We start from the raw sequence: 57,671 nt of genomic DNA on the forward strand, positions 1-57,671 counted from the left end.
ACCCGGCGGTCGCCCGCCGCGACGATGCGCCCGCCATTGGCGGCTGAGCCGCCGTTCCAGGTGGTGACGATACCGCCCGCGCCCTCGATGATCGGAACCAGCGCCGCGATGTCGTAGGGCTTGAGGCCCGATTCCACGACGAGATCGATGTGGCCGGCCGCGAGCATGCAATAGGCATAGCAATCACAGCCATAGCGGGCGAGGCGCGCTACGCTCTCCACACGGTCATAGGCGCGCAGCTCCTCGCCGGCGAAGAGGCGCGGGCTCGTGGTGGAGATCACGGCGTCTTTGAGCGAGGCGCAGCGGCGCGTCATGAGCTTGCGTTCGCCGCCGGGGCCTCGATAGGTGGCGCTGCCGCCATCGCCGAAGAAGCGCTCGCCCGTGAAGGGCTGGTGCATCATGCCGAAGACCGGCTGGCCCTTGTAGGTGAGGCCGATCAGCGTGCCCCAGGTGGGAAGGCCTGAGATGAAGGCGCGCGTGCCGTCGATGGGATCGAGCACCCACACATAGTCGGCATCCGCGTTCTCGGACCCGAACTCCTCGCCGATGATGCCGTGGGTGGGGAAGTTGCGCTTGATGAGATGGCGCATGGTGGCTTCGCTCGCCCGGTCCGCTTCCGTCACCGGATCGAAGGCGCCGCCGCGGGACTTGTCCTCCGACGCAATGGCCGTGCGGAAGAACGGCATGATCGCCTGGCCGGATGAGGTGGCGAGCTCGTTGACGAAATGCGTGAAGTCGATGAGCCCCATGCCCGGATCCCCTCTTTAATCGTATCGGCCGGCCTTGGCCTGCTGTCGTTCCGCTTTTATCAAGCGTTTTGCGCGCGGCAAGTGAGCAGCGACACGATAAGGACAAGACGCCGATGGATTCTGCAGCCAAGGTTGCTCCCACCCGCTCGGAAACCGCCGTGTTTCTCATTGCCTCGCTGGTGGCGATCTACGCGGTGAGTCAATTCCTGCGCAATTCCATCGGCGTCATTGCCAACGATCTGGCCCGCGAGCTGTCGCTCTCCGCAACCCAGACCGGCTTTCTGTCGAGCGCCTTCTTCTTCACCTTTGCGGCGGTTCAGATCCCCATCGGCATTCTCATCGACCGCTACGGCCCGAAGCGCGTCATGCTCACCACGGCCGTCATCGCAGTCATCGGAACAGTTCTCTTTGCGCTCGCGCCCTCGGCCTCGCTGCTGATCGCCGCCCGCGCTCTGATGGGGCTTGGCTGCTCCACCTTCTTCATGGCGCCGCTCGTGATCTATGCGCGGCGCTTCCCGCCGCAGCGCTTTGCGAGCCTAACCAGCATCCAGATGGGTGGGGCCAATCTCGGCACGCTCGCCGCCACCGCGCCATTGGCGGCCTCGGCGGCGGCAATCGGCTGGCGCGGATCATTTCTCGTCGTGGCAGCGATTACGGTGATTCTGGCCCTTGTGATCGTCTTCGCCGTACCGAAGGATGCCGACACCACTAAGGGGCGGGAGAGCTGGGCCGAGGCCTTCCGGGGTGTCGCGGCTGCCGTGAAGGTGCCGTCCTTCCGGTCGGTCTTCTTCATGCACCTGACCACCTATTCCTGCTTCGTCTCTATCGTCGGCCTCTGGGGCGGACCATGGCTGACCGATGTGCATGGGGCGGACCTTCCCACGCGCGGGCGCATCCTGCTCCTGGGGGCAGGGGCCCAGATCTGCGGCATGCTGTTGTGGGGCGCGATGGACCGGTTTTGGGGTAGCTACAGGAGGCCTGTTTTCCTCGGCGGCGCGACGGCGGTGCTGATGATGGGGATCCTGGTCTTCGTGCCGCTCGATCTCACCCTGGTCTCGGTCTGGTTCGTCCTTTTCGGCTTGAGTGTGTCTTATACGCCGATCCTGACCTCACACGGGAAATCCCTGTTCCCATCGCATCTGACCGGGCGGGGTATCACACTAATGAATATCGGTACCATGGGCGGGGCTTTTCTCTCCCAGAGCATCACGGGCGTTCTGATCGACCTCATGGGACGCTCGGAGACGGACGCCTACTCGCCGGAAGGGTATCGGCTTGTTTTTGCAGCTCTAGGTAGCTGGCTGCTCTTGAGCCTGGTCTTTTATTTCAAGGCTATTGATCCGCATCCAAGCAGATATGCGCCTAAAGCATAACAAAATCGGAATTCTCACTTGATTTTTGTGCGGCGCGAAGCCAATATTGCAGTGCGATATGGCGATGGCGTCGCCTTATCGTAGCCCTTCTTGGGCGTTTCCTCCCTAAACTTCGGGCCGCTCAAAGCGGCCTTTTTCTTTTCCGGCACAGGCGCCCGAAGACTATTCCGCCGCGATGGGCCGGGTCGTCAGCTCTCCTTCGAGATCCGCAAAAACCTGGATGAAGGCCTGGGACAGATCATCCGCCAGGGTCGCGAAGCCAGATTTCTTCTCCATGCTGCGCTCGTCCATGTAGAGCGCCCGGTTGATCTCCACCTGCAGCGCATGCCGGCCGAAGGCCGGCTCCCCATAATGCTCGGTGATGAAGCCGCCCGCATAGGGCTTGTTGCGCACCACCGTATAGCCACGCCCCCTGAGGGCTGCTTCCACGAGATCGATCAGGAGGCTGGCGCAGGAGGTGCCGTAGCGGTCGCCGAGAACGATATCGGCCTTCGGCCCATCGTCCCGGCTCACACTGGACGAGGGCATGGAGTGGCAATCAATCAGGATGGCGTGGCCGAACAGGTCGGCCGTGCGGCGCACGAGCTGGCGCAGAGACCGGTGATAGGGCTTGTAGAGCCATTCGATCCTGTGCAGGGCCTCATCGACGGCTAAGCGCGAGTGGTAGATCTCCTGTCCGTCGGCGACGATACGGGGAATGGTCCCCAAGCCCCCCGCCACCCGCATGGAACGGGTATTGGCAAAAGGCGGAAGCCTTCCGTCGAACATGCGGGAATCGAGCTCGTAGGGCTCCCGGTTGAGGTCGAGATAGGCCCGGGGAAAGCGAGCAGCCATGAGCGGCGCGCCCAGCTCAGGGACAGAGGCGAAAAGCTCGTCCACATAGGCGTCCTCCGACCGACGCAGAGCCACGGCGTCGAGGCGGGACGCGGCCAGGAAGGAAGCCGGATAGACGGCTCCGGCATGGGGGGCATTGAAGACGAAGGGAATCGTCTGCGCCGCGGGCTCGCTGAGGACAAAGGGGGGATCGAACTCGTCGACGATGGCTGGCCGCATGAAAATGGCTGTTCTTGAAGAGAAATGGCGTTTCTCGATAGTGTAAGGCAGCCGCGCCGCCTGTCCACGACAATATCGTGGGGGTGCTGCGTCGTTCCTTCACGGGTTATTTACCCGTCGGCGTCATGAAGACGTGAGATTCATTCGCCACGATTCGGGGCTTGGCAGCCGATGAAGATTCTTCTTGCCGAAGACGACAATGACATGCGGCGCTTTCTGGTGAAGGCGCTGGAGAACGCAGGCTACGAGGTGGCCCCGTTTGACAACGGCCTTTCCGCCTATAACCGCCTGCGCGAGGAGCCGTTCGAACTTCTCCTGACGGACATCGTCATGCCGGAGATGGACGGTATCGAACTGGCCCGTCGGGCCACCGAACTCGACCCGGACATCAAGGTCATGTTCATCACCGGCTTCGCCGCCGTGGCCCTGAACCCTGATTCCCAAGCTCCGAAGGATGCGAAGGTGCTTTCCAAGCCCTTCCACCTGCGTGATCTGGTGAGTGAAGTCGATAAAATGATGGCAGCCTAAAAAAGGTTGCTCATCATGACTTGCGCATATGCCCACTTCTGGGTATATCGCCCCCCACAGCCGAGACGGGACGTCAAACATCACCGTTTCCCGGGCGCGTAGCTCAGCGGGAGAGCACTACGTTGACATCGTAGGGGTCGCTGGTTCGATCCCAGCCGCGCCCACCATTTTCTTTTTCCGGCCTTCCCGAAGGGCCGCAGGAGACCGGATATGAAGATCCGTAACTCGTTGAAGTCGATCCGCGGCCGTCACCGCGACAACCAGCTGGTGCGTCGCAAGGGCCGGGTCTACATCATCAACAAGACCCAGAAGCGCTACAAGGCTCGCCAGGGCTAAGTGCGCTGCGGCAACGCCGCACACACTTTTATGAATTGACCGCGCATGCCGGGATCCTAAAATCCCGGCATGCGCTTTTTTGCGTCTCTGCTGACCCTCATCCTAAGCTTGGCCACGTACCCCTTGAGTGCGCAGGAGGCTGCTCGGCCCAAAGCTCCGTCCAAGGATGAGGCGCCTGCATCCCGTCCAGCTCCCAAGCCTGTCACCCTCGATGACCTGTTCGACCGCCTCGCCAAGGCCGGGTCCGAGCGGGAGGCTGAAGGGATCGCCAATTTGATCGAGCGACGATTCTCTCGCTCCGGCTCCGACACGGCGGACCTGCTCCTGAGCCGGGCCACCGAGGCCTTCACCGAGAAGGATTATCCGCTCGCCATCGAACTGCTCGACCGGGTGCTGGCCCTCCAGCCGAATTGGGCGGAGGCCTGGTATCGTCGGGCGACAGTCTTCTACCAGATCGACGATCCCGTCGGCGCCATGGCCGATCTCCATCGCGCCCTTAAGATCGAGCCTCGCCACTTCAATGCCTGGACAGGGCTCGGTCATATCTTCATGGCCTCGGATGACAAGGCGAGCGCGCTCGAGGCCTACCGGCGCGTACTGAAGATCAACCCTCAAGAAACGAGCGTCCAAACCATTGTGACCCGCCTCCTCCCGAATGTAGACGGGCAGGATCTCTAACCCACGGACCACGATGAGTTTCGTCTTAAGTCTCCTGGCTGCACTCCTTTTCCTTGTCGTGGCCGGGGCTTTGTTCACCCATGCTTACGGCTGGATCATCGGGCGGCGCTATCCACCCACAGGACAGTTCATCGAGGTGGATGGCTGTCGGCTTCACTACAGAGATGTCTGGCCGGAAGGAGAGCCGCGCGGCGCCATTGTGTTGCTGCACGGGGCCTCGTCCAACCTCGTCGAATCCATGCTCGGCCTCGGGTCGTATCTTGCGCAAAGCTACCGTGTCATCGCCTTCGATCGGCCAGGCCATGGCTGGAGCGAGAGAAAAGGGGGCTTAAGTGGAGCCAAGTCCGAGAAACAGGCGGCGCTGATCGCGAGCGCCTTACGCAAACTCGATGTGCGCAACGCTGTGATCGTCGGACATTCCTGGTCCGGCGCCATCGTACCGCACTTCGCCCTGGACCATCAGGACGTGGCAGGCGCCATCCTCGTCCTTGCGGGAATCACGACGCCGTGGCCCGGCGGCTATATCGGCTGGTATCGACGCTTCATTGCATCCTGGGCAGGCTGGCTTCTCATGCGCACGGTCGCGCTGCCCGTCACCCTCATGCTGCGGCCCTGGATGAAAAGAAAGACCTTCGCACCTCAAAAGCCGCCACCCGGAATCGTCCGCAGAGGCTTCATCCCGCTCGCCTTCCGGCCGCGTGCCTACGAGGCCAACATGCAGGACTTTGCTGTCATGTACGATGCGGTGTCACGCCAAAGCGACCGCTATCACGAAATCCGCATGCCGGTGATCGTCGTGGCGGGGGATCGCGATGAGATCGTCTGGACCGATCTGCACAGCCGCGCTTTCGCTCATACCGTGCCTGGCGCGAAACTGATCCTGATGCCGGGCATCGGGCATATGCCGCAATATGCCGATGGAAAGCGGGTCCTGGCCGCCATCGAAGAATTGGCGGAGCGGATTGCAAATCCGGAATGTCTTTCGCAAACCTCATCCTGAGGCAACCGTCAAGGTGCGTCTCAGGATGAAGGTCGAGAATTGGATATGCTTGAGGCGCTGATACGCCTCAGGCTTGAGCCGCGTGCTCCTGATTGACGAACGCGATGCGCACCATGTTGGTGGCGCCCGGTGTGCCGAAGGGAACGCCCGCCACGATGATGATACGGTCGCCCACCTCCGCATGGCCTTCGCGTACGGCGAATTTGCAGGCGCGGAACGCCATGTCGTCGATGTCGCTCGCATCCTTGGTGCGGATCGAGTGCACGCCCCACACGAGCGCGAGACGGCGGGCCGTGTCCTGGCTCGGAGTCAACGCAATCAGAGTGGAATTCGGACGCTCGCGTGCGATGCGGAAAGCCGTGGAGCCTGAGGACGTCCACGCCGCCATTGTCTTGAGGTTGAGCGTGTCGGCGATCTGGTGCGCGCCGGCAGCAATCGCGTCGGAGCCCGTTGCTTCCGGCTGCGTATTGAGGGTGCGCATGATGGACCAGTAGTTCTGGTCCTGCTCCACCTCCTCCGCGATGCGGTTCATGGTGGCGACAGCATCGACGGGATACTGGCCCGAGGCGCTTTCCGCCGAGAGCATCACCGCATCCGCGCCGTCATAGACGGCGGTGGCCACGTCCGAGACCTCCGCGCGGGTCGGCACCGGCGAAGTGATCATGGACTCGAGCATCTGCGTTGCCACCACCACGGGCTTGCCGAGGCGGCGCGCGGCACGCACGATACGCTTCTGGATGCCCGGCACTTTCTCCAGCGGCATCTCGACGCCAAGATCGCCGCGCGCGACCATGACCGCATCGGAGATCTCCATGATCTCATCGAGGCGGGCAATGGCCTGCGGTTTTTCGAGCTTCGACATGACGAGCGCGCGCCCGCGTGCGACCTTCTTCACTTCGGCCACATCCTCAGGCCTCTGCACGAAGGAGAGGGCGATCCAATCGACGCCGGCATCCAATGCAGCTTCGAGATCGGAGCGATCCTTCTCCGTCATGGCGGCAACGGGGATTGTGGTATCCGGCAGGCTCACGCCCTTGCGGTTCGAGATCTTGCCCGCGACCTCCACGGTTGTCGCGGCGGAGCCCTGCTTCACGCTCTTCACGCGTAGGCGCAGCTTGCCATCGTCGATGAGGACCGTGTGGCCGGGCTCGAGGGAGGAGAGAATTTCCGGATGGGGCAGGTGGACACGATCCTTGCCGCCCATCGTCATGTCGGCATCGAGCGTGAAGGTCTGGCCTGGCACCAGCATGGCACTGTCGCCCTCGAACGTGCCCACGCGAAGCTTCGGGCCTTGCAGGTCAGCGAGAATGGCGATGGGGCGCTTGTACTTCGCTTCCACCGCTCGGATCATCGCGACGCGCTCTTTCAGCTTCTCGCGCGGCAGATGACTCATGTTCAGGCGGAACACATCGGCGCCGGCCTGAAAAAGCTTCTCGATCATCGCCTGAGACTCGGAAGCCGGTCCGAGAGTTGCGAGAATCTTGGTCCGCCTTGAGCGTTTCATGGTTGCGTCCCCCCACGGTTCGTGTCTGTCAGCTGAATGGTCCAGCTCTTTTGTTCACCGGTATCGACTTCGAAGAACCCGCTGCGATCGAAGCCCCGGGCCAGGCAATCTTCCGTGCCGCGGATCGTGAATTCCCGCTCGCGGGTGCACATGAAAGATCGTCCACTCCATTCGCCACCCCGGTCGTAATCGATGGCGTAGATGTAATAGAAACGGCCGCCGAGCTGGCCCTTGAGCAGGGTTTCACAGCCCCGGGCGGTCAGGTTCCACCAGCCTTCCGTCACCCAGCCCTGCGCATCGCGATAGCCGAGTGCGATGCCGACGCGGCTCGACGTCATGTTGCACAGACGCAGGTCCGCGCGCGCTGGAGACGCGGCAACGAAGAGACCGCCGGCCAGGAACACGGTCAGCGCAAGGCTTCGCTGCCAGCCGGAAGCCGATATGAGGATCAGAGCCTTCATGGATGTTGATTCGGTCAACGAGTCAGGAATGAAATCGCACAATGCTTCGAGAACTATGTCGAATCCTTGTCGGTCAGAAGACGGATCGCATCAAGATAAAAAGCAGTTTCTATTGACATTTAGTCGGCTGAAACACGTTGGGCGGCTCTCGAATGGCAGCGGAAAAGGCATTCCTCTTTGTTTGAGGAGGGCGCGAGGGGGCTTATGCCTCGGGACGTGCCACCCAAATTCCCAGCAGAATCAACGCGCCGCCTGAGGATTGGATCAGGGTCAGCGGCTCGCCCAGGATGATCCAGCCGAAAACGGCCGCAGCCATCGCCTCGAGAAAGATCACCAGGGACGAGAACACCGGGGGCAGGCTGCCGAGTGCGATCGAGAGGAGACCCTGGCCGCCCGCATGGCTGACATAGGACATGGCAAAGAGTGATGCCGCGCCATGCCAGGTCTGAGGCAACACGCGGCTTTCGAAGATCAGGGCCACGATGAGGAGAAGGGCTGCGGTGATGAGGCTGGTTTCAAAAGTCACCCGCGCCGCGCCGGCGGTCTTGCGGGCCTTGCTGGCGACAATGAAGTAAAGGCCGAAGAAGAAGGCCGTGGCGAGGCCGTAAAGATCGCCTTCGAGGCGGGCAGGATCGGCCTGCAGGCTCTCGCCGATCAAGGCCGCGCCGCCGAGAAGGCAGAGACCCAAGCCGATAAAGGTGCCTCGCGAGACCTTCTGCCGGAGCACGAGCCAGACCACCAGCACCACGACGAGCGGGGCCATGGTGGCAAAGAAGGTAGCGTTCGCCACCGTGGTCTTGAGGATGGCGAGGTGCCAGACCAGGAGATCGCCCGTGAAGACCAGCCCTCCCAGAATCGCAGCCTTGGAAAAGGGAACACGCGGCGCGTCCATAGGCGCCTTCCTCTCCTCGATCCGCATCCAGGCATAGAGCAGCGGCAGGCACAGCGAGACGCGCCAGAAGGCGCTGGCGAAAGGCCCCACATCGGCAGGCGCCCCGCCCATGCCAGCGGAGGCGAAGCGCACGAAAATCGGGGAGATGCCCATGGCCACTGCGCCGAGGCAGAGAGCTGCAAAAGCGGAGGCAAAGCCGGTCTCGGCACGTGCCGGGGTCGAGGTGGAGGACATCTTCTTTTCGCGAATCTCTGTTGCGCGGATGGTCGCGTTGTCAGGGGGCGACGTGCAGGGTAAGGATTTTCCCCCACCGATCAATGTCTCGTTTGTCAGCCTTTCATCATGTCCGCCTCTGCCGCGCTCAAGAGCGCCGAGCCCGCCCTTGAGCCCCATCCTGTCGAGATCATCGAGGGTGCTCTCGAATCCGGCCTCCTCCTTCTCTGCGACCACGCCTCCAATGCCGTCCCGCCGGATTTGGGCGACCTAGGCCTGCCGGAGAGCGAATTCCGGCGTCACATCGCCTATGATATCGGCGCCGCCGCGGTCACGCGTTCGCTCGCCCGCCGTCTGAACGCTCCGGCGATCCTCACGCAATTCTCCCGCCTGGTCATCGACCCCAACCGGGGCCGGGACGATCCGACGCTCGTGATGCGCCTCTCCGACGGTGCTGTGGTGCCGGGCAATGCCAAGGTGGACGAGGCGGAGATCCAGAGGCGCATCGGGCGCTTCTACGATCCCTACGATGCTGCTATTTCCACAGCAATCCACAGGGCCATGGCGGCAGGCCATCCGCCCGCCATCGTGACGGTGCACAGCTACACGGCGGTCTGGCGCGGCTGGCCGCGCCCCTGGCATGTGGGAATCCTTTGGGATGCGGACGAACGCTATGCGAAGCCCCTTCTGGAGGGCCTGATGGCCGAGAGCGGACTCGTTGTCGGTGACAACGAACCTTATGATGGGGCGCTTGCCGGTGACACCGTCGACCGGCACGCCACGATCCGCGGCCTCGCCAATGCATTGATCGAGATCCGGCAGGATCTGATCGCCTCGGACGAGGGGGCGGAGGAATGGGCCGAGCGCTTCGCTCGCCTTCTGAAGCCTTTGTCCGAAAAGGCCGATCTGCGTAAGCCTACGATTTTCGGCACGCGCACCCGCGAGCGCCTGCGCCAGCTTTGAACGGAGGGCTCCCATGAAGGATCTCGATGCCACGACCTGTACGGAACTCGAGGCGGCCGCCTTCCGCAGGCTTCTGGAGCACCTGCGCGAGCGCACGGATGTCCAGAACATCGACCTCATGAATCTCGCAGGCTTTTGCCGCAACTGCCTTTCGAACTGGCTGAAAGATGCGGCCGACGCCAAGGGCGTGGCGCTCTCCAAGGAGGAGATTCGCGCCTACGTCTACGGCATGCCTTACGAGGAGTGGAAGGAGCGCTATCAGAAGGAAGCCTCTCCCTCACAATTGAAGAATTTTGAGGAATCGAAGCCGGAGCATTAAAAGGGCTTCAACTAAATCCAGAGTATCACTGGCGCCAATGCCACAATCTAAAGGGGCTTCATCATGGATGACGCAGCTTTCAACACCGAATCCGTCGCGGCCGACCAGCTGAAGGCCTTCATTGAGCGCATCGAGCGCCTCGAAGAGGAAAAGGCCGGTATCGCCAATGAGATTGTCACGTACACCTATCTCTCCCGATAGGATTTGCGACGACAAACCAAGGGTTTAGGGACGTCAGCACTAGCAGGATAATCCTGATATTGATTGGCCCATCACCATGCACGTCCGCTAAACCACTTTGCACTGGCAAAATCGGTTCGAGTGGCGAGGCTGTCGCAGCAAAGGCTACCTGCGCGACACCGAAGGATTAGGAGATAAATTTATGAACCAGCATACGATGCCCACAGCTGAATTCGATACGAGCAGCGTTGCTGCAGATGAACTGAAGCAATTCATCGAGCGTATAGAACGGCTTGAGGAAGAAAAGGCCGGAATCCAAGGAGACATCAAGGAAGTTTTTGCTGAACTCAAGGGTCGTGGATTCGACGCAAAGGCAGTAAGGTCTATTTTGCGGATCAGAAAACAAGACCATTCTGAGCGACAAGAGCAGGAGGCTATACTCGAGCTCTACATGCAGGCACTTGGAATGGTTTAACTAGCCAAGACCTGAAATGTGATGCCGAACTTCTTGCGTAACAGGCGATCCCCTTAAATTCTAGTTTCCACTGTTGCGGTCCAATGGCCGGAGAACACGCTCCGGCCATTAATGCATGTAAGAGAGCCGCCCAACCACTAACTCTGCCCTATGGTGTACTTGAAGATCGTAATCCCAACCGGGTTGGAAAATCCAGCAAGGAAAGCCCATCGGGCGTGCAAGCTGGGCCACGGTTGTATGCACGCCCGATCGACGGGTCCAGTTTGATTGATTGCTGCCATAGTACACATACTTCTTGCATCATAGGCGGAAAACCCAGCCCTGTATTTTAATTCTTACTGAAGTGATGCAGAGCGTTCGTTGAGCCTGGTGAGCTTATGGAGCTTCCCAGAGACACCTGTTACGGTCGTAACAGGGTGGAAGCACTGGTCATTACCACCTCGTGCTGCCCCTCGCGCGAGGATGAAGACTATGCATCGGACTATGCAAAACTGTACTCCCGCAGGAGTCGGCGCCACTCCGGTCCCTTAGGGTCACCCATGCGCCGGCGGCCGCGGCTAGTGGTGAATTGAAGATGCCCCGGGTCATACGGTCTGAAATTCTTAACCAACCGAGGGCCAACTTCAAACTCATCGGGAACAGTCGTGGCCCCAAAAGGAGCTAAACCCTCTCGTTGGTCTGCTGCCCACCCAGAAGCAAGTATGCATACTCAAGATGCCAAGCAAAATCCGCCTTCGCCGCGGACGCTCGGGCTATGCCTCTGAACAGTTTTTCGATGTCAAAGCTGTTGTAATCTCCGACCACCAGCGTAGTGGGTCCGGTTCGTTCAGTCCGTCCAAACCCCACATACAGCAAGGCGCGTCGGGGACCCGAGCGACAGATTCGATCGCGAGGAAATTATGATCCGGCTCACCGACGCCGGATGTCTCAGCCGTGCGGCTTTCAACGAGAATTGCGGTTCGGATACTTCATGCATTCCTTGGGCCTTTGACAGCCGAACCATAAACGCTGATGGAAAACTGCGGATATCCAGATGACAGAAGTCGTGATCAGACAAATATAGAGGGATAAACGTATAATCCTTACAAGGATTTATCGCTCGGTTGGATAGTTTTAAGGATTGTAATTCCCAATGTATTTCCAATCCTTCATCTTAAGAGACTTGGTTTTATATTGCGTTTTTATTGACAAAGTGCCGCAATGAGACTAGCGTTAAGCCTAAGATGGGTGATATAGGTAGCTAATCAATGCGACGGCGGGCACGTATCGACATTAGTACCATCGAACGGGCCATCCCCTTTGCGCGCCCAGTTGATAGCGATGAATTGGAGCTCGTCTCACCAGCACATAGCAATCCGCGAACCAAGGTTACCTGGGTCCTCAAGTCTCTAGCACCGCTTGGGCCTCTAGCCCGAACAATTATGGTTGAGTTTGAGGTGTGGACGCAGGGCCGAAAGGCCAAGACTGGACGCGCCGGGATCGTCGCAGTTCGTAAGCTTTTTAAGTTCATCATCGCCCAAGAAGGGGCTGTGGAGTCAATCCTTGCATCAGGTAGTCCGGTTGTTTGGCACCGTCACGTGAAGGCTTGGGCGAACGCCATCAAGAATGACGAGACGATCGCAATAGCAACCCGGAGCCAGTATATCGGAAACGCCCGTCAGTTTCTTAGGCATCTTCAATCACGCGGGCATATTCCGCGCTTCTCCTTGCCCCGTACACTCCGGAGAGTTCGTCAGGGTAGCACTCGAAAGAAGACGCTCGCTGAGACTGGGCTGGCCGTTGCCAGTGACGGCGAGAACACTCCGCCCCCGGGGGTCCAAGATCTTGGTGATGACGTTGTCGCACTATGGCGGGAACTTCGTGCCTCGCCCGATGTCACCTATGACAAGCCAAAGATGCTGGATCTACTAGATCTCCACCTTGAGGTCCTGCGAGGGGCAGCACAGGCTGAGGCACGTGCAATTTGGAAAAGCTTTCAAGATACGCAGAGAGCGTTGCAGCAGAGTCGTATTGACGCCGTCGAAGCCTTTCTCGCCAACAATGGTGGCAGGTTTAGCCGGGCCGCGGGTCACGGCGGAGGAAGTTGGTCGATCTTTGCTGAACGTGACAACTTACTCGCGTACCTGGAGAGCCGTCATGGCGGCTTGGTCCCGTCCCGCCACGAGGATCCCGCAATCTACAGATTTATCACAAATAACTATAGTGTCGCCGAAATAAGCCAGTTGCTGCATACGACCACAGACAGCGCGATCTGCTTCTGCATCATCATACTGATCGAGTCCGTGATGAATGTATCCTCACTGCTCGAGCTAGAGAAGGACAACCTTGAAGGTAGCGATCTTCCTGGTCACAAACGCATAACGTGGTGGAAGGATCGCGCCAAAGGAATCATGCTTTGGCGCGATCTCATTGTCGGCCCACGTGATCAAATGCTCATCGGTCATGAGGGCGATATCTCTGCGCCTCAAGCTTTCCAATGTCTTCTTGATATGCGCTCCCGACTTCTGCCACACGTTCCACCTTCCGAAGACAGTCTCCTCTTGATCGTCCGGCTCCTGGCGAATTCCCGCGAGATGCCGACCGTAGCCTCATCGATAGTGCCCCTTAAGGAGAGTACCCTTGGGCAGGCTTGGCATCGTTTTCGAAAGCGACATCCCCTCCTCGCAGACCTACCAATTACGCTTGATCAAATCCGTAGCACTATCGCGTTAAAACGTGCCTTGGAAACCAACGGTGACATATTTGTTATCAAAGATCTCCTTGGGCATTCCTCGATTGTAACGTCTGCAAACTACATCGAGACGGCAGTTGTAGGTCGCATCAACGAAGGAAAGGTCCGACTAGCAACGGAATTTCTTACCGTCGCCGCGACCGAAGGAAATACGGAGCTGCAGCAGAAGCTCGGCATCACTTCAGAACGGGCAGACGAGCTTCTTGGCAAGGCACGTAAGAAAGGCTTCGGCATAAAGTGTCGCGACGATAGAAAGGGAGCTGCACCCGGCACGCAGCCAGGTGAGGAGTGTGACCGCTATGAGCATTGTGCCGTTTGCACCGAAAGACTCGTTCATGAAGGGGTCGAGGCTGCTGCTGAAATGCTTGCATTCAAACGTCACATCCTAAGCCAGAAGCCTCGTCTAGAGCGCGAAAATCCGGAGCGATGGCGGGAAGTTTGGGCCGTTTTTGTCATCTTCTTGAACGTTGCATTGATACGAATGGGAGCAAATTTCCGCGCACAAGGACGTAAACTCGCAGCGTTGATCGATTATTCCGCCGTTGTATTGGACTGACTCCGATGGCGTATTTCCCTGAACTGAACCCGGACCTGCCTCGTTCTTCGAGCCAACAAGATGTTAACTTTACGCCTCGTCAACGTGAGAGCTTCTGGGACGATCGGAGCTTCTCATGGCTCGAAAGTTCGTGGGACGATCCGTACTGGGACATCAACGTAGGAAGAAGGAGACCTGAGCGAATACGTTGGGATCGTAAGCTCCCTGGTGGCAGTCGCCTCACTGAGCCACACTGCTCCGTCCTCCTAGAGAACCTCAGGCTCTTTTGCGCCATCCTCATGGAGGATCCTTTCGAGATGATGAGGCTTGAGGGCCGTTCAACAGGCGTTGGACGTGTTCGAAAACTTCTTACAATAACAGACTGGATGTTGGCTCAGAAGATTTTACGGTTCTCAGATATTACCCCGGTTGACTGGGATGATTTTAAGGTAAGAGTGAAATGGGGAGCAAAGGCTCTTACCGGAAGTCGAGAAGTTACAGATGCTGAGGGCATCACGGCTGAAGCGATTCTTGAGTATTTTCGACTATTCCAGCATCTTTATGATTTCCATCAAGCTGAATTCACCGACGGTGGGCGGCTTTTGCCTGACGGCCTGCTGTTCAAGCCATTTAGTGCTAAAGAAGATGCGATCTCGCTTGCTCGTGCCCTAGGCGAGGAGACTGGCAAGACTAAGACGATACCAACCCACGTCGCTCTCTATGCTCTCAATGCAGCCATTGAATGGGTTGTAGAGCACGGGCCTGAAATTCTCAGTCTACGCGAACAAGCTGCTCACGAATGGCTACTCGTTGAAAGGGAGCATACTGACAGGGTGCCGAGGCCGAGCTCCTCCGAAGTTAATCGCCGCCTCGCAAACGCAATAGGTGATATGCTCGAGAGTCCAGAAAAGATACCACTCTACGGCTCGACCATTAGTCGGACCTCTTTGGCGGCTCAGATCGGTATCTCGCCTCCGCCCTTATACTCCAACTCCGTCTGCGTCGAGATGATCGACATGCTCCAGGATATCATGGATAATCCTGAAGGCTCAGTTTCGCCAGGTAAGCGCGACCGACTTCTGGTTCTCATTAAGCATTGGTCGTCCGTTCCGGCTCAATCTTCGGCAGGGAAAATTTACCCTGCAAGGATAGCCAGAGATGTTGCAGAACGTATCAGGCTGCCATTCACGGGGAGCAAGCGTACCAAGGGGGAACCTTGGCCTGTAAAGGTGCTCGGTTCTAGCATTCATGAGAGACGCAGCCTTGAGGCAGTCACCAACCATCTCTGGACCGCTTCTTTTCTCGTTATTGCAGCATTTATGGCAGATCGCCTCGAAGAGGTGCTGGAGACTGAAGTCGACTGTCTAATTCTAGATCGGCCAGAGGGGCCCTATTTCGTAAATAAAGCTTGGAAGGATACGCATACCGAGAGCGGCATTGAATCTGCACGACCGTGTCCGGAGGTTGTTGTCAAGGCAGCGGAGATCCTTCGGAAGCTCGGCGCACAAGCTCGGGAGGAGACAGGTTCGGCTAAACTATTCATGTGTGATCACAGGCACGGTTGCTCTGTTGCTGACGAAACTACTGCTCGAAAGCGTCTGGACGCATTCTGCCAATGGATTGGTATTCCTGCTGATGAAACGGGTGAACTATGGTCGATTGCTCCCCATCAGCTCAGGAGATTCTTTGTTCAGGCGTTCACGTGGCAATATGAGCTCGGTGTGGACCTCTTGGCTCTCAAGCAGCATCTTCGGCAGGCTGACCTCGAGACCACAATTCGATATGCAACTTCGGCACTACTTGGTGAGATGCTAAACGAAGAGGAGAAAGCGCTCACAGTCTTCATTATGGAGAAGGCAGCTTTTGACGGATTAGAGCTCAGCGGCGGCTACGGCGAACATTTGCTTCGGGCCTTTTCGCGTCTCCGAGTCAGGGTCGGGCCGCCCGAGAAGCTAGCTGAAGCCATCAGGAAGCATCAAGAGAAACACAATATTCTTCTTAAACCAAATCCTTGGGGCTACTGCGTGTGGTCCCTTTCGCGGGCAAGATTTGCTGAATGTGCCAGACGGGAAGGAATTACGGCACCTGCTGGTCCTGTGGCGGCCCACCGATCGTCGAGAACCTGTGGCAAATGCCTGAACCTCCTTACACATAGTGGATTCGCGCCTTTTTGGCGTACTGCCCAGGCACGCTTTGAGGCAATGCTAGCAGTTCCAGGTATTCCGCCAGTGTGCTCGAGAGCCGCACAGGAAGGTATCACAATCTCCCGTCGCTTCGCGCACGCTGGCTCAAGGCAGAAGGAAGGCACCCCTCATGAACTCGAAACAGAGAGCGAAACGGCAAAAGAGCCGCATCAAGATTGATGGGAAATCCAAGGTACCGAAAGTTGCCGCTATTGCATCGGCAAGGGCTACCGATAGGATACGCGATGGTATCAATGCCCTCCGGGCTATCAAGACGTCCCGAGAGGCCACAGCGGCAGTGGCGAATGGGTACCCGTGCTCCGTTGATGCATTTCGAAAGTGGAAGGGTATTGGGTCGGATACTCTCTACAAGACTAACCGCCGTTACCTTGAAAGTATCCAAATCGAGACAGCTCGCATTCGCAACCTGCACGATCAAGCCCTGCAGAGTGTAAACAAAACTGATAGACCCGCCTCGAAGGAGTATCAGATTGCGGAACTAAAGAGCCGGATAAAATATCTCGAAGACATCAACTCACTCATCGCTGGTGAAGTCTTGAGTGCGGGAAAGTCCTGGGAGAATGAGCGACGACATCGACTCTACATCGAAGCGCACTATAAAGAGGTGACCGGTCAAGAGCCGCCCGGACCTACTGTCATTGAGACACAACCGTCAGATCAAGACGCACGACCAATTGAAGTCAAAATTGCTGATATCGAAGCCCACCGACTTAAGAGGCAAAACGCTGAGCTACAAGATCGAAGTGTATGAAGCTAAGGAATACAAGCGAAGCGAGCCGCCTCTGTTAGTTCAGCTGTAGGAGCTAAGAAGCCCATGGGTGCCACAACGGAGTTGCTTCGCCTCGATGATCCGCAGTGTTTATATGCCGACGCGCGAATGACGCTCAAGACAGTCAGTATGGATGGGCAACCGGTAATCCTCGCAGAAGGGCGCGTGCATTGGGCTGCGACGAATTTTCTTCGTAATCTACGAGAGACAGGCCGCTCGATTGCGACAGTCGATAACTATAGGTCGATCCTGCAGGACTTTCTTACGATCGTGCATGACGCAGGGCGTACATGGGATATGGTCGACGATGAGTTCCTTGGAACTTGGCGAAGACATCTAATGGAGGATAGAGGAATAGCCAATGGAACTTTTAATGACCGAATTGATCTGATTGTTCGTTTCTATAGGTGGTCGCAGGAAAACTACTGGATTCAAAATATCATAGGTGAAGGTTCCGCGAATGGGCGAAAGTATCCGATCTCGCTTGCTGACCATCCTCGCAAGAGAAACGCTAAGATCAGCGATTGGCGGTTTTTAACAGAACGCAAGTCCATAACGGAAATTCCGTCACAGCAAGTGCTTGAAGATATCGATTGCGAGATCGCGGTCGGGCGAAAAGATAGAGATCTTGTCGAGCGGGATCAGATCGTGATTGCGTGGTTGCGAGGTCCCGGATTGCGGCGCTCTGAGGTGCTGCGGTTGAAATGTCGGCAGATACCCACAATTGACCAAATTGATGCGCTTGAGGACAGTTTGGATGATGATCCTATCGGTGCGCTCTTGTACAGGATAGTTATCAGGCGCTCGAAGCGGGGCGGAGAACGCGCGATATACGTTCCTCTCACCCTCTTACGTCGGACTAGGGAATGGATCGATGGTTATCGTCGCAAGATGCTAACTGCGAAGATGAAACGTGGCGTCATTCTCGCTCGGCCTCAGGAAATTTTTGTGTCGACGAAGAGCGGTAAGGTACTGCAGGGGCAAGCTATCTCGAACATGTATATGCGTGCGCGTACCAATGCTGCTCGCCTAGTCGCCTCAGAAGGACGCACTGTTCGATCCGCGGTTCCGCATCGGAAGGCAAGGATTCACCACTTGCGACATGTTGCTATTACAGACCAGTATTTGATGCGGAGAATGGCAGGTCAGGATCAAGGAACTGCCCTGTGGAAAACTAAGGAAGTGGCTGGGCACCGGTCTGTGCGTTCGACCGAAATCTACATGCATATTGGTGAGCGTCTGTTGCCTGAAGCGAAGCAGGCTGAAGAGACTGCTGCCAAGCACCAAAACAATCTCGCCGAGAGTCAGCGTAGGATCGATGCCATTAGAGCAGCAGGTGGCCAGGAGGCCGTATCAGCTGTGGACGAAGTACAGCAAGCGATAAGTGACGGAACTATTTCGGCTGTAGAATTGAAAGAGTTCCTCAAAGTTCGCAGGGGATCGAAGCGTGGGAATCGGGGAGGTGAAATCAAAAACAGTGTCAGCGTGTCAGAGGTTGTAGCGTAAAATATCCCCAAGAGGTCCTGCCTTGTCTTTGGCTGGAAGGTGCTGCTTTACCTAAAGCGTGTTGAACTTCTTTTAGCCCAGATGAATGCGCTGACGAGGCAAATGAAGGGCATGAATGAATATATTCCGTGATACCGGTAATCATGCCTTGATCCCGTCTCTGGAGCCTCAACCGCAGGTCTCGTCGCGGCGGCAGAGTGCCCGTCGACGGAGGGGTCCAGTGGCCGGCGTGTGGTTCCTTGTGGCGGAGTTGCATCTAGTCGACGGATAGCTGCGGAATCCTGTAGCGCGACACTGTACAAGCGAGACAGTTCTGATACTCCTTTTCCCAATAAACCGAAGCTGTCGAAAGCGGCCATCATGAGAAAGTCCGGGGCGCATATTGTTTCTGATTTACACCATCCCGGGAAGCACCTCCGGAGGATGATCCTGCAGGATCTTGGGCTGTCCGTGACCGAGGCTGCCCAGTTGCTCGGTGTCCATCGAGTAGGGCTCTCACGCCTGCTCAACGGGCGCGCTTCCCTGTCCGCCGAGATGGCGATCCGGCTGGAAAAAGCCTTCGGGGCGGATGTGGAAGCCCTGATGGGGATGCAGAACAGCTACGACATCGCCCAGGCCCGCTTGCTCGAGGGGCGCATCACAGTCGAGCGTTACCTCCCGCCGTCCCATCAGCCGATCCAGGCTGGCCTGTCCCGATAATCACGAAAGTCTTTCAAAATGCGGCTTGAGGAGATCGCTCCGGGGCAGAGCCTCACGGGCGTCGAACCTACCCAGATCGTGACCGTCGTCGCGGCCGTTCCCATCGGGGAGGGGGCGCTCCAGCTGATCTACAGGACGCCGGACGGCGTGATGAAGGACCGGATGCTCGGCCGCGTCGAAGAGGCGGCGATCGACAAGGCGGTTGCCGGCCGGCCGTTCTCCTTCGATGGGGACGGGGCCGCCTTCCAGCTGACCTGCGAGGCCAAGCGGATTGACCTGGCGTTCCTGTTCGACCCGATGATGGCGGTGCATACCTCGAACGTGCAGCCCCTCCCGCATCAGATTACGGCCGTCTACGAGTCGCTCCTCCCCCGGCAGCCCCTGCGGTTCGTGCTGGCCGACGATCCGGGAGCCGGCAAGACGATCATGGCGGGGCTCTACATCCGCGAGCTCGTCATGCGGGCTGACGCCCGCCGCATCGTCATCGTCGCGCCGGGTAGCCTCGTCGAGCAATGGCGTGACGAGCTGTTCGAGAAGTTTGGCCTCGAGTTCAAGATCTATTCGCAGCTGCTCGAGCAAGCCTCGCCCAGCGGAAACCCGTTTGAGGACCACCACCACCTGATCGTCCGGCTCGACCAGGCGTCCCGCAACGAAGAGCTGCAGGACAAGCTATGCGCTGCAGGCTGGGACCTCGCCATTTTCGACGAGGCCCACAAGCTCGGAGCCCACTACTTCGGCTCGAAGCTCGAGAAGACCGGCAGGTACCGCTTCGCCGAGAAGCTGGGGGCTCACACCCGCCATCTGCTCCTGATGACGGCGACGCCGCATAACGGCAAGGAAGAGGACTTCCAGCTGTTCCTCGCTCTGCTGGACTCGGACCGGTTCTATGGGAAGTTCCGCGACGGCGTCCATAAGGTCGATGCCTCCGACCTGATGCGCCGGATGGTCAAGGAGGAGCTCCTCAAGTTCGACGGCACCCCGTTGTTCCCGGAACGTAGAGCCTACACAGTCAACTATGCGCTGTCCGACATTGAGGCGGCGCTCTACGAGGCGGTGACGAATTACGTCCAGACCGAGATGGGCAAGGCGGACGAGCTCGAGGGTGCGCGAAAGGGATCGGTTGGGTTTGCCCTCACGGCCCTGCAGCGGCGTTTGGCTTCAAGTCCGGAGGCCATTTACCAATCTTTGAAGCGGCGCAGGGAGCGCCTTGAGAGCCGCTTGCGGGAAGAGAAGGTTGGAACTCGGGGCCGGAGTATTCTGGCGGAGACCCTGGAGCATGCGCCGGAGGACGACGACGACCTGAGCGCCGAGGAGCAGGAAAATCTCGAAGAGACTCTGATCGACGACGCCACCGCGGCCCGGACGGTCGCGGAGCTGGAGGCAGAAATCATCAGCCTCAAGGGACTCGAGCAGCAGGCGAAGCAGGTCGTCGCCTCGGGCCAGGACCGGAAATGGGATGAGCTGTCGAAGATCTTGCAGAACGAGTCGGAGATGCGCGACGCGTCAGGCCGGCAACGCAAGATGATCATCTTCTCCGAGCATCGCGACACGCTCAATTACCTCCATCAAAAGATCGCTGGTGTCCTAGGCAACGATGAGGCCATCGTCACGATCCATGGCGGTACCCACCGTGACGAGCGGCGCCAGGTCCAGGGGCTCTTCCGCACCGATCCGAACGTGCAGGTGCTGATCGCAACTGATGCGGCCGGAGAAGGCGTGAACCTTCAGAACGCCAACCTCATGGTCAATTATGACCTCCCCTGGAACCCGAACCGCCTCGAACAGCGTTTCGGCCGTATCCACCGCATCGGTCAGACCGAGGTGTGCCACCTCTGGAACCTCGTCGCCAAGGAGACCCGCGAGGGCGACGTCTACCACCGGCTGCTCAAGAAGCTGGAGGTCGAGAGCGAGGCCCTGAAGGGGCGCGTGTTCGACATCCTCGGTGAGGTCTTCGAGGACAGGAGCCTCAAGGATCTTCTGATGGATGCCGTCCGCTACGGCGACCAGCCGGAGGTGCGGGCCCGCCTGTCGCAAAAGGTCGACGCCGCACTTGATCATGACCACCTGAAGTCGCTGCTCAACCGGAACGCTCTCTCGCAGGAGGTGATGAGCCCCGAACGGCTCTTCGCCGTCAAAGAGGAGATGGAGAAGGCCGAGGCGCGACGCCTGCAGCCGTTCTTCGTCCGGGCGTTCTTCTCGCAAGCCTTCAACGCCCTAGGCGGCGTCATGCACCCGCGCGAGGCCGGGCGGTACGAGATCACGCACGTTCCCGTGTCGATCCGCGAGAGGGACCGGCGCATCACCAGTCGAAATCGCCGGGACCAGGAGCCCGTCTTCAAGAAGTACGGGCGCATCTGCTTCGAACGCGAGGGTATCCAGCCGTTGGACAGGCCTGGATTGCAGCGTGCGGATCTCATGCACCCGGGTCATCCATTGATGCTCTCGGTGTCCGACCTGGTGTTGGAGCAGCACGCGAACCTTCTCCGGCAAGGCGCCGTTCTGGTCGACCCGGCCGATGAAGGGACCGAGCCCTGGCTCATGTTCCTGCTGACCCACGAGGTGAAGTCGGGCGACGGGACGGTCCTCTCCAAGCGCCTCCAGTTCATCCGGGTCGGGCCGGACGGAAGTGCCTCGTTCGCGGGCTGGGCGCCGCACCTCGACCTCGAGCCCTTGCCGTTTGAGGAGCTCGACCTCGTGAAGGACCAGATTGCCGCGCCTTGGATCACAGCCGACCAGGAGGCCCGGGCCGTATCGCTCGCCGCAAACACCCTGGTGCCTGAGCATTACGCCGAGGTCGCCGAGCGCCGCATCGAGCACGTGGACAAGACCCTGAGGGCGGTTCACGAGCGCCTGACGAAAGAGATTGCCTTCTGGCAAGACCGTTGGATCAAGCTGAAGGACGACCTCGACGCCGGGCGGGACGTGCGGCTCCCCTTCGACAATGCGCGTCGCACCCTCAGCGATCTCGAAGGGCGGCTTGAGAATCGCAAGAGGGAGCTTCAGTCCATGCGCCACGTCGTCAACGGCACTCCCATTGTTCTCGGCGGCGCACTTGTTGTCCCTGCCGGTCTCATGCGTTCCCGCCGCGGCGACGAGCAATCTGACCCAGTTGCGGCGACTTTCGCTGCTGACGCTGCGGCTCGGGCACGAATTGAGAAGATCGCGATGGACGCGGTCCGGCGAGCTGAAGAGGCACGGGGATGCCGCGTCGTCGATGTATCGGCCGAAAAATGCGGCTGGGACCTGACATCCTATCCTCCTGCCGTCGACAGGAAGCAGCCGGATCCACGCCACATCGAGGTGAAGGGAAGGGTGAAGGGGGCGAGCACCGTCACGATCACCCGAAACGAAATGCTTTATGCCTTCAACCAAGGCGACAAGTTCGTCCTGGCGATCGTCATCGTCGGTGAGAACGACGTTGCCGAAGGTCCCCACTACATCCGCAATCCATTCGATCGCGAACCTGCCTGGGGTGTCGCATCTGTAAACTATCATCTGGGCGATCTGCTCGCCCGTGCCGAGGCCAATTAGAATGACCTATGCCATCAAAGCTCCAAAGAAGTTGATCGAGGTGGCGCTGCCGCTCGACGCGATCAACGCGGAGGCGTCTCGGGAGAAATCCATCCGGCAAGGACACCCGAGCACCCTGCATCTTTGGTGGGCTCGCCGGCCCCTGGCGGCGGCACGTGCAGTCATCTTCGCCCAAATGGTCAACGACCCGTCATGGAAGTGGGAAATGGACCACCCTACGGAGATACCGCCGAACCACCTCAAGGCGTCCTGGGCCAAGAGCCGGAAGCGGCTTTTCGGGATTGTAGAGGACCTTGTCAGATGGGAGAACTCTTCCAACCAGGAAGTTCTCGAAAAGGCTCGTGCCGAAATTCAGCGGTCATGGCGAGAGACCTGTGAGTTGAATAAAGACCATCCGGAGGCGAGCGATCTGTTTGATCCGGAGAAGCTGCCTGGATTTCACGATCCGTTCGCCGGTGGTGGCGCCATTCCTCTTGAGGCCCAGCGTCTTGGGCTTAAGGCGCATGCCAGTGACCTCAATCCCGTCGCTGTTCTTATCAACAAAGCGATGATTGAGGTCCCACCGACATTTTCGAACCGAGCTCCAGTTGGCCCCGCGATCCTGGGAGGTGGAACACCCGATTTTGATCTTGGCCGCGCATGGGAAGGGACGGCGGGCTTGGCTCAGGATGTGCGCCGCTATGGTGCATGGATGCGGGATGAGGCACAAAAGCGAATTGGTCATCTCTACCCACCCATTGAGGTCACCGAAGAGATGGCACGAGGTCGGCCGGATCTGAAGCCACTGGTCGGGAAGCGGCTAACAGTTATCGCATGGCTTTGGGCCAGAACAGTAAAGAGCCCAAATCCGGCATTCAGACATGTCGATGTCCCGCTAGCCTCCTCGTTCATGCTTTCGGCTCGGGCGGGAAACGCTACCTATGTTGAGCCTGTGATCAGCGGCGACAGGTATCGCTTCCAGATCAACGTTGGGAGCCTTCAAGAGGGTGAGAAGGCGCGGACTGGCACAAAGCTATCACGTGGGGCTAATTTTCGGTGCCTCATGTCGAACTCCCCAATACCAAGCGACTACATCTACAGCGAAGCTAATTCAGGGCGGATGGGCGCCAAGCTGATGGCCATCGTTGCCGAGAGTGGGCGTGGGCGGGTGTTCTTGCCGCCGACAGAGGGGATGGAGGGCATCGCGCTTCAAGCGAACCCACAATGGAAGCCTGATGTACCTATGCCCGAGAACCCACGGTGGTTCTCCCCGCCACTGTATGGGCTCCGCACGTTTGGTGACATCTTTACTCCTCGCCAACTCATCGCGCTAAATACTTACTGTGATCTCATTTCGGAGGTGCGAGCTCGGATAGAGAGAGACGCTATCACTGCCGGCATGAGCGATGATGGGCGACGCCTGTCTGCAGGCGGAACAGGTGCCGCGGCTTACGCTGATGCGGTCAGCATTTACTTGGCTATCGCTCTAAGCAGGTTGACTGACATATGTAACTCCCTTTGCCGCTGGGAAGTTACCAAGACCCAAGTACGCAATCTGTTCGGGCGCCATGCTATTCCCATGCTATGGGATTTTGCCGAGAACAACGTATTTGGCGATGCGGCCGGCGACTACGCTACAAGCCTCGCCAATATGGCCAAGGCTCTGGACCGGCTGCCGTCAACGACGTGTAACGGAGTTGTCGCCCAAGCCGATGCTCAAACTCAATCGATATCTGAGAGGAAGGTTGTTTCGACGGATCCTCCATATTACGCCAACATCGGCTATGCGGATCTCTCAGACTTTTTTTACGTGTGGTTGAGGAAAACACTGCGGGACGTCTGTCCGAACCTTTTTGCAACCATCTCAGTACCGAAGGCAGAAGAGCTTGTTGCGACGCCCTACCGGCATGGGAGCAACGAAAAGGCCGAGGCGTTCTTCATGACGGGCATGACAGAGGCAATGCATCGTCTGGCAGAGCAAGCACATCCGTCATTTCCGACGACAATATACTACGCGTTCAAGCAGTCTGAAACTGATGGTGCTGATGGAACGACAAGTACTGGTTGGGAGACATTCCTTGAGGCCGTTATTCGTGCAGGATTCGCACTAACTGGTACTTGGCCTATGCGAACCGAACTTGCCAACCGTATGATCGGGGCAGGCACCAACGCGTTAGCATCTAGTATCGTTCTTGTTTGCCGACCTCGACCACACAATGCAGCCACTATCTCGCGGAGAGCTTTTATTCGCGAACTCAACCAAGTCCTGCCTGATGCGTTGGATGAAATGACCCGTGGCTCCGGCGACGATCGGTCCCCAGTAGCCCCTGTAGATTTGTCGCAAGCGATCATCGGACCGGGAATGGCGGTCTTCTCGAAGTATGCTGCCGTCCTAGAGGCAGACGGGAAGCCAATGACCGTATCGACTGCGCTGCGACTAATAAATCGCTTTCTCGCAGAAGACGACTTCGATCCGGATACGCAGTTTTGCCTTCATTGGTTCGAACAAAACGGCTGGGGTGAGGGGCGCTTCGGCGATGCTGACACCCTTACCCGTGCTAAGGGCACATCGGTCGAGGGCGTAAAGCAATCCGGTGTCATCCACGCTGTGGGAGGCGTAGTGCGTCTTCTCAAGTGGGCGGATTATCCGGCCGATTGGGAGCCTGAAACTGACTTCCGCCTTCCTGTATGGGAAGTGCTTCATCAACTCATCCGCGTGTTCCGGACCCAAGGTGAGGCAGGGGCTGGCGAAGTTCTCGGCGCCGTCGCTGCCAAGGCGGAAGTAACGCGTCAGCTCGCGTACCGACTCTACACCCTCTGTGAGCGTGCTGGCCGGGCCGAGGATGCACGGGCCTACAACGAAATCATCACAAGCTGGAGCGCCATCGAGACGGCTGCCGCCAAGGCCGCAGGTCCGAAACAAGCCTCTCTCTTTGACGCCTGAGGAGCGCAATCATGAAGCCCTGGAGAGAAATCGCCGTTCCGCATCATGACGTGCTCAGCGGGACATTCCAGCAGTCAGAGTTCGCGGCAGACATAACCGCGGTCCACATGAAGAGGGCGAGCCTGGAGTATCAGGATGCGGCTCCTTTCTTCGAGCGGACCTACATCACGGAGGGCATGCGTCTCCTCCTGACGCAGGTGGCGCAGCGGTTGGCCGGCAAGGGCGGTGAGCCCGTCATCCAGCTCCAAACCGCGTTCGGCGGGGGCAAGACGCACACAATGCTCGCCGTCTATCACCTCGCCTCGAGAGAGTGTGAGCTGTCGCAGATGGCTGGCATTCCGGAGCTCATAGACCGCGCTGGCCTCATGGACGTGCCCAAGGCGAGGGTCGCCGTCATTGACGGCACCGACCGCGCGCCCGGGCAGCCCCGAATGGAAGGCAAGCAGGAGATCAGAACGCTTTGGGGTGAGCTCGCGTGGCAGCTTGGAAAGGCGGAGGCTTTCGAGCTCGTCAAGGATGCCGACGCGAGTGGCACATCGCCAGGCAAGGACGTGCTTCGAACCCTGCTCGAGCGCTATTCACCCTGTGTGGTCCTGATCGATGAGCTCCAGGCCTACGTCCGCCAGTTCCCGGAAGGCCAGCAGCTGAGCGGCGGCACGTACGACAGCAACCTGTCCTTCATCCAGGCTCTAACCGAAGCCGTGAAGCTTGTGCCAACGGCGATCGTCCTCGCGTCGCTGCCGGAGTCGGAAATCGAGGCCGGCAGCCAACGGGGTGTCGCGGCACTGAGAGCCCTTGAGAAGACGTTCGGTCGCGTCCAGGCGCTCTGGAAGCCAGTTGCGACGGAAGAGGCGTTTGAGATCGTTCGTCGGCGGCTCTTCGAGCCGGTTCGCGATGCAGCGGCACGGGATGCCGTCTGTCGGGCATTCGCCGACGCCTACGTCGCGGAGGGGGCGAAGCTCCCGTCCGAGACGCAGGAGAGGCGGTACTATGATAGGCTCGTGCAGGCTTATCCGATCCACCCTGAGGTTTTCGATCGCCTCTACGAAGACTGGACGACAATCGACGGGTTTCAGCGCACTCGCGGCGTCCTGAAGCTGATGGCGAAGGTCATCTACCGGCTTTGGAAGGACGACAACAAGGATCTTATGGTCCTGCCTGGCACGTTGCCGCTCTATGATGGCAGCAGTCGAAGCGAGCTGACGTATTACCTGCCCGCCGGATGGGACGCCGTCATCGACCGCGACATCGATGGGGATCGCGCCGAGACGACCGAGCTCGAGAACAAGGAGCCCCGCTTCGGCCAGCTCCATGCCGCGCGCAGGGTGGCACGTACCATCTTCCTGGGCAGCGCTCCTTCGTCCGTCGTCCATCAGTCCGGCATTCGCGGCCTGGACCGGGCCCGAATCCTCCTAGGATGCCTTCAGCCGGGTCAAGCCTCTTCCAACTACACCGATGCTCTGAACCGACTGTCAGACCGCCTCCACTATCTCAACAGCTCGGGTGACAGAACCCAGGATGCGACCCGGTATTGGTTCGACACGCGCGCAAACCTTCGGCGCGAGATGGAGGACCGCAAGCGGCGCTACAATGATGAGACCGACGTCCGCGGCATGATCGCGGAAGGCATGAAACGGGTGGTAGGGGCGGGGTCATTCTTCGACGGCACCCACATCTTCACGCCTCATGGCGACGTGCCGGATGATAGTGGCCTCAGGTTGGTGGTGTTGCCGCCCAAGATCTGGCACTCCCGCGATGAGGTCAGGATCGCTGAAGAAGCGGTGCTGGATTACATCCGCAATAATGGTCTGAAGCCCCGCTACCGTGGTAATCGGTTGCTCTTCCTGGCAGCGGACCATGGTGCTCTTGCCCGGCTCAACGATGCAGCTCGCATCGTGCTGGCCTGGGGCTCGATTGTCGAAGACATCAAGCAGGGCCGCCTCAACGTAGACCTGCTTCAACAGAGGCAGGCGGAGAAGGAGCTTCAGACCGCCCAGGACGTCCTTCCGCGTGCCATCCGCGAATGCTTCAAGTGGTTGCTGTGCCCAGGCCAGGAGAACGCGACGGATCCGAAGCCCCATGTCGAGGCCTTCGCGCTCAACACGAGCGGCGGCTCGCTGGGGAGCGAGATCGAGCGGGTCTGCCTTGATAATGAGCTCGTCATCACCACGTGGTCGCCGATCCACCTCCGCGCGAAGCTGAAGGAGCTCTATTGGAGGCCGAACGAGCCCGCAGCAAAGGCCATCGCCTTCTGGGAGGATACCCTGCGGTACCTCTACCTTCCGCGCTTGAAAGACCGGGAGGTGCTCACCAAAGCAATCAGGAACGGAGCGGCCAGCCGGGATTTCTTCGGCACCGCATACGGGCAGAACGGCGAGGTCTTCGAAGGCTTCCACTTAGGCATGGGCGACGTCCAGCTCGACGACACGTTGCTGCTGATCGAATTGGAGGCTGCAAAGACCTTTGAAGAGGCGAACCGGCCGAAGCCGGAATCTGAGCCGCCGAAGCCGCATGAAGAGCCACTACCCAGGAAGGACCCACCAGCTAAGGACGACGAGAGGTCGCGACAGGACCCACCTCCTGGGCAGCCGAAACCTCGTTCTTTCCACGGGACAGCTGATATCCCGCCGGCCACAGCAAAGATGCGGATGATCCAGCTCGCGGAGGAGATCGTAAGCTTGCTCATGACAGATCCCAACGCACAGGTGAGGGTCACCGTCGAGATCGCAGCAGACTTTCCAGATGGAGCAGGTGACCAGATCAAGCGGGCAGTTTCCGAGAACGCACGCAGCCTTGGACTGAAGATCGCAGACTGGGAGTAGGTATCGCGAAAGTCATGAGTTCAAGGAGGCGGCGGGACCGCAATTCATGATGGGAAGCGGTGGAATGGATCTATGACGACAGCAAACATCCACGTGTTACCCCGCTGGCAGAGTGAACTATTGCACATTGGGCTCACGGAAGTGCATAGGCTTGGGCTCGAGCCGCCTGTGGCTCGCGTCAGTGGGAGATATGATGGTTGGACGGCACCCGGGCTGGGACTTTACCCTTAGCGTCATCAAAATAGCGACGGGCAATGCTTGGAACAGGGTTGCAGCCTCGCTTGTGGTTGCGGGCATTGCGGCCCTGACCAGCATCCTCCAGTACATAATTATTGGCCTCTTCGCCCTTGGCGGGACGAAGATTGTGATCCCTGACGCCCCAACTTGGATTGGGTTCGCCCTAATCGGTATCGGCATAGGCGTGCTGATCCTCGGTCGAGTTGTGCCGGAGCGCACCGGGGCTCCTCAGCTCTCACCAACCCCCAATCTGCATGATGTGGATCTCCACCAGCGCTTCCGTGAAAAAGTGACGGACGACGTCCTCCTGTTTTTGCGAGAACATGATCTCGGCAACACCTTCCCGAGAAAGGCGCTCGACCCGCTTTTCGACATGGACGCGACTTGGCGTGGCGGTCGGTACGAGTTCAGTGATCCCGAACTTCAGAAATCTTTTCAAGAAGTCCGCTCTGCGCTTCGTGTATTTATCGGTCTTGCGCTCACGTACATCCACAGCCACTGGAACAACCCAGAGCTGGCCACGGTGATGACGGACCAGGATCAACGTCGAGGGCGCTCCCAAAGCACGCTCGACAACGCGAGAAAACTGAATACAGCCGCAACCGACCTATGTGCCAGAATCGATGACTTTGAGCGTTTGGCAGCTGTACGGCTGAAAACGGTCTGACGACGAGCTGGTGGGGCTGAGGGTTGTTGGAGCGACTTTTACTGCATAATTCAGATCGTAGTGGAACTACCTGTTTTACTATGGAAAACATTCCAACAGACTCGTCTTAAAATTGCAATTGCGCCGAGAGATTGCCAATCTAAATGCAAAGGTCGATCCGACTTCGGTGGCAGGTAGCGATTGTCTGGGATAGAGAGTTTTTCTGCTGCAGACTCTTTGGTGGGATATATCTACCAGTGTGAGTATGCGCTATTTCGAGCTTTAGATACGGATGATCCGGCAGAGGGCTTTATGGTGGAAACCTTTGACGATGTGGTCGTCGAAGGGGAGGGCGACGCGTTTGAGCTCTTGCAGTTGAAACACCACGATCCCGCCAAGGCAAAGGCCTTCACCGACAAAAGCTCTGATCTGTGGAAAACGATTCGCATCTGGTCCTCTCTCGTCAGGGACAACGCTGTCGATCCAAGCAAGACCTCATTCTTCTTGCTCACCACTGCTCAGGCGTCGTCTTCTGCGATGCTGGTCGACTATTTAGCACCAAAAGGGGGCACGGGAGGAACGAGGAACGTAACGGCCGCAAAGGCCCTTCTCATGGAGATCGCGGAGGAGATAGAGGCCGGAACGACGGATAGCATGAAGAAGAACGTCGAGCCTTTCTTGGCATTGCCAGAAGCCACCCGCGGCGTGCTGATTGGAAACATGACCATAGTGCCGGGAGTGGCGGTGATCGAGAGCCTCCGCCAGAAGATCATCAAGCGATTAAGCCTGACGGGTGCCACGACTGGAAATCTGGAGCGCTTGGCGCAGTCGCTGGTTGGCTGGTGGTACTGGGTTTTGATCGAGCGCCTCAGAGCGAAAGAGAAAGTGGCGATCAGTAAAGAGCTGCTCCAAGAGAAAATCACGGATCTGGTTTCCCAATATGTCGTGTCGAGCCTGCCAATATTCGAAGATATCACGAACCCGGACGCTGACCAAAAGGCCCGCCTGTTGCAGAGGCTGTTCGTTCGGCAGTTGATGGCTATAGGGCATGCTCCGGACAAGACGGCGGTCGCAGGGGCGCTGCTCGATGTGTACAAGGCTGATGGGCACATAAAGCGTTGGCTCGAGAGCCTGCGGCTGCAGCCTAAGGAATTGCAAGAGTTTAAGGATCAGCTTTACGGTCACTGGGCTGCGAAATTTGGTGCGATCGAACCTGACGCAGACGCTTGCCTTGGCCGGGATGACGCAGAGTCTGAGCTGGCAAAGCTCGGTCGAGCCGCTCTAAGCGGCTCACTCTCGGGAAGTCAGGCAAAGCTCAAAGACGTTGAGATCGATTATCTACGGCGTGGCGTTTTACACCTCATGGCGAACGACCCGGTGATCGGTTGGCACCCTCACTGGGTCGCAAAATTCAAGTCGGTCGAATGATATGGCGTTCGCTCCCTGGAATGATCGGCAGACAGATTTCGCCAACTATTTTAATCCGAGCTATCTCGGTATCCTCGTATATAGCTTAGCCAAAGGCTATAACGCCATAAACGGGGGCATGTCGCTAGCCCTTGCGTTTCCCGGCGTCGCCATGGCCGTGCATCCCGATATCCGGAATGCTCTTCCCCGCACCACCGCTACCCGGTTCTCGAGGTGGCTGAGGGATAACCCAGAAATTCGAACCGACCTGCTCTCGTCTACACAGTCCCTTGTTCCGCAGGTCAAGGAAGCCGTTTTGACGTCGCTCCGCTCGAACTGGATCTCGATTGAGAACGGCCGCCTAATCGCGGCTGCCAAGGGACCACCGATCTTGAAGTCAGACAAAACCTTTGATGATGACCAGAAGGCGGCCGCATTCGTCGGAAGGTGGTTCGCGAAGGTAGCAGACGACAGAGGAATCTACCAACAAATAGGAGTAAGACCATAATGCAGATCCAGAGCGTGGTCCTTTACTCCCTTGACGGCAGGATCAACGAAATCCCATTCGACTTAGGTCGCGTGAATATCCTCAGTGGCCCAAGCGGTCGGGGAAAGTCCGCACTGCTAAGCGTCGTCGATTACTGTCTTGGAGCATCGCGTTTTGAAATCCCGGCAGGTGTGATCTCGAATGCCGTGTCATGGTTCGCCTTGAAACTCGACTTCGGTACGGAAAGGTTGTTCGTGGCCCGCCGTAGCGTCCCCTTAGGGAGGGCAGCAAGCAATGAGTTCTTCGTGCGGCCCAACCCGGACCACGAAACGCCGCCTCTGAGTGATTTAAAGCCAAATGCTCGCCGCGATGATCTTGTAGAGAAAGTCGGATCGCTCCTAGGTGTGGGGGTCACACTTCTTCCTCGGGCCGACGGCACGGCCGAACGACAGAAGCTGACCTTCCGGTCAGGTCTCATCTACAGCTTCCAAAAGCAGAATGAGATCGCCAACCCGGACCTGTATTTTCATCGTCAAAGCGAACTCGCTCAGACGATAAGAGAAACGTTGCCATACTACCTTGGGGCGATCTCCCCGGCCATCATCGAAAAGCAAGCCGAACTCCGCAATAAGCGGAAGAGACTGCGCGAGGTCGAGCGGGCTCTTGAACGCAGCGTATCGATCGCCGCTAATCGTGACGCGGAACTCGTATCAATCGTGGCGGAAAGTACCCGACTGGGTTTGATTGCATCATCCGACATTCCAGCTAGGAGCTCGGCAGCACAAATACTCGAGAGCGTTTCTTCTACCCTCCAATCCACTCTTTTCGGCGACAGCCAACTAGCGGATGGTCTGGACCTTGATCTCCTCAAGCAGATGAATACTGAGCTGCTGAGTAAGACTCGTGAAAGATTAGATCTCAAAAAAGAGATCGACGCTTTGGAGCGCTTTGAAAACGACCAGAATGTTGTCGACAACGCACTCAACGAACAGCGGCGGCGTTTGACGGCATTGCATCTTCTCGCAGATGACCACGATTCTAAGCAATGTCCGGTTTGCGAAAGCAGGCTGGAGAGTGTCACGCCGGCTGTAGCGGATATGCAGCGCTCTCTGGAAACACTCATCGTTGAACTTGCGATGGTGAGTTCGGACAAGGCCGATGTCCGGGAACAACTCTCCAAGCGCCGTGCCGCCGTTACCAATCTCACGTCGGAAATCGCTTCACTCAGGCGCGAGGTTCAGCGCTTGAAGGAAGAGGAATCCTCCATCAAATTGTTATTGGAGCAGAAACACGAGGTTGCCCGGCTTTCTGGCATGGTCGACATGTTCCGTAGGCTCATATCGGTTGACGACGACGAGACACGTGTCGCGCTAGAACTTGAGAAGGCCTCCTTGGTCACTGACATCGAAGAACTCGAATCAGAGACGAACCTGTCAGACGTTCGCGCGAAGACCGCGACCTTCCTCGGCGGTATCGGGCAGCAGATCACCCGCTGGGCTCGCGAGCAGCATCTCGAGTACGCGAACGGTTTTCTGACATTTGATCTCCGCGGGCCGAGACTTGTCAGCGAGACGGCAGACGAGACGATTCCGTTTTCACGCTTCGGTAGCGGGCGGAACTGGGTCTGGTATCACTTGCTCGGCCATCTGGCTCTCCACGAATGGTTTGCCTCGAATAAACGGCCGGTACCTAACTTTTTGATCCTCGATCAGCCGTCACAGGTCTATTTCCCTTCAGCTGACGGGCAGACAGAAGACAATGACTGGATGGAGGTCCGTAAAATCTACGAGTGGCTTTTCGACGTCGTCGAAAAATTTGAAGGCCAGATGCAGATTATAGTCACCGACCACGCGAAATTCGAGAACGACCCGCGTTTCACAGACCACCTCAAGCACGACTGGTGGCAGGGAGGATCCTTGGTACCCCAAGGTTGGTTGGACCAAAACCTGTAGTCTTAATGAATCGCCCCACGTCATGGTCGTTCTGTAAGTAGATGACAGTTATAGTAGCAGGCTCGCCTGCCTTCAACTTAGTTTCCAGATGACCGTCGGGCCAAGCGTCTGCATTGGTGCAGGAAGATTGGCATTTAGATCATCCCATGGGGCCGGCGTGCCGACGGACGGAAGCTTCCCCAAAAGGGGAGACTTCGCAACGGCAGTGAGGTTGAATATATTTCGCAAGAAGGGCTGGGCGTTGCGAGCACCCACCTCTCCTCTGTTACCAGAACAGGACCCTTACGGGTTGCTTACAAGGACATCACCGAAGGGCGAGTTGGCGTTTTACCCTCCAACTCGCCCTTTTCGGTTGGCCAACTCTGAGCAGGAGAAACGGGAGGGTTAACGGCTCTAACAGGGCCTCAGCCGAACTTCCGTGTTCTGGCCGAAAGCAGACCTATATAAGGCCACGCTTAAAGGCCGAGTTGACCCGTTCCGGACCATCGGCTCGCCGGCCAGCAGACTGTCAAAGCAGAGGCGACACTCGCGTCATCCGCTCGTCGTCCCACCCTGATTGAGTTTGTTAACAAGCGCGGTCGGCTGGCGCCTACATCTCCTATGAGGGGACAGCCCATAGCATCGCGTCCGGCTCACCTTCAGCATGGACGCATTGCCATACCGTCAATCACCACCATTTCCCTCGACAAGCTCGCCCGCTTGGTTGACACGCCCAAGTGCCCGTTCCTCATCGATGTTCAGACCGAAGAGGACTTCGCGGCCGACCCGCGCCTGATCCCCGGCTCCGTCCGCCGCCCGTGGCAGGCCGTCGCTGATTGGGCGCACGAATTTAGCAGCCGATCGGCCGTCGTCATCTGCCAGAATGGCCAGAAGCTCAGCAAGGGCGTGGCCGCCCGGCTGTGGCACGAGGGCATTCCGGCCGATTTTCTCGAGGGCGGTGCCCTGGCGTGGGCAGGGGCCAGCCGGGGCAGCTAGAGAAAGGCGTACATCAAGATCGAATAGCTGATGAGGGCGAGTGTCAGGCTGAGACCCAGGATGGTGGCCATCTCCTGCCCGAATGGATCCGGCTCGGCATCGGCATCCCTGGCCGGCGCACGAACTTCGCGCTCACTCATCCATTCACCCCCACGACAGATCCTCAGGTGAGATGCAAACGTTGCCAAAGTCCCGCGAGGTCCATTCCATCATGTCGGGAGCAGGAACGGACAAGGACTGGTTCCCGGTTGGCATCGCACCGCGTGACGGCACGCCCGTGATCCTCTGGATGATCGGAGAGGAGACACCGCCCACGCTTCCGCAACCCGTTGGCTGTTGGAGCCTCAATCCCGCGGCGGGCATCGGCTACTGGCGGATTTTCGGGGAGCCGCCGCGCTTTTGCTCCGATAAGCAGATCCGCGGCTGGAGGCCACTTCTTCGGGAAAGTTGAGCACACCATTGGCACCGGCCACGTCCTGCTGAGGGCGTGCCGCCCCTTGTCACCCAGACAAGCTCGGCCGTGGCTGCGCCTGCCCCTTCTTGCCGCCTCAGCCGCCAGGAACTTCCCCTCGAGGGAAGTGTTCACGCTTTGACCCAAGGCCAACCGGAGCCCGATGAACCTGCGCTCATTCTCGCAAGCCTGCGGCGGCATTGCCATCTTTGCCGGTGTGCTCGTCCTGGCGGGATGGATGGCAGGGATCACGGCGCTGCAATCCCTCATCCCCGGCTTCCCTGCGGCGCAGCCGATGACGGCCCTGGCGATGGTCTCCTGCGGTGGCGCCATGCTGCTTCTGGGCACCAAGATGCTTGGCACGCGCAGGGCTGCGGTCGGCTTGGCCGCGCTGGTCATCGTGATCTCTTTGCTGAACCTCGTCGCCTATGCCGGGCTGGACTTGGGCCTTGAGCGATGGCTGCTGTCAGATCGGCTGGCGAACCAACCCGGTCCCTATCAGTACCCCGGCCGGATGGCTGAGATGACGGCCCTCGGCTTCCTCCTCGTTTCCTCCGCGATCACCGCGAAGGCGTTGCGTCGGATGGTGCTTTCGGCGGTGGCGGCGGCAACCGCGGCCTTCATGCTCGCAGGCGTGGCCCTGCTGGCCTACCTCTTCGACGCATCGATCCTCGAAGTGACCGGGTTTTCGGCGGTCTCCCTGCCCACCGCCGTCGTGCTTGGGATGCTGTCGGCCGGAGCACTGGCTGCCGATCCGCTCAGGGGATGGCCACGCCGCCTGACGCTCGACACCCCTGGCGGCACCCTCTTGCGGATCCTGCTGCCTCTGGCGCTCGTCCTACCGATCGGCATTGGTACCGCCGCCCTGATCGCCTCGCGCGTCGGCCATGTGCCGCCGGACTTCCGGCTGGCCGTCGTCTGTGCGGCGACGGCCTTCCTTCTCGGTGCCGTGGTGATGTGGGCTGCGGGCCGGATCGACAGCCTCGATGCCGCGCGGCAACGCTACCGTCGGCTTTATAAGGCACAGCCGACCGCCCATCTCGTCCTCGCACCGGACTTCACCATCGAGGAAGCCTCCGAGCATTACCTCGCGGCCACGATGACACTTCGGCAGGACCTGGTGGGAAAGGGGATGTTCGAGGTGTTTCCGGACAATCCGGCCGACCCGGGTGCCACTGGCGTGTCCAACCTGCGCGCCTCGCTTGAGCGCGTCCTGAAGACCCGTGCGCCCGACCGCATGCCGGTGCAGAAGTACGACATCCGCCGTCCTGGCGGCGAGTTCGAGGTCCGCTGGTGGTCGCCCCTGAACTCTCCCGTGCTCGGGCCAGACGGCGAGATCCGCCACATCGTTCATCAGGTCGAGGACGTCACCGCCGAGATGTTGGAGCGGGAGGCGGCGGCGGAGGCGCGCGCCGGCGCGGCGCGGTTCCGGGCGGTGGCTGATACCATCCCTGGCCTGGTCTTCGAGACCGATCCTGCGGGGGCGAACACCTATGTCAGCCAACAGTATTGTTCCTATACGGGCCTGTCGTCCGAGGCGCTGCTCGGCGAGGGCTGGCGGCAGGTGCTGCATCCGCAGGACCGCGACCGGGCGGCCGCGATATGGCAGGAGGCCGCGGGCAGCGGCAGACCCGCTGCGATGGAGTGCCGGATCCGTCGGGCCGACGGGGCCTGGCGCTGGTTCATTCTCCGCATCTCGACGCTGCGTGATCGGGCCGGGCGGGTGGAGAAGGGGATCGGTGTCTGCACCGACATCACGGACCAGCGTGAGGCGTTCGAGCTTCAGCGCACCCTGCTGCTGGAGGTCAGTCATCGGGTGAAGAACAGCCTCGCCCTCATCTCCAGCCTGCTCAAGCTGCAAGCCCGCTCCCTCGACGGCGCGGCGCGCTACGCGCTGGAGGAGGCCTCCCAGCGGGTGCACGCCGTCGCCCGTGTGCACGACCAGCTCTGGCGTGGTGCCGGGACGCGCGACATCGACCTGAGGCCCTTCCTCAGTGACATGTGCTCGGCCGTTGGGGCGACCGCACCCAGGCACTCGACCGTCTGCCGCGCCGAGCCGGCGATCGTCAGCGCGGACCTGGCCGTACCGATCGGCTTGTTCGTCAACGAGCTGCTGACGAACGCCTACAAGCATGCCTACCCCGAAGACCAGGATGGCGAGGTGCGGGTGCTTGGGACGAACCTCCCGAACGGCTACTACCGGCTTGAGGTGTCCGATGCGGGGCGTGGCCTGCCGCCGGGGTTCGATTTGGCCGAGAGCCGCGGGAGCCTTGGGATGAGGGTGATCACCAGCCTCGCGGCACAGCTCGGGGGCGAGCTGGCCGCTGGGTCGGCCGAGCCGGGTGCTCGCTTCTCCCTGGTGTTCCCGCTCCAGGCTGAAAGAATGCCGGCGATCCGATGAAGCCGACATCCGATCCGGGTGCCTTGACCCGCGTTGGCACCATTGAAGGTCCAGCAATGGCACTCCTGAGACGGAAGCGCCGACGTTTGTTGGGCGGAAGGAAGGTGGAGGTTGACCCAGAGCTCACCTTAGCTGTTTGGGAATCATGCTTCCGGTTTCGGCGTCTGAATAGGCGCAGTCTGCCGAGCTTTCTGTTCCTCGATCTCAGCCAGCACGTCCAGATGACGGGCCATCTCCAGGAGCTGGTGTTTGACATCCAGGAGCGAGATCCACTTCGCCGTGGCTCGTGCGTCATTGGCCTGCCGTCGATACTCGGCCGCCTTGTCGAGGGGAGGGACAAACACGGCCGCAGACCTTTCTCACAGCACAAAAGGTACAGACCGTGGAACGTGCCGATCGTTCCTCCAGTGCCGGAGCTTTCGACTGACCATAAGGAGGATCGGACCGTTTGTCTCCTATCACCAGTCGGCGACCCCGTAGGCGCTGGTGGCTGAGAGGGACGCGCGCTCCCGCCCGCGGCCGACGAGTGTCGTCACGACCGCCGGTCTCGACCAAGAACGCCAACCTCTGGTCCTGGCGAATCGGCACCTCGCTGCGGGCGAGCAGCATGTTGCCGGGTAGATCGCCCTGATCCGCCGGATGACCGCGAAAGGCTCCGATCCGCCGCAGCTAGGGACCTGCTGCGGTTGCTGGACGAGACCATGGTGCTCTGGCAGGACCACCTCCTGCTCATCCCGGACGCCATCGCCAGGCACGACCAGGCGATCTCTCTCCCTCGACAGGCGGGTCCTGGGCCAGCAACTCTCTGACCCTGGCCAGCTCGTCGGGCGGGTGCGGCAGGAGCAGGTCCAGTTCGGCCTCGATCCGGGCCATCTCCTGGATTTGGTGTTGGACCTGCTCCTGCGCCGCGAGCAGGCGCTGACGGAGCTGGACAGCCTCAGTCACAGCTTTCTCGGCACGCTGGAACAGAGGATCGTCTTCGATGACCATGACACAGCCCACTCGCACAATTGTCGATCCTCAACATCGGGTCGCCCGCCCGTGTTCCAGGGATGCCGCCGGGGAATGGATGTGGACCGAGCTGATGATCCGGCGAAGGACCTGCTCCTGTCAGCGCGGCTCGCGTTCCAGGTTCAGGAAGGCCGGATCGAATTCGGCGACCTCTTGCAGCCGCGGCCAGTCCTCGATGGTGACGGTCTCCCCGCGCCAGGTGACCAGTTCCTCGGCTCGAAGCTGCTGGACGATCCGGTTCACGTGCACGGTCGAGAGCCCCAGCACATCTCCAAGCTCTGCCTGCGTCAGAGGCAGCTCGAAGCTCATGTCTTGGGTCAGCCCCACCGTTTGCAGGCGCAGGAACAGCTCGCACAGGAGATGGGCGATCTGGTTGAACGCCGGACGTCGGCCCATCGCCACCAGCCACTCCCGATGGGTGGCGGCATCGATCAGGGTATGCAGCCACAGCAGCCGACCCAGGTGGAGGTACCGGTCGGTGATCGTGCGCAGGGTTGCATGGGGAACCAAGCCGATCCGGCAGGACGTGATGGCCACGACGCCGTGATCCATCGTCTTCTGGATGTAGCTGTGCAGGTCGACGAAGTCGCCCGGGACGTGCAGGGCCGTGATCTGGCGCTTGCCGGCCCGCAGCAGCTTGTAGCGGGCGGCGAAGCCGTCGAGGAGCACGATGCTCTCGGTGGGACGATCGCCCTCCCGTACCAGATCCTCATCGGCCGAAACCTCTCTGACCCGGGCGACGGCATCGGTGAGGACCTGCTTCTCCTCGTCCGAGAGAACATCATACCGCTCCAACCTGCGGATCAGCCGGGCGATCACGGGCGCGTTCCTTCCAAGCTCCTCATCATCCTCCTCTGTGTAGCAGAGGTGCGGCCAAGGTCACAATCTTGGCGGGATCCGGCGGGTGGTCAGGATCGAGGTTTTCGGACGGTGCGTGGCCTTACTCCCGACCTTCCGCAGGGTACTCTGTGGTGAGCGCGAGGGTGACCCGCAGAACTGTTCGTCCTGCCTCATCACGGACGCTGACCACAAAATCGCGCGGATCACCACCATGAAGCCCGTCCTTGGCCATGTCGGCCACAGCGGCTCGAGCTTCGGTCTTGGCCGCTTCGATGTCCGCCAACTCCGTCCCGACGTCATCGACGGTCCGGAAGACGCCATAATCGGTATCGAAGAAGAAGTGGCGCATGGGCCCCTTTGCACCTGGGAGCAGGGGCGCTCCATCCGGCTCGGCGTTCGAACGAGGGTCGGTTCCCTGAGATCGGCGTTCCGCTTCCTCTGCCAGCAGCTCCCACTGCTTGGCCGTCTCAAACAGGTGGCGGCGGGCATCGTTGATCGAGATCTGTCTGGCGAGGGTTCGCGCTTCCTCAGCCAGCCGGCGATACTCGGCGGCCTTGTCATGAGAGGGGACGTACACGGCCTGGACCCCTTGTGTGGAGCATCACGTGGTATCAACCACCAGATGCAGCCGTCGTTCACCGCTTAACGAGAGTTTCCGCTTGTCTGGGCCGCAGCAGGCCTGCGTGCGCTATGACTTGTCGAGCTTGGGAGCAGTTCGGGGATCATTGGGGTAAACCGGTCGGTCGAGCAGGCTGCGGCTCTCCTCGAGCACGCGCTCGGCCTCTTGAACCCACTGCTTGGTCCGCCGCACAGCCCGTCGCGTCGCACGCAAGCGCAGGTGTGTCCGATGCCGATTATGCTCTAACTGGCTCATGGCCTGGATCATAGGCCGGCGGGCCGCGAGCGGCATTGACCTAAGCTAAAAAGCGGTCGGTTCTTCGGCCAAGGGATCTATCAGGCTTCAGGTGCGACTTTCAGGAGGGCGGCCTTGAACCTTCTCCAGCACCTCGTAGGCCTGCGCGACCAGCGTGAGATCGGCTCTGGTCTGGTGCCATTCCGCAAGGGTCTCCCGCAGCTCCGCCAGAAACCGCTCCGCCTGGGCCGTATCGTGCCCATCGGCCCGCAACTGCTCGATCAGGAGCATCTGCTTCGTCACACGCCGCTCGCCTTCAGCAATGAGCTGCTCAAACCTCGCTCGATCCGTCTCTTCCTTGCGCTGGAACGCCTCGTAGTCAGGCATAAGCCCTCCTCCGCTCGATGGGAGCCGTGTGTCGTGACAAGCGCGCCACCCGTCAAGCTGTTCCAGCAAGGGTTTGCCGCAAGTCATCGGGGCTTGCCAAGACTTCTTTGGACTTCTGGGCCGATCCAGCGCATCATGAGTTATCACCGGCCGGTCGGATCCCGTGGGCGCTGGTGGCTGAGAGAGACGCGCGCTCCCGCCTGCAAGGCTTCAGGAGCGCCGCCATGGCCGATCTCGCGCAAGAGTATGCCCATCTGATCCTGGCGGATCGTCACCTGGCTGAAGGCCGGCAGCGGGTGGCCGACCTGGTCGCCGACATCGAGCGGCTGAGCCGGCAGGGTCACGATACGACCCTGGCCGAGAACCTACTGACGACGTTCGAGCAGACCCTGGTCCAGTGGGAGGACCACCGGGTGGTCATCCTCGATGCCATCGCGCGTCGGGAGAGGTCCGCCCGCTGATCCTCGGCGGGAGGCGGAAGGTGCAGGCACTTCGGCCAGCAGCTTGCGGGAGTGCTCGATGGCCTCTCGGGCGCGGCGGATCTGCTCCTGATCCCACGGACGCTGAGCCCGTTGGGCCGCGATGAGATGCTGCAAAGAGGTTGGAGGAAACGGGACAGGATCACTCTTGGCCATGGGAGCCACCCATCAAGCTCATTCCTTGTTTGACCACAATTCTAAATCGTGTCGGCCATTCCATAAACCGCCTGATCCAAAATTTCACCTCCGATCCCGCGAACCTGGAATGTCGGGAAATGGCACGGGGCTGACCTAAGCCGAAGTTCCGCGAAGGGAGGGTGAAGCAGACGTTCATACGGCAGCGCTTAAGGGCAGTGCATGACCCTAAGCGGCCCTTCCGGCTGACGGTGGACCACCAGTCGTCCCGCAGTTTACCCGCCGGCCGAAACGCGCCATGCTGCGGCTCTTGGAGAAGCTTTGCGGGGGCATCCATGTATCGCCATCACCTTGCGCCCATCCTCGCGCTCGGGTTCCTCGTGGACCTCGTCACTGGCGCGGCACAGGCGACCGAGGGCGGCGCCAGCCTCTTCATTCCCGGCGGCCACGGACCCGGGGCGGGCATCGTCCCGCCGCCCGGCTTCTACTTCGCCAACGACTTCTTCGCCTATTCCGGCGAGCTCACGGGCGGCCGCCGGATCCAGATCGGCGGCGCGGTGCTGGCGGACGTGCAGACGGAGGTCAGGGCCGACTTCCTGACCGCCACCTGGGTCACGCCCCTGGAGATCCTCGGGGGGCGCACCGCCATCGGGATCAGCCTGCCGTTCGGTGTGCCTCGGGTCAGCGCGGGCGTCCTGATCGAGGCGCCGCGGGTGGGCCGCACCTTCGCGTTCAGCCAGCGCGACGACTCGTTCGTCCTGGGCGACCCCGTGGCGGCGGCCCTGATCGGCTGGGATGCGGGCAAGTTCCATTGGCAGGCTGGCACTACCGTGAGCATTCCCGCCGGCGGCTATGAGGAGGGCGAACTCTCCAACCTCGCCTTCAACCGCTGGATCGGCGACGTCTACGCTGCGCTCACCTGGCTAGACCCGGAACTCGGCCTCGACCTCTCGGGCGCCGTCGGCTTCGAGTTCAATGGCGAGAACCCCGACACGGACTACCGGAGTGGCAACGCCTTCCACATCGATGTCTCGATCAGCAAGAACCTGACCAAGGAGTTCTCGGTCGGGCTGCTCGCGGGCTACTACGACCAGGTCTCCAGCGACACCGGCGCGGGCAATCGGATCGGTCCCTTCAAGGGCCGGGTGACGGCGGTCGGCGCCACGGCCGGGTACGACTTCACGGTTGCCGGCACCCCGGTCTCCGCCCGCATCAAGGTGCTGCGCGAAGTGGATGTCGAGAACCGCCCCCAGGGCACCATCGGCCTGTTCACCGTCGGCTTCCCGCTCGGCGCGCCGACTGCTCCTGCGCCCATGCGGCCTGTCACCGCAAAGTACTGACGGACGCCTCATGAAGACGTGAATGGCAGGAGACGTCTCCCAGTGCGACTTCGCTTGCCACCCTGGCTGGGTAGGGTATCCTAGTAACATAAGTTAAAGTCCTGCGTCCGACCTTGGCTCCCGGCGAGCCGCTTTCGATCGACGGCTTCGTCGACGTCGCTCCAGTACCTGAGTGGTTGCGTCACCCCAGGGAAGAGCCCATGGACCTGCAAAACAGCCACTGCTGCGCCGCCGAGGGCATCGGCCCCTTCTGGAATAGATCTACACTCGTCCTCCCGCTCCGATCTTGATGTCCCAACCAGGAGACCGTCATGACGTTGAACCGCAGAGATACCATCGGCCTGCTTGCATCCGCCTCAATCGCGCCGATGGTGGCACCGATTGCGCAGGCACAGACCAGCACTCAGGCAGGTACCGGCACGGTAGGCTCGGCGTCGCCCAAGCCGCCGACCGAGTTCACCAAGGCCGCCAACAAGCGCATGCTCGACATGCTCCCGTTCAACGACCGCACCGACTTCGAGGATGCCCAGCGCGGGTTCATCGCCAACGTTCCAGGCAACGTTCTCAAGGACGCCCAGGGCAAGGTCGCCCTCGACTTGGCAAAGTTGCAGGTGCCGGCCGACGCCCCGGCACCGGACACCATGAACCCGAGCCTGTGGCGGATCTCGCAGCTCAACAGCTTCGCCGGCTTGTTCAAGGTGGTCGACCGCCTCTACCAGGTGCGCAACCTCGACATCGCCAACTTCACCATCGTCGAGGGCGAGACCGGCCTCATCGTCATCGATCCCACCATCTCGACCATTGCGGCCAAGGCCGCGCTCGACCTCTATTTCGCCCATCGGCCGCGCAAGCCCGTCACGGCGGTCATCTACACCCACAGCCACCTCGACCACTTCGGCGGCGTGGCGGCCGTGACGACGGCGGAGGATGTCGCGGCCGGACGGACCAAGATCATCGCCCCTACCGGCTTCCTGGAGGAGGCCGTCAGCGAGAACGTCTATGCCGGCAACGCCATGCTCCGGCGAGTCATGTACATGGCCGGCGCCCCGCTCGGGCGGGGGACTGGGGCGGCGCAGACATTGGGGACCGGCCTCGGAACGGAATCGACCGATACTCCGCCGACGCTGATCCCGCCCACGGACCTGATCACCGAGACCGGACAGAAGATGACCATCGACGGCCTGGAGTTCGAGTTCCTGATGGCCCCGGGCAGCGAGGCGCCCGCCGAGATGCACTTCTACGCTCCGGCCCTGAAGGCCCTGTGCACGGCGGAGAACGCCTGCCACACCCTGCACAACTTCTACACCCTGCGCGGGGCCAAGACCCGCGACTCCGCCAAGTGGGTCAAGTACCTCAACCAGACCCTGGAGATGTGGGGCGGCCAGGCCGAGGTGCTCTATGCGCCGCACCACTGGCCGATGTGGGGCAACGCGGCGATCCGCCAACACATCGAGAACTACCGCGACGCCTTCAAGTTCATCCACGACCGCTCGCTGCATCTCGCCAATGCCGGATACACGCTGCCGGAGATCGGCGAGCTGGTGCAGTACCCGCCGGAGCTCGAACGGAATTGGGCAACGCGCGGCTACTACGGCACGGTGAGCCACGACGCCCGAGCGGTGTACAACTTCTATCTTGGCTACTTCAGCGAGAATCCGGCCGAGCTCGCCCCGCTGCCGCCCGTCCAGGCCGCTCCCCGGTATGTCGAGCTCATGGGCGGGGCCGATGCCATCGTGGCCGCCGCGCAGAAGGCCTACGACACCGGCGACTACCGCTGGGCCGCGCAACTGCTCCAGCACGTAGTCTACGCCCAGCCCGACCACCAGGCCGCCCGCTACTTGCAGGCCGACGCGTTTGAGCAGCTCGGCTATCAGGCGGAGGCCGCGACCTGGCGCAACATCTACTTCGTCGGCGCCCAGGAGCTGCGCCAGGGCCTGCCGAAGGTGACCCCCGACCTCGCGGCCTCGCCCGATCTCGTGCGGCATCTGCCGCTGGAGATGGCCTTCGACAGCCTCGCCATCCAAGTCGACAGCGAGAAGGCGGCGGGTAAGACAATTACGATCAACTTCGAGGTCGACGATACGGACAAGGCCTACGCCCTCGTGCTGCGCAACCGCGTCCTGAACTATTCTGGCAAGCCTGCGGCCTCACCGGACCTGACGATCACGGGCAGCAATGCCGCCATCGTCGCGGCCCTTCTGGGCGGAAAACCGGAGGAGGTGATGGCAAACGGAACGCTCAAGGCCGAGGGCCGCACGGCGGCGCTGGGCGAGCTCGTGGGCGTGACCGCCGTTCCCGAGTTCTGGTTCCCGATCGTGACGCGGCCGGCGTGGAAGGCCTAGGAGGCTCCGACTGACGGTATCACCATGGCCCTCATCGACATCTTCGCCTGGATCGTCCTTCTCGTCACAATTGGCACGTTGATTGCCGTCATTGTGGCACTCGGCATGATGCCGGGCCGCATTGCCCGCAAGCGGGGCCACCCTTGGCCGGAGGCGGTTGCCATCGGGAGCTGGGCCACGCTGGTCTTCGGCTTCGTGTTCTGGCCGCTGGTGCTGATCTGGGCCTATGTCGACGTACCGGAGCGGCGGGAGACGTCCAAATGATCGTCGTCCTGCTCAATGGCTACATCGCGCTTCTCGCCCTGTTCGTCTGGCTTCGGTTCATTCCGCTCAATACGTTCTGGAAGCTGTCGCCCGTCCTGGTGCTGTTGGTCCTTCTCGTCGGCCTGTTCATCCCGATGGGCTGGGGCGCGCCCTCAGGCCCGGTGGTGGTAGGGCGCAACTCGGTGCAGATCATTCCTTCGGTGACGGGCGAGGTCGTCGATGTCCCGATCGCGGCCAACACGCCCGTGAAGGAAGGCGACGTTCTCTTCCGCATCGATCCGACCACCTACCAGGCCCAAGTGCAGACCATCGAGGCGCAGCTCAAGTTCGCCGAGCTGCGCCGCTCTCAGTTCTCCGAACTCCAGAGCCGCGACACCGGGCGGGCCTTCGACGTGCAGCAGCGGGAATCCGAGGTTGAGCAACTGCGGGCCCAGCTCGAAGGCGCCAAGTGGAACCTCGACAAGACCACCGTGCGGGCCCCCGCCGACGGCTACGTCACCAACCTGGCCCTGCGCAAGGGCGCTCGGGTCACGGCGCAGGCCCCCGTGATGGCCTTCATCGACACCTCGGAGACGATCTTCGGGGTGGAGATCCCGCAGATCTATGCCCGTTACGTCGAGGTCGGCCAGCCCGTGGAGATCAGTTTCAAGACCTTCCCGGGTGAGGTCTTTCCCGGGCGTGTCGAGACGGTGTTGCAGGCCATCGCGACGGGACAGGCACAGGTGAGCGGCCTTGCCGTCAAGCCATCGGAGGTGCAGGCGGCCCCGTTCGTGGTCCGCATCCGGCTTGACGATCAGGAGATCGCAAGGCGCCTGCCGGCCGGGAGCATCGGACTTGCGGCGATCTATACCAACCACGTCAAGGCGGCGCACGTGATCCGTAAGGTCGTGCTGCGGCAGACCGCCATCCTGAACTACGTCAATCCATTCTGACTCAGCTTCCTTGTGTCGTCCCCGTCTGAGCGCGTATTCCCCCGCACCAGAGACGCACCCCTTGATCCGCAGATCCTGAAGGACCTCTCCTAGCACTCCTGAGACGTAATCGCCTGGTTCGCCTTGGCGGTCATGAGCCGACATTCGTTGGGCGACCGGAAGGTGAAAGATTGACCCTGAGCAGATCTTAGCCCGGAGCACACACGTCGTATCTGCTTGGCGGGGTCTCTCGACAATAATCTTCCTGAATTGAGCTTCGCTGCAAGGCGGGCTTTGTCTCGCCCTAATACAGGAGCCGGGCTCGGATTGTCCCCTCCATAGAGCGGATCTCCTCAAGAGCATCTTGGCTCTGCCTCGGCTCCCCTTCCGCTTCAATTACCACATAGCCGAGTTCCCCGTCTGTCTGCAGGTGCTGGGCCGTGATGTTGAGGCCGCGGTTTGAGAATGCCTGGTTAAGGCGCCCGAGCATGCCGGGCACGTTCTGATGGATGTGGATGTAGCGCGTGCCCGCCGGTCGGCGCGGCAGCTGCACCTGCGGGAAATTCACGGCGCCAATCGTTGAGCCGACATCCGAGAAATCGACGAGCTTTTTGGCAACTTCCTCCCCAATCCGCTCCTGCGCCTCCTGGGTGGAGGCCCCGATGTGCGGGGTGAGGATCACGTTGTCGAGACCCTGCAGAGGCGATTGGAACGGCTCCTTATTGGAGGCGGGCTCGACGGGAAACACGTCGACAGCGGCTCCACGCAGATGGCCGCTCTTCAACGCCGCCGCGAGAGAGTCGAGATCGACCACGGTGCCCCGACTGTTGTTGATCAGGAATGCCCCCTTCTTCATCGCAGCGATTTCTCCGGCACCGATCATGCCATGCGTAGCAGGCGCCTCAGGCACGTGGAGGCTCACCACATCGCTCTGGCCCAGGAGGGCCTGCAGGCTCTCGGTCGGCTCCGTGTTGCCATGCCGCAGCTTGTCGGTGTGATCGTAGAAGATAACCCGCATGCCCATGGCCTCTGCCAAGTACGATAGCTGCGAACCGATGTTCCCGTAGCCCACGATGCCGAGTGTCTTGCCGCGCACCTCGTGGCTGTCGGCCGCCGACTTGTCCCAGCCGCCAGCATGGGCGGCGACAGACTTCGGGAAGACACGCCGGAACAGCATGATGATCTCACCCAGCGTGAGTTCGGCCACGCTGCGGGTGTTGGAGAAGGGCGCGTTGAAGACCGGGATGCCGGCCAGGCGTGCGGCATCAAGATCCACCTGGTTCGTGCCGACGCTGAAGCAACCAACCGCGATGAGGCGGTCGGCGGACGCAAAAGCCGTCCTGGTTAGCTGCGTCCGCGAGCGGATGCCAAGCAGATGGACACCTTGCAGGGCCTCCCTCAGCGCGTTCTCGTCCAAGGCCGTCTTGAGATAGATCAGGTTTGTGTAGCCCGCCGCCCGCATCAGGTCGATGGCACTATCGTTGACACCTTCCAGCAGGAGAACCCGGATCTTATCCTTTGGAAGCGAGAGTAAATCGGTCATCAAAATCTCTTTATTTTATGCCGGAAAAATGAATGGTTCCGACGATCCTGCCGGGTGGAACTCGCGCGGAGCTGGTCGGCCACATATCTCGATGGGCGTGTGACAGCCGCAAGCTGTTATTCTGCCGCCGCTCGTTTGTTCTGGATATCTTGAGGCGCCTTTTCCTGGCGCTTGGTCCGAACGGCCGTCTTCAGCGTGCTTAGCTCCGTGAGGTGTTGCCTCATGAAGTCTGACGCTTCGATCCTTTTATCTGCGAGCAAGAGGTCTAGCAGATGGACGTGCTCCCGGCAGCGGCCAATGGCGCTCTCGCGGTCGAGCATTTGTCGGTAGTCGATCAATCGCCGAACGCGGTCGATCCGCTTCAGGGCGTCGATGAAGAAGCCGTTCTGGCTGCATTCGATGATGGTTTCGTGCATGCCGCTGTTCAGCTCGAAGAGCTTTGCATCCGAGACCTCCCAGATCCCCCCGTCGATGAGCCACTGCTGCTGCTCCCTGCAACGCTCCAAGGCAGGGCGGTTCAGGGTGAAGCGGGGCTCAAGAATGGCCGCCGGCTCGATCAGGAGACGAAAGCGGTAGCTGTCCTCGTAGGCCTGCAGGGACGTCAGCACGGGGAGAAAGGCCCAGCCGTGTCCGGGGAGACGCTCAATCCAGCCTTCGTTTGCGATACGCCGAAGAATTCGCGTCAGGCGTCCTCGGGTGAGACTGTAGCGGCGCAGCAGTTCGTTCTCGGTGATCCTTTCCGGGAGCCGGCCGTTGAGCCTGTCGTCCGCGATCTGGAAATAGACCTGCTCGTCATCATCCGTCGATGACGCCTCAAGGGTCGCAGGGAGCATGCCCTCAGGCTTTGCGATCACGAAGCCGCCACGCTCGGTTGGACGAACGATGCCCGCCTCTTCAAGTAGGCGCAGGGCGCCTCGGATAGGTGATCGCGAAACGCGGAACAACTCCGCCAGCCTCCGCTCGGTCAGGCGCTCGCCCTCTCCAAGCCCTTCTGACCGCATGTGCTCAACGATACGGTTGGCAAGCTGGGTAATGAGTGGTGTCGGCTGCATGGTCCACTGGCTGCTCAAGTGACCGTCCCTTCTGCCACAGTCCAACTGACAAATCCAACCATACATGGTTTTTCATGCTTGCATAATACCAAAAACTACTCTATCTGGTATTTTGGAAGGTCAAAAAACCATACAAGAGTTGCGGCCGGGAGAGGAAACAATGCCTGAGAGCGTCCATAGCAACGCTTTAGAGATGCGCACCCACGCTGCGGCCGCTCCCGGTTCGGCTCAGCCTAGTGACATGTCCCGGAGGACCAGCCGGCCCCGCACTGCGGTTCCCCCGGGCGCATGCGACTGCCACGTTCATGTCTTCCAGCCGGAACGCTTCTCGTATGCGCCGGATAGGACGTACACGCCGGGCGCAGCACCTGTGGAGGGACTCGACGTCGTCCGGAAAAGCCTTGGCATTAGTCGGGTCGTGCTCGTCCAGCCTAGCGTCTACGGCACCGATAACCGGTGCCTTCTTTCCGCCCTCGCAACCTTGGGGCCCGACGTGGCCCGCGGTGTGGCTGTCATCGATCCCGAGACCGTGAGCGATGTGACTCTCCACGAACTCTACAAAGCCGGTGTCCGAGGGGTGCGGGTCAATCTGGAATCGAAGGGGGAGCGCAATTCGGGGCTTGCTCTCAGCGCCATCTCTGCGACGTCCGAGCGGGTCGCGCCCTTCGGGCTCGCGGTTCAAGTCTACGCGGACCTGAGGCTCATCGCCGACATTGCCGACGACATCGCCCAGTTGCGGGCGCCGCTCATCTTGGATCACTTCGGAGGAGCCAAGGCGGCCTTGGGTGTTGAGCAATATGGCTTCCGAGCCCTGACCGAACTGCTCCGTGACAACGCCGTATGGGTGAAACTGTCCGGTGTTTACCGCGCCTCTCAGGACAAGCCCACGTTCAGCGACATGCGTCCCATCGCCGAGGCGCTGATCGAGGCAAATTCCGAACGCCTCGTTTGGGCATCCGACTGGCCCCACACCGGCGGCCTCGCTGAGCGGGCCGCGCGCCAGCCCACCGACATCGAGCCGTTTCAGCAGGTCGACGATGCGCACGTGCTCGACCTCCTCGGCGAGTGGGTGGGAGATCCCGCTCGGCGCGACCGAATCCTGGTCGACAACGCGGCCGAGCTCTTCGACTTCGCATGATCACAGCTGGGCTGGGGGGCTCGACAACAGTGGACCTGGGAGGACGACACATGATCGGCAACATCTCATCTGGCTTCGAGACCCTTCGGAAGCTTGGAGGAGCAGTATTGCTCTCGGCAGGGCTTGTTGGGCTCGCTTCACCAGGACTGGCCCAGACCTATCCCGCCCGCAATATCACCTTCGTGGTCGGCTATGCCGCAGGCGGAACCGGCGATGTGATCGCGCGTCTGGTCGCGCAGAAGCTTTCCGAGTCTCTGGGCAAGTCGGTCGTGGTTGAAAACCGCGCCGGCGCCAGCGGCGGCATCGCGGCCAGTGGCGTGGCGCGGGCCGAGCCCGATGGACATACCATCCTCGTCGGCCAAAGCGCGGAAATTGCGATCAACCCGCACCTCCTCAAGGGGCTTAACTACAACCCCGACAAGGACCTGATGCCCATTTCGCTCGGGGCCGTCGTGCCGCTTGGATTGGTCGTGCCGGGGAAGACGCCTTACTCGACTCTGGCAGAGCTGGTCGCTGGGGCAAAGTCCTCTCAAAAGGGTCTCTCCTATGCGACAGCCGGCGCAGGCACCCCGAGCCACTTTGCCGGTGAGCTCCTCAAGCTGAAGACGCAAAGCAACTTGACTCACGTTCCCTACAAGGGGGCGGGTCCGGCGCTGAACGACATTCTAGGCGGCCACGTCGACATGTATTTCTCGGGCCTTCCGGCTGCGATGCCGAACGTCAGGTCCGGAAACATGAAGCTTTTGGCGGTGTCGTCCGAGAAGCGCAGCGCGAGCGCGCCCGATGTGCCGACCGTGGCCGAAGCGATCAACGCGCCAGGGTTCGACATCACGCTGTGGATTGGTTTCTTCGCGCCGCGCGGCACGCCGAACGAGATCGTCACGCGCCTCAATGAGGAGATCAACAAGATCCTCGTCCAGCCCGACATCAAGGAACGGCTTCTCTCGGAAGGTGCGGACGTGACGCCGATGTCCGTGGAGCAGTTCTCCATCTTCGTGAAGACCGAAAGTGAGAAATACGCCCAGGTCGCCAAACAGACCGGATTGAAAGCGGAGTGACGCGAAGTCCCGGCCCCATTGCTTGAAACCATTCTCGGAAGGTTGCTGAAATGAAAATCCTTGTCCTCCCCGGCGACGGCATCGGCCCTGAAATCACCGCCGCCACCATCAAAGTGCTCCAGGTCGTCGACGCGCAGGTCGGTATCGGCCTTAGCTTCGAGCAACATGACATCGGCTTGGCCTCGCTGAAGTCACAGGGTACGACGTTGCCAGATGAGGTCATGGAGCGCATCCCGCAGATGGATGGCGTCATCCTTGGGCCCGTGTCGCACTACGAGTATCCGTCAAGGCAGGAAGGCGGCATCAACCCTTCCGGCGAGCTCCGCGTCAAGTTCGAACTCTATGCCAACGTGCGCCCCTGCCGCTCGCGCGAGGGGCTGACGATCCTGCGCAAGCCCATGGACTTGGTGATCGTCCGGGAAAACACGGAAGGATTTTACTCGGACCGCAACATGTTCGCGGGCAGCGGTGAATTCATGCCGGATCCTGACATGGCCTTCTCGATCCGCAAGATCACGGCCAAGGCTTCGTCGCGAGTGGCCCAGGCAGCGTTTGAGTTGGCACAGGGGCGGCGGAAGAAGGTCACCGCGGTGCACAAAGCTAACGTGGTCAAACTCTCGGACGGTCTCTTCCTGCGCGAAGTCCGCAGGGTCGCGCAGGACTTCCCTGACGTGCAACTGGAGGAACTGATCGTCGACGCGGCTGCGGCCCACCTTATTCGCACTCCGGACCGCTTTGACGTGATGGTCACCACCAACATGTTCGGCGACATCCTGTCCGACGAGGCCTCGGAGCTGTCTGGCAGCCTCGGGCTAGGAGGATCGATCAACGCAGGCGAGTCCGTCTGCGTCGCCCAAGCTCAGCATGGGTCTGCTCCGGACATCGCCGGCAAGAACGTCGCCAATCCGACGTCCCTCATCCTATCGGCTGCAATGCTGCTCGACTGGCGCGGACACCGCGATGGTAATGCCGATCTCACAAGGGCAGCTGCCCTTCTTGAAGCTGCAGTGGAGAAAGTCCTGGATAACCCGGCGACCCGCACCCGCGACATTGGTGGCAATCTCAACACCGACGCGTTCGCTGAGGCTGTGTGTGCCGCCATCGCTGCCGCGAGCGGCTCCAACAAGGCTGCCTGAGTCCGATAGCAGGCATTATTGCGAGGATTTCAAGATGATTGTTTCGATTAACCCAACGAGCGGTAAGGAGATTGCCCGCTTCGAGGAGCACACGCCGGCCGAAGTCGATGCCGCACTGGCGGCGGCCGCAAAGGAGCAGGCTGCCTGGCGCCGGGTTCCGATCACGGAGCGCGTCACGCTGCTGAACCGCATGGCTGCCGCTCTACGGGCCGGCAAGGACAAATACGCCCGCATGATCACGGAGGAGATGGGCAAGCCCCTCGTCGAGTCCGAGGCCGAAATCGAGAAGTGCGCCTGGAACTGCGATTTCTATGCCGAGCACGCACCGCGCTACTTGGCGGACGAGTTGGTCGCCACGAACGCTACGGAAAGCGCAATTATCTATGATCCGCTCGGCGTCGTTCTGGCGATCATGCCATGGAACTACCCGTTCTGGCAGCTGTTCCGGTTCCTTGCTCCGGCACTGGCGGCTGGCAACGGGGCGATCCTTAAGCACGCCAACAACGTGCCGCAATGCGCCCTGGCCATCGAGGAGGTCGTGCGGGAGGCGGGCTGCCCAGAAGGGCTGTTCCGGACCCTTCTGATCCAGCCTGATCAGGTTGCGGGCATCATCGCCGACGACAGAATTGCCGCCGTGACCCTGACGGGCTCGACCGAGGTCGGCGCCATCGTCGCCTCCCAGGCCGGCAAGGCGCTCAAGAAGCAGGTGCTCGAACTCGGAGGCTCCGATCCGTTCATCGTGCTCGCCGACGCAGATGTCGAGGAGGCCGCCGCTGTCGCGGTCAAGGCCCGCTACATCAATGTCGGCCAGAGCTGCGTCAACGCCAAGCGCTTCATCGTCGAGGAGGCCGTCGCGGACCGGTTCGTTGCCGCCTTCTGTGAAGGCGTCGGGAAGCTGAAGGTCGGCGATCCGATGGAAGCCGACACTGCCATTGGACCCATGGCCCGTGCCAACCTGCGCGCCGGCCTGCACGACCAGGTCAGGCGCACCCTAGATGCTGGTGCGACGCTGAAGATGGGCGGCGAGATCCTGGACGGGGACGGCTTCTACTATCCCCCGACGGTGATCGACCACGTCACGCCCGAGATGGCCGCCTTCCGTGAAGAGACGTTCGGACCGGTGGCCGCCGTCATTCGCGTGAAGAATGCCGATGAGGCGATCAGGCTCGCCAACGACACCGAGTTTGGTCTGGGCGCCGCGATCTGGACGAAGGATGTTGCAAAGGCCCGTGATTTTGCACGGGACATCGAGGCGGGTGCCGTCTTCATCAACGGCATGGTGGCCTCCCAGCCGGCGCTGCCGTTCGGTGGCATCAAGCGGTCGGGCTATGGCCGTGAGCTCGGCGCCCTCGGCATTCGCGAGTTCACCAACAACAAGACGCTTTGGATCGGCCCCGCGAAGGTCGCCACCAAAGTCACTCAATCCGAATAACCGGCGCGAAGAGGATATCCACCATGAGCCAAACACAACCAGTCGGCGCCATCCTGCGTCCCGCCGAGATCACCCCGCGCGAGCGGGGCGGCGGCGCCCGCACAACACCACTGGTCACGCGCCGGGTCGGATCGAGCAGCATCATCAACGGCATCACGGCCTTTGAGGGCGGCGCCCAGATCCCGCTGCACAAGCACAACTGCGAGGAGAGCGTCATGATCCTCGAAGGGCATGCCATCGCGGTGATCGACGGGGTGGAGCATGCCCTTGGCCCGCTGGACACCACCTGGATCCCGGCTGACGTCCCGCACTTCTTCAAGAATGCATCGGACACCGAACCGATGCGCATCTTCTGGACCTATGCGTCTGTGGACGCCACGCGGACCATCATCGCGACCGGCGACACACGCACCATCGATGCCGAACACGGTGCCAAGTAGGTCGCGCTCCATTGGCGGTGCGGAAGGAGAATGCGCACCGCCAAAGCCATCCAAAACTAACGACCCGGGGACGACAACCGCCGGGCACATGATCAGCAAACTTGTAAAATGTTCAGAGAGGAAACACTGAAATGACGTCGATCCACCGCCGTTCGTTCTCGAAGTTCATGGCCGTCACGGCAGCCGCCATCATGCTGGGAGCCGGGGCTGCCCAAGCGGAAGTCAAGGGCCTTGAGATCATGGCGCCGAGCGGGCCCGGCAGCGGCTACGACCAGCTCGCCCGCGCCATCCAGACTGTGCTTCAGGACGAGAAGCTCGCCTCGGGTATTCAGGTGCAGAACGTCGCCGGCGGCGGCGGCACCGTGGGCCTATCGCAGTACGTCACGGGCAAGAAGCGCAATCCCACCATCATGATCGTGGGCTTCGCCCTTGTCGGAGGTGTGCTCACGACAAAGTCCGCCATCACGCTGGACCAGACAACCCCCGTGGCTCGGCTCATGGGCGAGTCCGACGTGATCGTCGTGCCCGCGAACTCCGACATCAAGACGATGGCGGACCTCGTCGCGAAACTGAAGGCGAACCCAGGTGGCGTGTCTTGGGCCGGCGGTTCCATCGGTGGGTTCGACCACGTGCTGGTCGGTCTTATCGGGAAGGCTGCGGGCGTCGATCCGACGAAGATCAACTACGTCGTGCACGCGGGCGGCGGCGAGGTGATGGCGTCAACTCTGGGAGGACATGCGACGGTCGGCGTGAGCGGCGTCGAGGAGTTCCGCCCTCAGATCGAGGCGGGCCAGGTGCGTGCGCTCGCGATCTCGGCGGACAAGCGCATTCCAGGGCTCGACGTGCCAACGCTCAAGGAGGCCGGCGTCGATGTCTCGCTGGTCAACTGGCGCGGGATCATGACCCATCCGGAAACCCGTGAGGCGGACAAGAAGGCGATCTCGGAGATGCTCGCCACCATGGTCAAGAGCCCGTCCTGGAAGGCGGCGCTGGAGAAGCGCGGTTGGATCGACACCTACCAGCCCGCCGCGGAGTTCGGCCCATTCCTCAAGCAACAGCAGACCCAGATCGAGGGTGCCCTGAAGGAAGCCGGCATTCTGAAGTGATGCCAAACCGCCGCGAGCCCATGTGGGAGACGAGAGCGATGACAACGGAACGAAGCCTTCGTCGGGGTGAGATCGTGCTGGGGCTGGGGGTGCTCGCCCTCGGACTGTTCGTCGCGATCCAAACGTGGTCGATGCCCGAGACAGTGGCAACGGCCGCGGTTGGTCCCAAGCTCTTCCCAGGGCTCGTGGCAACCGGGCTGATCGTGGTCGGGCTGAGTCTCCTTCGAGAGGCCTTGGCCGGCCATATCGCCCACGATGGAGGCCTAGAACTCGACTGGCCGGCGGCGGCTCTCGTCGCCGGTGCCCTGGTTCTTCAGATCCTGCTTCTGGAGGCCGTGGGCTGGATCCCTGCGGGCACCTTGCTCTTCATGCTGGTGGCACGCGCCTTTGGAAGCCGGCGGCATGTTCTCAATGCGGTGTTCGGGCTTGCGCTCACCGTGCTGACTTTTGCCGTCTTTGACTATGGCCTCGATCTGAACCTCCCCACGGGCTCGCTCTTCGAGCGGCTGCTGGGTTCCGGCGAGGCCACCGAGTGAGAATTTATTGATCCGTTCAGGCGGACCGTCTCGCCGGTCCGAAGCCGCAAAACGCATTCAAGGGCATTACCTATGGAAACGCTCGCAGCCTTGGGCCATGGCTTCTCCGTCGCCCTGACACCCTACAACCTGCTGTGGTCCGCCGTCGGCGTGACGGTCGGGACGGCCATCGGTGTGCTGCCGGGCATCGGGCCTGCCCTGACGGTCGCCCTGCTCCTGCCCGTCACCTACAATCTTGAGCCGACCAGCGCCTTCATTATGTTCGCCGGCATCTACTACGGCGCGATGTATGGCGGATCGACAACCTCCATCCTCCTCAATACGCCAGGCGAGTCAGGTTCGATTGTCACCGCGCTCGACGGGCATGCTATGGCGAAAAAAGGACGCGGGGCGCAGGCGCTTGCTACGGCCGCCATCGGTTCGTTCGTGGCCGGGACCATCGCCACAGGTGCCTTGACGTTTGTCGCGCCCCTGATGGTTAAACTCGCGTTGATGTTCGGGCCGGCCGAGTACTTCGCCCTCATGGTCTTGGCACTGACCACCGTCACCGCGGTGCTGGGCGACTCGCTTCCCCGGGGTCTCGCAAGTCTGTTCATCGGCCTCGCATTGGGTCTCGTGGGTATCGATCTGCAGACCGGCCAGGCACGCTTCACGCTGGGCATCGCCGAGTTGCTGGACGGCATTGACGTCGTGGTCGTCGCCGTAGGGCTGTTCGCCGTCGGTGAAACCCTGTTTGCGGTTTCGCGCCATCGCTTCGAGAAGGAAGAGATGTATGCCCTCAAGGGCTCCAAGTGGATGAGTCGCGAGGACTGGAGCCGCTCCTGGAAGCCGTGGCTTCGCGGCACCTTACTTGGTTTCCCGATTGGGGCACTGCCGGCCGGTGGAAGCGAGATCCCAACCTTCCTGTCATACCTGACGGAAAAGAGGCTGTCGAAGCATCCGGAGGAATTCGGGCATGGTGCCATCGAGGCCGTTGCCGGTCCGGAAGCGGCCAACAACGCTTCGGCCGCAGGGGTCCTGGCCCCACTGCTGGCGCTCGGCCTGCCAACCTCCGCCACGGCTGCCATCATGCTGGCTGCCTTCCAGCAATACGGTATCCAGCCCGGACCGCTGCTTTTCGACAGCAATCCCACGCTTGTCTGGGGCCTGATCGCCAGCCTCTACATCGGCAACGTGCTGCTGCTGGTGCTGAACCTGCCGATGGCCGGCGTGTGGGTCAAGCTCCTCGAAATTCCGCGGCCATGGCTTTACGCGGGCATCCTGATCTTCGCGACCATGGGCGCCTACACCCTCAACAACAACCTGGTCGACCTCGTGATCCTGTGGGTGATCGGCCTCCTTGGCTTCGGAATGCGCGTCCTGAATGTGCCGGTGGCGCCATGCGTCGTCGGCCTGATCCTTGGGCCGCTGGCGGAGCAGCAATTCCGCCGCGCGCTGACGATCAGCCAGGGTGACCTCAGCGTGTTCGTCACCCACCCGATTGCCCTGTCCCTTCTGGTGATCGCCGCTCTGCTGGTGCTGATCCCCGTGATCCTGCGCAGCCGCCGGGCCGGCGACCCCGAAGGCACCGCGATATCGCACTGACATTCCCGGCCTGCCCAAGCCGCCGGTGCAGCGCCAGGGCACCAGACCATTCGTGACCGAACACAGATTTGAGAGCAGCGATATGACGAGCAACAGCCCGATTTCAGCCGACCGTCTCCGCGATTTCGCGACAGCCGTCTATGCATCCACGGGCATGCCGGAGGCTGATGCCCGGCTGGCTGCCGACACCCTCGTCCAGGCCGACCTCTGGGGGCATCAGTCCCACGGCGTCATGCGCCTGTCGTGGTACACGGCCCGTCTCAAGGCGGGTGTCGTCAAACCTGTCGCTGAGCCAGAGTTCGTCACAGACGCCGGCGCCGTGGCGGTGATGGATGGACGAGATGGAATGGGTCAGGTTCTGACGGCTCTGGCCGCGCGGGATGCCATTCGCCGGGCAAAGGCCCACGGAGTTGGCGTTGTTGCGCTGCGCAACTCCAACCATTTCGGCACGGCGATGTATTTCACGCTGATGGCTGCCGCCGAGGGCTGCGTGGCGTTCCTTTCCACCAACGCCAGCCCCGCCATGGCGCCATGGGGTGGGCGCGAGAAGACCGTCGGGACCAACCCCTGGTCGTGGGCTGCTCCCGCCGGACGGCACGCACCGATGGTTCTGGACATCGCCAACACCGCCGTCGCTCGGGGCAAGATCTATCTGGCCCGACAGAAGGGCCTTCCCATTCCAACTGGCTGGGCCATCAACGCGGACGGGGAGCCGACCACCGATCCGGTCGAGGCTCTGCGCGGCATCACGCTGCCGATGGCTGAGCACAAGGGGTATGCCATCTCGGTCATGATGGACATGCTCTCGGGCATCTTGAGCGGAAGCCAATTCGGCAAAGGGGTCCACGGTCCCTACCAGGCGGAGCACCCCGGCGGCGTCGGGCACCTCATGATCGTCATGAACATCGAGGCCTTCCAGCCGCTGCAGGAGTTCAGCGGCCGGATGGAAGAGCTCATTTCCGAGTTGAAGTCCGTGCCCTTGGCCAGGGGCTTTGACGAGGTGGTCTACCCGGGCGAATTGGAGGCCCGGAACGATGTCAAGAACCGTCGCGAGGGGCTTAGTCTTCCTGACGACACGGTCGCT

General features: G+C 60.7%; 51 protein-coding genes, 1 tRNA gene and 1 pseudogene (1 of these 53 running past the window's edge). 39 read left to right on the forward strand and 14 right to left on the reverse strand.

The window, feature by feature from the left end; all coding sequences use genetic code 11:
- On the reverse strand, window positions 1–749 hold a 749-nt coding region (gene hisN, locus AA309_RS23185; protein ID WP_047191404.1), incomplete at its 3' end, for a histidinol-phosphatase.
- A gap of 113 nt (window positions 750–862) precedes the next feature.
- Between hisN and AA309_RS23190 the strand changes: the two genes are divergently transcribed.
- The gene (locus tag AA309_RS23190; RefSeq protein WP_047191405.1) at window positions 863–2,122 is read left to right on the forward strand and encodes an MFS transporter; all 1,260 of its coding nucleotides are present in this window, start codon (window positions 863–865) and stop codon (window positions 2,120–2,122) included.
- A gap of 162 nt (window positions 2,123–2,284) precedes the next feature.
- Here the strand turns inward: AA309_RS23190 and AA309_RS23195 are convergent, their stop codons facing one another.
- The gene (locus tag AA309_RS23195; RefSeq protein ID WP_047191406.1) at window positions 2,285–3,175 is read right to left on the reverse strand and encodes an N-formylglutamate amidohydrolase; all 891 of its coding nucleotides are present in this window, start codon (window positions 3,173–3,175) and stop codon (window positions 2,285–2,287) included.
- Between the two features lie 171 nt (window positions 3,176–3,346).
- On the opposite strand from AA309_RS23195, the gene cpdR reads away from it, so the two are divergent.
- The 5 genes from cpdR to AA309_RS23220 all read left to right on the forward strand — a co-directional run bounded on the left by cpdR (window position 3,347) and on the right by AA309_RS23220 (window position 5,717).
- Entirely contained in the window at window positions 3,347–3,703 is a 357-nt protein-coding gene (gene cpdR, locus AA309_RS23200) for a cell cycle two-component system response regulator CpdR (protein WP_047191407.1), read from the forward strand.
- A 92-nt stretch (window positions 3,704–3,795) separates the two neighbouring features.
- Window positions 3,796–3,870 (forward strand) — tRNA-Val (locus tag AA309_RS23205).
- 43 nt (window positions 3,871–3,913) lie between these two features.
- On the forward strand, window positions 3,914–4,039 hold the full coding sequence (gene ykgO, locus AA309_RS23210; RefSeq protein ID WP_009763379.1) for a type B 50S ribosomal protein L36: 126 nt from the start codon (window positions 3,914–3,916) through the stop codon (window positions 4,037–4,039).
- A gap of 69 nt (window positions 4,040–4,108) precedes the next feature.
- The gene (locus tag AA309_RS23215; RefSeq protein WP_047191408.1) at window positions 4,109–4,717 is read left to right on the forward strand and encodes a tetratricopeptide repeat protein; all 609 of its coding nucleotides are present in this window, start codon (window positions 4,109–4,111) and stop codon (window positions 4,715–4,717) included.
- A gap of 13 nt (window positions 4,718–4,730) precedes the next feature.
- Entirely contained in the window at window positions 4,731–5,717 is a 987-nt protein-coding gene (locus tag AA309_RS23220; protein ID WP_047191409.1) for an alpha/beta fold hydrolase, read from the forward strand.
- A gap of 67 nt (window positions 5,718–5,784) precedes the next feature.
- Here AA309_RS23220 and pyk read toward each other — a convergent pair whose 3' ends face one another.
- The 3 genes from pyk to AA309_RS23235 all read right to left on the reverse strand — a co-directional run bounded on the left by pyk (window position 5,785) and on the right by AA309_RS23235 (window position 8,808).
- A complete protein-coding gene (pyk, locus tag AA309_RS23225; protein ID WP_047191410.1) occupies window positions 5,785–7,221 on the reverse strand; it encodes a pyruvate kinase in 1,437 nt (478 codons plus the stop codon).
- Window positions 7,218–7,673 carry a DUF1036 domain-containing protein gene (locus tag AA309_RS23230; RefSeq protein WP_425286901.1) on the reverse strand — a complete coding sequence of 152 codons (456 nt, stop codon included), beginning with the start codon at window positions 7,671–7,673 and terminating at the stop codon, window positions 7,218–7,220. Before AA309_RS23230 ends, pyk begins: the two co-directional genes overlap by 4 nt.
- A 211-nt stretch (window positions 7,674–7,884) precedes the next feature.
- Window positions 7,885–8,808 carry a DMT family transporter gene (locus AA309_RS23235; RefSeq protein WP_047191412.1) on the reverse strand — a complete coding sequence of 308 codons (924 nt, stop codon included), beginning with the start codon at window positions 8,806–8,808 and terminating at the stop codon, window positions 7,885–7,887.
- Window positions 8,809–8,916: 108 nt separating this feature from the next.
- Here AA309_RS23235 and AA309_RS23240 point away from each other — a divergent pair, with 108 nt between their 5' ends.
- From AA309_RS23240 to AA309_RS23315, 17 genes and pseudogenes are all read left to right on the forward strand, one after another.
- Entirely contained in the window at window positions 8,917–9,750 is an 834-nt protein-coding gene (locus tag AA309_RS23240) for an N-formylglutamate amidohydrolase (RefSeq protein WP_047191413.1), read from the forward strand.
- A 13-nt stretch (window positions 9,751–9,763) separates the two neighbouring features.
- On the forward strand, window positions 9,764–10,069 hold the full coding sequence (locus tag AA309_RS23245) for a DUF1244 domain-containing protein (RefSeq protein ID WP_047191414.1): 306 nt from the start codon (window positions 9,764–9,766) through the stop codon (window positions 10,067–10,069).
- A 63-nt stretch (window positions 10,070–10,132) separates the two neighbouring features.
- Window positions 10,133–10,243 (forward strand): annotated as a pseudogene (locus tag AA309_RS33445) (GapR family DNA-binding domain-containing protein); the annotation flags it as partial.
- Window positions 10,244–10,466: 223 nt separating this feature from the next.
- Window positions 10,467–10,724 carry a DUF2312 domain-containing protein gene (locus AA309_RS23250; protein WP_200902037.1) on the forward strand — a complete coding sequence of 86 codons (258 nt, stop codon included), beginning with the start codon at window positions 10,467–10,469 and terminating at the stop codon, window positions 10,722–10,724.
- A 1,421-nt stretch (window positions 10,725–12,145) separates the two neighbouring features.
- Window positions 12,146–14,011, forward strand: a complete 1,866-nt coding sequence (locus AA309_RS23255; RefSeq protein WP_047191416.1) for a hypothetical protein — start codon at window positions 12,146–12,148, stop codon at window positions 14,009–14,011.
- Between the two features lie 296 nt (window positions 14,012–14,307).
- Window positions 14,308–16,353, forward strand: coding sequence for a site-specific integrase (locus AA309_RS23260; RefSeq protein ID WP_160310527.1), 2,046 nt, complete (start codon window positions 14,308–14,310; stop codon window positions 16,351–16,353).
- Complete coding sequence (locus tag AA309_RS23265; protein WP_047191418.1) at window positions 16,304–16,945, forward strand: hypothetical protein; 642 nt, start codon at window positions 16,304–16,306, stop codon at window positions 16,943–16,945. Before AA309_RS23260 ends, AA309_RS23265 begins: the two co-directional genes overlap by 50 nt.
- 63 nt (window positions 16,946–17,008) lie before the next feature.
- Window positions 17,009–18,469 (forward strand): tyrosine-type recombinase/integrase, encoded by a 1,461-nt coding sequence (locus AA309_RS23270; RefSeq protein WP_047191419.1) that lies wholly within the window; start codon window positions 17,009–17,011, stop codon window positions 18,467–18,469.
- Between the two features lie 360 nt (window positions 18,470–18,829).
- Window positions 18,830–19,168 carry a HigA family addiction module antitoxin gene (locus AA309_RS23275; RefSeq protein WP_047191420.1) on the forward strand — a complete coding sequence of 113 codons (339 nt, stop codon included), beginning with the start codon at window positions 18,830–18,832 and terminating at the stop codon, window positions 19,166–19,168.
- Window positions 19,169–19,186: 18 nt separating this feature from the next.
- Window positions 19,187–22,699 carry a helicase-related protein gene (locus AA309_RS23280; protein WP_047191421.1) on the forward strand — a complete coding sequence of 1,171 codons (3,513 nt, stop codon included), beginning with the start codon at window positions 19,187–19,189 and terminating at the stop codon, window positions 22,697–22,699.
- Between the two features lies 1 nt (window position 22,700).
- Window positions 22,701–25,622: a DUF1156 domain-containing protein gene (locus tag AA309_RS23285; protein ID WP_047191422.1), complete on the forward strand. Its 2,922-nt coding sequence runs from the start codon at window positions 22,701–22,703 to the stop codon at window positions 25,620–25,622.
- An 11-nt stretch (window positions 25,623–25,633) separates the two neighbouring features.
- Window positions 25,634–28,444: an ATP-binding protein gene (locus tag AA309_RS23290; protein WP_047191423.1), complete on the forward strand. Its 2,811-nt coding sequence runs from the start codon at window positions 25,634–25,636 to the stop codon at window positions 28,442–28,444.
- Window positions 28,445–28,634: 190 nt separating this feature from the next.
- Complete coding sequence (locus AA309_RS23295) at window positions 28,635–29,348, forward strand: hypothetical protein (protein ID WP_047191424.1); 714 nt, start codon at window positions 28,635–28,637, stop codon at window positions 29,346–29,348.
- A 219-nt stretch (window positions 29,349–29,567) separates the two neighbouring features.
- On the forward strand, window positions 29,568–30,755 hold the full coding sequence (locus tag AA309_RS23300; RefSeq protein WP_047191425.1) for an ABC-three component system protein: 1,188 nt from the start codon (window positions 29,568–29,570) through the stop codon (window positions 30,753–30,755).
- A 1-nt stretch (window position 30,756) separates the two neighbouring features.
- Complete coding sequence (locus AA309_RS23305) at window positions 30,757–31,242, forward strand: three component ABC system middle component (RefSeq protein ID WP_047191426.1); 486 nt, start codon at window positions 30,757–30,759, stop codon at window positions 31,240–31,242.
- Window positions 31,242–33,173 (forward strand): DUF3732 domain-containing protein, encoded by a 1,932-nt coding sequence (locus tag AA309_RS23310; RefSeq protein WP_047191427.1) that lies wholly within the window; start codon window positions 31,242–31,244, stop codon window positions 33,171–33,173. Before AA309_RS23305 ends, AA309_RS23310 begins: the two co-directional genes overlap by 1 nt.
- 600 nt (window positions 33,174–33,773) lie before the next feature.
- Window positions 33,774–34,148, forward strand: a complete 375-nt coding sequence (locus AA309_RS23315; RefSeq protein ID WP_052954944.1) for a rhodanese-like domain-containing protein — start codon at window positions 33,774–33,776, stop codon at window positions 34,146–34,148.
- Here AA309_RS23315 and AA309_RS35430 read toward each other — a convergent pair.
- Window positions 34,145–34,288 carry a hypothetical protein gene (locus AA309_RS35430; RefSeq protein WP_160310528.1) on the reverse strand — a complete coding sequence of 48 codons (144 nt, stop codon included), beginning with the start codon at window positions 34,286–34,288 and terminating at the stop codon, window positions 34,145–34,147. The genes AA309_RS23315 and AA309_RS35430 overlap by 4 nt on opposite strands.
- A 41-nt stretch (window positions 34,289–34,329) precedes the next feature.
- Here AA309_RS35430 and AA309_RS23320 point away from each other — a divergent pair, with 41 nt between their 5' ends.
- Together AA309_RS23320 and AA309_RS32430 are read left to right on the forward strand one after the other, a co-directional pair.
- Window positions 34,330–34,599 (forward strand): hypothetical protein, encoded by a 270-nt coding sequence (locus AA309_RS23320; protein WP_160310529.1) that lies wholly within the window; start codon window positions 34,330–34,332, stop codon window positions 34,597–34,599.
- Window positions 34,600–34,762: 163 nt separating this feature from the next.
- Window positions 34,763–37,000: a PAS domain-containing protein gene (locus AA309_RS32430; protein WP_052954945.1), complete on the forward strand. Its 2,238-nt coding sequence runs from the start codon at window positions 34,763–34,765 to the stop codon at window positions 36,998–37,000.
- Window positions 37,001–37,143: 143 nt separating this feature from the next.
- On the opposite strand, the gene AA309_RS23330 is transcribed toward AA309_RS32430, so the two are convergent.
- From AA309_RS23330 to AA309_RS23350, 6 genes are all read right to left on the reverse strand, one after another.
- Entirely contained in the window at window positions 37,144–37,344 is a 201-nt protein-coding gene (locus AA309_RS23330) for a hypothetical protein (protein WP_047191429.1), read from the reverse strand.
- Window positions 37,345–37,729: 385 nt separating this feature from the next.
- Window positions 37,730–37,990 (reverse strand): hypothetical protein, encoded by a 261-nt coding sequence (locus AA309_RS35435; protein ID WP_047191430.1) that lies wholly within the window; start codon window positions 37,988–37,990, stop codon window positions 37,730–37,732.
- Window positions 37,991–38,110: 120 nt separating this feature from the next.
- Complete coding sequence (locus tag AA309_RS23340) at window positions 38,111–38,830, reverse strand: Crp/Fnr family transcriptional regulator (RefSeq protein ID WP_047191431.1); 720 nt, start codon at window positions 38,828–38,830, stop codon at window positions 38,111–38,113.
- A gap of 121 nt (window positions 38,831–38,951) precedes the next feature.
- Window positions 38,952–39,428 carry a DUF6894 family protein gene (locus tag AA309_RS36770; protein WP_052954946.1) on the reverse strand — a complete coding sequence of 159 codons (477 nt, stop codon included), beginning with the start codon at window positions 39,426–39,428 and terminating at the stop codon, window positions 38,952–38,954.
- A 111-nt stretch (window positions 39,429–39,539) separates the two neighbouring features.
- Window positions 39,540–39,725 carry a hypothetical protein gene (locus tag AA309_RS34575; protein WP_150117710.1) on the reverse strand — a complete coding sequence of 62 codons (186 nt, stop codon included), beginning with the start codon at window positions 39,723–39,725 and terminating at the stop codon, window positions 39,540–39,542.
- Window positions 39,726–39,812: 87 nt separating this feature from the next.
- Window positions 39,813–40,091: a hypothetical protein gene (locus AA309_RS23350; RefSeq protein WP_200902036.1), complete on the reverse strand. Its 279-nt coding sequence runs from the start codon at window positions 40,089–40,091 to the stop codon at window positions 39,813–39,815.
- A 224-nt stretch (window positions 40,092–40,315) separates the two neighbouring features.
- Here AA309_RS23350 and AA309_RS23355 point away from each other — a divergent pair, with 224 nt between their 5' ends.
- The 5 genes from AA309_RS23355 (at window position 40,316) to AA309_RS23380 (ending at window position 45,583) form a co-directional block, all read left to right on the forward strand.
- On the forward strand, window positions 40,316–40,552 hold the full coding sequence (locus tag AA309_RS23355) for a hypothetical protein (protein WP_047191432.1): 237 nt from the start codon (window positions 40,316–40,318) through the stop codon (window positions 40,550–40,552).
- Between the two features lie 488 nt (window positions 40,553–41,040).
- A complete protein-coding gene (locus AA309_RS23365; protein ID WP_047191434.1) occupies window positions 41,041–42,045 on the forward strand; it encodes a SphA family protein in 1,005 nt (334 codons plus the stop codon).
- Window positions 42,046–42,356: 311 nt separating this feature from the next.
- Window positions 42,357–44,387 carry an alkyl/aryl-sulfatase gene (locus tag AA309_RS23370; protein ID WP_047191435.1) on the forward strand — a complete coding sequence of 677 codons (2,031 nt, stop codon included), beginning with the start codon at window positions 42,357–42,359 and terminating at the stop codon, window positions 44,385–44,387.
- A 24-nt stretch (window positions 44,388–44,411) separates the two neighbouring features.
- A complete protein-coding gene (locus AA309_RS23375) occupies window positions 44,412–44,651 on the forward strand; it encodes a DUF3302 domain-containing protein (RefSeq protein ID WP_047191436.1) in 240 nt (79 codons plus the stop codon).
- The gene (locus AA309_RS23380) at window positions 44,648–45,583 is read left to right on the forward strand and encodes an HlyD family secretion protein (protein ID WP_047191437.1); all 936 of its coding nucleotides are present in this window, start codon (window positions 44,648–44,650) and stop codon (window positions 45,581–45,583) included. Before AA309_RS23375 ends, AA309_RS23380 begins: the two co-directional genes overlap by 4 nt.
- A gap of 283 nt (window positions 45,584–45,866) precedes the next feature.
- Here AA309_RS23380 and serA read toward each other — a convergent pair whose 3' ends face one another.
- Together serA and AA309_RS23390 are read right to left on the reverse strand one after the other, a co-directional pair.
- Window positions 45,867–47,105, reverse strand: a complete 1,239-nt coding sequence (gene serA, locus AA309_RS23385) for a phosphoglycerate dehydrogenase (RefSeq protein WP_047191438.1) — start codon at window positions 47,103–47,105, stop codon at window positions 45,867–45,869.
- 116 nt (window positions 47,106–47,221) lie between these two features.
- On the reverse strand, window positions 47,222–48,157 hold the full coding sequence (locus AA309_RS23390) for a GntR family transcriptional regulator (protein WP_047191439.1): 936 nt from the start codon (window positions 48,155–48,157) through the stop codon (window positions 47,222–47,224).
- A 160-nt stretch (window positions 48,158–48,317) separates the two neighbouring features.
- On the opposite strand from AA309_RS23390, the gene AA309_RS23395 reads away from it, so the two are divergent.
- From AA309_RS23395 to AA309_RS23435, 9 genes are all read left to right on the forward strand, one after another.
- The gene (locus tag AA309_RS23395) at window positions 48,318–49,295 is read left to right on the forward strand and encodes an amidohydrolase family protein (RefSeq protein WP_160310530.1); all 978 of its coding nucleotides are present in this window, start codon (window positions 48,318–48,320) and stop codon (window positions 49,293–49,295) included.
- Between the two features lie 50 nt (window positions 49,296–49,345).
- The gene (locus AA309_RS23400) at window positions 49,346–50,353 is read left to right on the forward strand and encodes a Bug family tripartite tricarboxylate transporter substrate binding protein (protein WP_047191441.1); all 1,008 of its coding nucleotides are present in this window, start codon (window positions 49,346–49,348) and stop codon (window positions 50,351–50,353) included.
- Window positions 50,354–50,403: 50 nt separating this feature from the next.
- A complete protein-coding gene (locus AA309_RS23405) occupies window positions 50,404–51,489 on the forward strand; it encodes an isocitrate/isopropylmalate dehydrogenase family protein (RefSeq protein WP_047191442.1) in 1,086 nt (361 codons plus the stop codon).
- 34 nt (window positions 51,490–51,523) lie between these two features.
- Complete coding sequence (locus AA309_RS23410) at window positions 51,524–52,921, forward strand: NAD-dependent succinate-semialdehyde dehydrogenase (protein ID WP_047191443.1); 1,398 nt, start codon at window positions 51,524–51,526, stop codon at window positions 52,919–52,921.
- A gap of 23 nt (window positions 52,922–52,944) precedes the next feature.
- Window positions 52,945–53,361, forward strand: coding sequence for a cupin domain-containing protein (locus tag AA309_RS23415; RefSeq protein WP_047191444.1), 417 nt, complete (start codon window positions 52,945–52,947; stop codon window positions 53,359–53,361).
- A 131-nt stretch (window positions 53,362–53,492) separates the two neighbouring features.
- Complete coding sequence (locus tag AA309_RS23420; RefSeq protein WP_047191445.1) at window positions 53,493–54,467, forward strand: Bug family tripartite tricarboxylate transporter substrate binding protein; 975 nt, start codon at window positions 53,493–53,495, stop codon at window positions 54,465–54,467.
- A gap of 38 nt (window positions 54,468–54,505) precedes the next feature.
- Window positions 54,506–55,003, forward strand: a complete 498-nt coding sequence (locus tag AA309_RS23425) for a tripartite tricarboxylate transporter TctB family protein (protein WP_047191468.1) — start codon at window positions 54,506–54,508, stop codon at window positions 55,001–55,003.
- A gap of 72 nt (window positions 55,004–55,075) precedes the next feature.
- Window positions 55,076–56,587 carry a tripartite tricarboxylate transporter permease gene (locus AA309_RS23430; RefSeq protein WP_047191446.1) on the forward strand — a complete coding sequence of 504 codons (1,512 nt, stop codon included), beginning with the start codon at window positions 55,076–55,078 and terminating at the stop codon, window positions 56,585–56,587.
- Between the two features lie 82 nt (window positions 56,588–56,669).
- Window positions 56,670–57,671, forward strand: the 5' portion of a protein-coding gene (locus AA309_RS23435) for an Ldh family oxidoreductase (RefSeq protein ID WP_047191447.1). Its footprint extends 93 nt past the window's final position; the window shows 1,002 of its 1,095 coding nt (coding positions 1–1,002); its start codon is at window positions 56,670–56,672; its stop codon lies off the right edge, out of view.

Source organism: Microvirga vignae (assembly GCF_001017175.1).
Classification (GTDB): Bacteria; Pseudomonadota; Alphaproteobacteria; order Rhizobiales; family Beijerinckiaceae; genus Microvirga; species Microvirga vignae.

Excerpts from the sequence above, each read along its gene's own strand:
- ykgO (WP_009763379.1), top strand. The coding sequence starts at position 3,914 with ATGAAGATCCGTAACTCGTTGAAGTCGATCCGCGGCCGTCACCGCGAC.
- AA309_RS23255 (WP_047191416.1), top strand. The coding sequence starts at position 12,146 with ATGGTTGAGTTTGAGGTGTGGACGCAGGGCCGAAAGGCCAAGACTGGA.
- AA309_RS23430 (WP_047191446.1), top strand. The coding sequence starts at position 55,076 with ATGGAAACGCTCGCAGCCTTGGGCCATGGCTTCTCCGTCGCCCTGACA.
- AA309_RS35430 (WP_160310528.1), bottom strand. The coding sequence starts at position 34,288 with ATGAGTGAGCGCGAAGTTCGTGCGCCGGCCAGGGATGCCGATGCCGAG.
- AA309_RS23280 (WP_047191421.1), top strand. The coding sequence starts at position 19,187 with ATGCGGCTTGAGGAGATCGCTCCGGGGCAGAGCCTCACGGGCGTCGAA.
- AA309_RS23405 (WP_047191442.1), top strand. The coding sequence starts at position 50,404 with ATGAAAATCCTTGTCCTCCCCGGCGACGGCATCGGCCCTGAAATCACC.
- AA309_RS23310 (WP_047191427.1), top strand. The coding sequence starts at position 31,242 with ATGCAGATCCAGAGCGTGGTCCTTTACTCCCTTGACGGCAGGATCAAC.
- AA309_RS23270 (WP_047191419.1), top strand. The coding sequence starts at position 17,009 with ATGGGTGCCACAACGGAGTTGCTTCGCCTCGATGATCCGCAGTGTTTA.
- AA309_RS23235 (WP_047191412.1), bottom strand. The coding sequence starts at position 8,808 with ATGTCCTCCACCTCGACCCCGGCACGTGCCGAGACCGGCTTTGCCTCC.
- AA309_RS23425 (WP_047191468.1), top strand. The coding sequence starts at position 54,506 with ATGACAACGGAACGAAGCCTTCGTCGGGGTGAGATCGTGCTGGGGCTG.
- AA309_RS23305 (WP_047191426.1), top strand. The coding sequence starts at position 30,757 with ATGGCGTTCGCTCCCTGGAATGATCGGCAGACAGATTTCGCCAACTAT.
- AA309_RS23195 (WP_047191406.1), bottom strand. The coding sequence starts at position 3,175 with ATGCGGCCAGCCATCGTCGACGAGTTCGATCCCCCCTTTGTCCTCAGC.
- AA309_RS23390 (WP_047191439.1), bottom strand. The coding sequence starts at position 48,157 with ATGCAGCCGACACCACTCATTACCCAGCTTGCCAACCGTATCGTTGAG.
- AA309_RS23295 (WP_047191424.1), top strand. The coding sequence starts at position 28,635 with ATGATGGTTGGACGGCACCCGGGCTGGGACTTTACCCTTAGCGTCATC.
- AA309_RS23240 (WP_047191413.1), top strand. The coding sequence starts at position 8,917 with ATGTCCGCCTCTGCCGCGCTCAAGAGCGCCGAGCCCGCCCTTGAGCCC.
- AA309_RS23265 (WP_047191418.1), top strand. The coding sequence starts at position 16,304 with ATGAACTCGAAACAGAGAGCGAAACGGCAAAAGAGCCGCATCAAGATT.
- AA309_RS23355 (WP_047191432.1), top strand. The coding sequence starts at position 40,316 with ATGGCCGATCTCGCGCAAGAGTATGCCCATCTGATCCTGGCGGATCGT.
- AA309_RS23285 (WP_047191422.1), top strand. The coding sequence starts at position 22,701 with ATGACCTATGCCATCAAAGCTCCAAAGAAGTTGATCGAGGTGGCGCTG.
- AA309_RS35435 (WP_047191430.1), bottom strand. The coding sequence starts at position 37,990 with ATGGTCATCGAAGACGATCCTCTGTTCCAGCGTGCCGAGAAAGCTGTG.
- AA309_RS23375 (WP_047191436.1), top strand. The coding sequence starts at position 44,412 with ATGGCCCTCATCGACATCTTCGCCTGGATCGTCCTTCTCGTCACAATT.
- pyk (WP_047191410.1), bottom strand. The coding sequence starts at position 7,221 with ATGAAACGCTCAAGGCGGACCAAGATTCTCGCAACTCTCGGACCGGCT.
- AA309_RS23410 (WP_047191443.1), top strand. The coding sequence starts at position 51,524 with ATGATTGTTTCGATTAACCCAACGAGCGGTAAGGAGATTGCCCGCTTC.
- AA309_RS23420 (WP_047191445.1), top strand. The coding sequence starts at position 53,493 with ATGACGTCGATCCACCGCCGTTCGTTCTCGAAGTTCATGGCCGTCACG.
- AA309_RS23245 (WP_047191414.1), top strand. The coding sequence starts at position 9,764 with ATGAAGGATCTCGATGCCACGACCTGTACGGAACTCGAGGCGGCCGCC.
- AA309_RS23400 (WP_047191441.1), top strand. The coding sequence starts at position 49,346 with ATGATCGGCAACATCTCATCTGGCTTCGAGACCCTTCGGAAGCTTGGA.
- AA309_RS23260 (WP_160310527.1), top strand. The coding sequence starts at position 14,308 with ATGATGAGGCTTGAGGGCCGTTCAACAGGCGTTGGACGTGTTCGAAAA.
- AA309_RS23215 (WP_047191408.1), top strand. The coding sequence starts at position 4,109 with ATGCGCTTTTTTGCGTCTCTGCTGACCCTCATCCTAAGCTTGGCCACG.
- AA309_RS23415 (WP_047191444.1), top strand. The coding sequence starts at position 52,945 with ATGAGCCAAACACAACCAGTCGGCGCCATCCTGCGTCCCGCCGAGATC.
- serA (WP_047191438.1), bottom strand. The coding sequence starts at position 47,105 with ATGACCGATTTACTCTCGCTTCCAAAGGATAAGATCCGGGTTCTCCTG.
- AA309_RS23380 (WP_047191437.1), top strand. The coding sequence starts at position 44,648 with ATGATCGTCGTCCTGCTCAATGGCTACATCGCGCTTCTCGCCCTGTTC.
- AA309_RS23250 (WP_200902037.1), top strand. The coding sequence starts at position 10,467 with ATGCCCACAGCTGAATTCGATACGAGCAGCGTTGCTGCAGATGAACTG.
- AA309_RS32430 (WP_052954945.1), top strand. The coding sequence starts at position 34,763 with ATGAACCTGCGCTCATTCTCGCAAGCCTGCGGCGGCATTGCCATCTTT.
- AA309_RS23190 (WP_047191405.1), top strand. The coding sequence starts at position 863 with ATGGATTCTGCAGCCAAGGTTGCTCCCACCCGCTCGGAAACCGCCGTG.
- AA309_RS23370 (WP_047191435.1), top strand. The coding sequence starts at position 42,357 with ATGACGTTGAACCGCAGAGATACCATCGGCCTGCTTGCATCCGCCTCA.
- AA309_RS23290 (WP_047191423.1), top strand. The coding sequence starts at position 25,634 with ATGAAGCCCTGGAGAGAAATCGCCGTTCCGCATCATGACGTGCTCAGC.
- AA309_RS23220 (WP_047191409.1), top strand. The coding sequence starts at position 4,731 with ATGAGTTTCGTCTTAAGTCTCCTGGCTGCACTCCTTTTCCTTGTCGTG.
- AA309_RS23315 (WP_052954944.1), top strand. The coding sequence starts at position 33,774 with ATGAGGGGACAGCCCATAGCATCGCGTCCGGCTCACCTTCAGCATGGA.
- AA309_RS23350 (WP_200902036.1), bottom strand. The coding sequence starts at position 40,091 with ATGCCTGACTACGAGGCGTTCCAGCGCAAGGAAGAGACGGATCGAGCG.
- AA309_RS34575 (WP_150117710.1), bottom strand. The coding sequence starts at position 39,725 with ATGAGCCAGTTAGAGCATAATCGGCATCGGACACACCTGCGCTTGCGT.
- AA309_RS23275 (WP_047191420.1), top strand. The coding sequence starts at position 18,830 with ATGAGAAAGTCCGGGGCGCATATTGTTTCTGATTTACACCATCCCGGG.
- AA309_RS23395 (WP_160310530.1), top strand. The coding sequence starts at position 48,318 with ATGCCTGAGAGCGTCCATAGCAACGCTTTAGAGATGCGCACCCACGCT.
- cpdR (WP_047191407.1), top strand. The coding sequence starts at position 3,347 with ATGAAGATTCTTCTTGCCGAAGACGACAATGACATGCGGCGCTTTCTG.
- AA309_RS23365 (WP_047191434.1), top strand. The coding sequence starts at position 41,041 with ATGTATCGCCATCACCTTGCGCCCATCCTCGCGCTCGGGTTCCTCGTG.